The 55,674-nt window shown below is 72.8% G+C and carries 55 protein-coding genes and 5 tRNA genes (2 of these 60 running past the window's edge); 17 read left to right on the forward strand and 43 right to left on the reverse strand.

The genetic code is table 11. From position 1 onward, the window contains the following. From smc to ACWD4U_RS11915, 4 genes are all read right to left on the reverse strand, one after another. A protein-coding gene (gene smc, locus ACWD4U_RS11900; protein WP_363450790.1) for a chromosome segregation protein SMC crosses the window boundary here: on the reverse strand, positions 1-818 show its 5' portion. Its footprint begins 2,782 nt before the window's first position; only the first 818 of its 3,600 coding nucleotides appear in the window; the start codon lies at positions 816-818; its stop codon lies off the left edge, out of view. Positions 819-1,051: 233 nt separating this feature from the next. Then, positions 1,052-1,255 (reverse strand): hypothetical protein, encoded by a 204-nt coding sequence (locus ACWD4U_RS11905; RefSeq protein ID WP_363450792.1) that lies wholly within the window; start codon positions 1,253-1,255, stop codon positions 1,052-1,054. A gap of 384 nt (positions 1,256-1,639) precedes the next feature. Next, complete coding sequence (locus tag ACWD4U_RS11910; protein ID WP_363450794.1) at positions 1,640-1,933, reverse strand: acylphosphatase; 294 nt, start codon at positions 1,931-1,933, stop codon at positions 1,640-1,642. A 100-nt stretch (positions 1,934-2,033) separates the two neighbouring features. Further along, a complete protein-coding gene (locus ACWD4U_RS11915; protein WP_363450796.1) occupies positions 2,034-2,834 on the reverse strand; it encodes a hypothetical protein in 801 nt (266 codons plus the stop codon). A gap of 169 nt (positions 2,835-3,003) precedes the next feature. Between ACWD4U_RS11915 and ACWD4U_RS11920 the strand changes: the two genes are divergently transcribed. After that, positions 3,004-4,242, forward strand: coding sequence for an MFS transporter (locus tag ACWD4U_RS11920; RefSeq protein WP_363450798.1), 1,239 nt, complete (start codon positions 3,004-3,006; stop codon positions 4,240-4,242). A 54-nt stretch (positions 4,243-4,296) separates the two neighbouring features. Here the strand turns inward: ACWD4U_RS11920 and ACWD4U_RS11925 are convergent, their stop codons facing one another. Further along, complete coding sequence (locus ACWD4U_RS11925; protein WP_363450800.1) at positions 4,297-5,679, reverse strand: hypothetical protein; 1,383 nt, start codon at positions 5,677-5,679, stop codon at positions 4,297-4,299. A gap of 200 nt (positions 5,680-5,879) precedes the next feature. Here ACWD4U_RS11925 and ACWD4U_RS11930 point away from each other — a divergent pair, with 200 nt between their 5' ends. Then, on the forward strand, positions 5,880-6,800 hold the full coding sequence (locus ACWD4U_RS11930) for a DMT family protein (RefSeq protein ID WP_363450802.1): 921 nt from the start codon (positions 5,880-5,882) through the stop codon (positions 6,798-6,800). A gap of 4 nt (positions 6,801-6,804) precedes the next feature. Here the strand turns inward: ACWD4U_RS11930 and mutM are convergent, their stop codons facing one another. From mutM to ACWD4U_RS11980, 10 genes are all read right to left on the reverse strand, one after another. After that, positions 6,805-7,659, reverse strand: a complete 855-nt coding sequence (gene mutM, locus ACWD4U_RS11935) for a bifunctional DNA-formamidopyrimidine glycosylase/DNA-(apurinic or apyrimidinic site) lyase (RefSeq protein ID WP_363450804.1) — start codon at positions 7,657-7,659, stop codon at positions 6,805-6,807. Between the two features lie 3 nt (positions 7,660-7,662). After that, the gene (gene rnc, locus ACWD4U_RS11940) at positions 7,663-8,442 is read right to left on the reverse strand and encodes a ribonuclease III (protein ID WP_363451033.1); all 780 of its coding nucleotides are present in this window, start codon (positions 8,440-8,442) and stop codon (positions 7,663-7,665) included. 19 nt (positions 8,443-8,461) lie between these two features. Further along, the gene (gene rpmF / locus ACWD4U_RS11945) at positions 8,462-8,635 is read right to left on the reverse strand and encodes a 50S ribosomal protein L32 (protein ID WP_035866499.1); all 174 of its coding nucleotides are present in this window, start codon (positions 8,633-8,635) and stop codon (positions 8,462-8,464) included. 49 nt (positions 8,636-8,684) lie between these two features. After that, entirely contained in the window at positions 8,685-9,278 is a 594-nt protein-coding gene (locus ACWD4U_RS11950; RefSeq protein WP_363450806.1) for a YceD family protein, read from the reverse strand. Positions 9,279-9,433: 155 nt separating this feature from the next. Then, complete coding sequence (locus tag ACWD4U_RS11955) at positions 9,434-10,555, reverse strand: ATP synthase F0 subunit B (protein WP_363450808.1); 1,122 nt, start codon at positions 10,553-10,555, stop codon at positions 9,434-9,436. A 125-nt stretch (positions 10,556-10,680) separates the two neighbouring features. Then, positions 10,681-11,166 carry a pantetheine-phosphate adenylyltransferase gene (gene coaD, locus ACWD4U_RS11960; protein ID WP_363450810.1) on the reverse strand — a complete coding sequence of 162 codons (486 nt, stop codon included), beginning with the start codon at positions 11,164-11,166 and terminating at the stop codon, positions 10,681-10,683. A gap of 28 nt (positions 11,167-11,194) precedes the next feature. After that, a complete protein-coding gene (gene rsmD / locus ACWD4U_RS11965) occupies positions 11,195-11,779 on the reverse strand; it encodes a 16S rRNA (guanine(966)-N(2))-methyltransferase RsmD (RefSeq protein WP_363450812.1) in 585 nt (194 codons plus the stop codon). Between the two features lie 80 nt (positions 11,780-11,859). Beyond that, positions 11,860-12,363 carry a hypothetical protein gene (locus tag ACWD4U_RS11970; protein ID WP_363450815.1) on the reverse strand — a complete coding sequence of 168 codons (504 nt, stop codon included), beginning with the start codon at positions 12,361-12,363 and terminating at the stop codon, positions 11,860-11,862. Between the two features lie 105 nt (positions 12,364-12,468). Then, positions 12,469-14,673: an ATP-dependent DNA helicase RecG gene (gene recG, locus ACWD4U_RS11975; protein ID WP_363450817.1), complete on the reverse strand. Its 2,205-nt coding sequence runs from the start codon at positions 14,671-14,673 to the stop codon at positions 12,469-12,471. Between the two features lie 60 nt (positions 14,674-14,733). Beyond that, on the reverse strand, positions 14,734-16,365 hold the full coding sequence (locus tag ACWD4U_RS11980; protein WP_363450819.1) for a DAK2 domain-containing protein: 1,632 nt from the start codon (positions 16,363-16,365) through the stop codon (positions 14,734-14,736). Positions 16,366-16,574: 209 nt separating this feature from the next. Here ACWD4U_RS11980 and rpmB point away from each other — a divergent pair, with 209 nt between their 5' ends. Then, positions 16,575-16,760 (forward strand): 50S ribosomal protein L28, encoded by a 186-nt coding sequence (rpmB, locus tag ACWD4U_RS11985; protein WP_014138233.1) that lies wholly within the window; start codon positions 16,575-16,577, stop codon positions 16,758-16,760. A gap of 118 nt (positions 16,761-16,878) precedes the next feature. Here the strand turns inward: rpmB and thiD are convergent, their stop codons facing one another. The 3 genes from thiD to ACWD4U_RS12000 all read right to left on the reverse strand — a co-directional run bounded on the left by thiD (position 16,879) and on the right by ACWD4U_RS12000 (position 19,831). Continuing rightward, positions 16,879-17,679, reverse strand: a complete 801-nt coding sequence (thiD, locus tag ACWD4U_RS11990; protein ID WP_363450821.1) for a bifunctional hydroxymethylpyrimidine kinase/phosphomethylpyrimidine kinase — start codon at positions 17,677-17,679, stop codon at positions 16,879-16,881. Between the two features lie 30 nt (positions 17,680-17,709). After that, on the reverse strand, positions 17,710-18,735 hold the full coding sequence (locus ACWD4U_RS11995) for an ATP-dependent 6-phosphofructokinase (RefSeq protein ID WP_363450823.1): 1,026 nt from the start codon (positions 18,733-18,735) through the stop codon (positions 17,710-17,712). A 127-nt stretch (positions 18,736-18,862) separates the two neighbouring features. After that, positions 18,863-19,831, reverse strand: coding sequence for a thiamine-phosphate kinase (locus ACWD4U_RS12000; protein ID WP_363450825.1), 969 nt, complete (start codon positions 19,829-19,831; stop codon positions 18,863-18,865). 161 nt (positions 19,832-19,992) lie between these two features. Between ACWD4U_RS12000 and ACWD4U_RS12005 the strand changes: the two genes are divergently transcribed. Both ACWD4U_RS12005 and ACWD4U_RS12010 read left to right on the forward strand, forming a co-directional pair. Then, positions 19,993-20,226: an Lrp/AsnC family transcriptional regulator gene (locus ACWD4U_RS12005; protein WP_363450827.1), complete on the forward strand. Its 234-nt coding sequence runs from the start codon at positions 19,993-19,995 to the stop codon at positions 20,224-20,226. Positions 20,227-20,245: 19 nt separating this feature from the next. Beyond that, a complete protein-coding gene (locus tag ACWD4U_RS12010; protein ID WP_363450829.1) occupies positions 20,246-20,749 on the forward strand; it encodes a DUF3515 domain-containing protein in 504 nt (167 codons plus the stop codon). Positions 20,750-20,774: 25 nt separating this feature from the next. Here the strand turns inward: ACWD4U_RS12010 and ACWD4U_RS12015 are convergent, their stop codons facing one another. The 3 genes from ACWD4U_RS12015 to ACWD4U_RS12025 are packed head-to-tail and all read right to left on the reverse strand — an operon-like array spanning position 20,775 to position 23,749. Next, positions 20,775-21,917: a D-alanine--D-alanine ligase family protein gene (locus ACWD4U_RS12015; protein ID WP_363450831.1), complete on the reverse strand. Its 1,143-nt coding sequence runs from the start codon at positions 21,915-21,917 to the stop codon at positions 20,775-20,777. A 30-nt stretch (positions 21,918-21,947) separates the two neighbouring features. Next, positions 21,948-22,949, reverse strand: coding sequence for an NAD(P)H-dependent glycerol-3-phosphate dehydrogenase (locus ACWD4U_RS12020; RefSeq protein ID WP_363450833.1), 1,002 nt, complete (start codon positions 22,947-22,949; stop codon positions 21,948-21,950). Next, a complete protein-coding gene (locus ACWD4U_RS12025) occupies positions 22,946-23,749 on the reverse strand; it encodes a lysophospholipid acyltransferase family protein (RefSeq protein ID WP_363450835.1) in 804 nt (267 codons plus the stop codon). The genes ACWD4U_RS12020 and ACWD4U_RS12025 overlap by 4 nt, the downstream gene beginning before the upstream one ends. 321 nt (positions 23,750-24,070) lie before the next feature. On the opposite strand from ACWD4U_RS12025, the gene cofC reads away from it, so the two are divergent. Next, positions 24,071-24,730 carry a 2-phospho-L-lactate guanylyltransferase gene (cofC, locus tag ACWD4U_RS12030; RefSeq protein ID WP_449787176.1) on the forward strand — a complete coding sequence of 220 codons (660 nt, stop codon included), beginning with the start codon at positions 24,071-24,073 and terminating at the stop codon, positions 24,728-24,730. A 17-nt stretch (positions 24,731-24,747) separates the two neighbouring features. Further along, on the forward strand, positions 24,748-24,969 hold the full coding sequence (locus ACWD4U_RS12035; protein WP_363450837.1) for a hypothetical protein: 222 nt from the start codon (positions 24,748-24,750) through the stop codon (positions 24,967-24,969). A 30-nt stretch (positions 24,970-24,999) separates the two neighbouring features. Here ACWD4U_RS12035 and ACWD4U_RS12040 read toward each other — a convergent pair whose 3' ends face one another. Further along, a complete protein-coding gene (locus tag ACWD4U_RS12040) occupies positions 25,000-25,389 on the reverse strand; it encodes a hypothetical protein (RefSeq protein ID WP_363450839.1) in 390 nt (129 codons plus the stop codon). Next, the gene (locus ACWD4U_RS12045; RefSeq protein WP_363450841.1) at positions 25,386-25,631 is read right to left on the reverse strand and encodes a hypothetical protein; all 246 of its coding nucleotides are present in this window, start codon (positions 25,629-25,631) and stop codon (positions 25,386-25,388) included. The genes ACWD4U_RS12040 and ACWD4U_RS12045 overlap by 4 nt, the downstream gene beginning before the upstream one ends. 139 nt (positions 25,632-25,770) lie before the next feature. Here ACWD4U_RS12045 and ACWD4U_RS12050 point away from each other — a divergent pair, with 139 nt between their 5' ends. Beyond that, entirely contained in the window at positions 25,771-26,508 is a 738-nt protein-coding gene (locus ACWD4U_RS12050; protein ID WP_363450843.1) for a GntR family transcriptional regulator, read from the forward strand. 226 nt (positions 26,509-26,734) lie between these two features. Here ACWD4U_RS12050 and ACWD4U_RS12055 read toward each other — a convergent pair whose 3' ends face one another. The 4 genes from ACWD4U_RS12055 to leuC form a co-directional block, all read right to left on the reverse strand. Beyond that, a complete protein-coding gene (locus ACWD4U_RS12055) occupies positions 26,735-27,379 on the reverse strand; it encodes an HU family DNA-binding protein (protein ID WP_363450845.1) in 645 nt (214 codons plus the stop codon). A gap of 133 nt (positions 27,380-27,512) precedes the next feature. Beyond that, on the reverse strand, positions 27,513-27,803 hold the full coding sequence (locus tag ACWD4U_RS12060; RefSeq protein ID WP_449787172.1) for an SCO5555 family protein: 291 nt from the start codon (positions 27,801-27,803) through the stop codon (positions 27,513-27,515). 135 nt (positions 27,804-27,938) lie between these two features. Continuing rightward, positions 27,939-28,535 (reverse strand): 3-isopropylmalate dehydratase small subunit, encoded by a 597-nt coding sequence (gene leuD, locus ACWD4U_RS12065; RefSeq protein ID WP_363450847.1) that lies wholly within the window; start codon positions 28,533-28,535, stop codon positions 27,939-27,941. A 3-nt stretch (positions 28,536-28,538) separates the two neighbouring features. Further along, a complete protein-coding gene (gene leuC / locus ACWD4U_RS12070; protein ID WP_363450849.1) occupies positions 28,539-29,960 on the reverse strand; it encodes a 3-isopropylmalate dehydratase large subunit in 1,422 nt (473 codons plus the stop codon). A gap of 233 nt (positions 29,961-30,193) precedes the next feature. Between leuC and ACWD4U_RS12075 the strand changes: the two genes are divergently transcribed. Then, a complete protein-coding gene (locus ACWD4U_RS12075) occupies positions 30,194-30,907 on the forward strand; it encodes an IclR family transcriptional regulator (protein ID WP_033215067.1) in 714 nt (237 codons plus the stop codon). A 130-nt stretch (positions 30,908-31,037) separates the two neighbouring features. Here the strand turns inward: ACWD4U_RS12075 and ACWD4U_RS12080 are convergent. The 8 genes from ACWD4U_RS12080 to ACWD4U_RS12115 form a co-directional block, all read right to left on the reverse strand. Next, positions 31,038-31,112 (reverse strand) — tRNA-Gln (locus ACWD4U_RS12080). 4 nt (positions 31,113-31,116) lie between these two features. Continuing rightward, positions 31,117-31,189 (reverse strand) — tRNA-Glu (locus ACWD4U_RS12085). A gap of 15 nt (positions 31,190-31,204) precedes the next feature. Beyond that, positions 31,205-31,277, reverse strand: a tRNA-Glu gene (locus tag ACWD4U_RS12090). Positions 31,278-31,313: 36 nt separating this feature from the next. Beyond that, positions 31,314-31,386 (reverse strand) — tRNA-Glu (locus tag ACWD4U_RS12095). 21 nt (positions 31,387-31,407) lie between these two features. After that, positions 31,408-31,479 (reverse strand) — tRNA-Gln (locus ACWD4U_RS12100). 178 nt (positions 31,480-31,657) lie between these two features. Then, positions 31,658-33,157: a glutamate--tRNA ligase gene (gene gltX / locus ACWD4U_RS12105; RefSeq protein ID WP_363450851.1), complete on the reverse strand. Its 1,500-nt coding sequence runs from the start codon at positions 33,155-33,157 to the stop codon at positions 31,658-31,660. Further along, complete coding sequence (locus ACWD4U_RS12110) at positions 33,150-33,953, reverse strand: fumarylacetoacetate hydrolase family protein (RefSeq protein WP_363450853.1); 804 nt, start codon at positions 33,951-33,953, stop codon at positions 33,150-33,152. The genes gltX and ACWD4U_RS12110 overlap by 8 nt, the downstream gene beginning before the upstream one ends. Positions 33,954-34,092: 139 nt before the next feature. Then, positions 34,093-34,314, reverse strand: coding sequence for a hypothetical protein (locus ACWD4U_RS12115; protein ID WP_363450855.1), 222 nt, complete (start codon positions 34,312-34,314; stop codon positions 34,093-34,095). A gap of 551 nt (positions 34,315-34,865) precedes the next feature. Here ACWD4U_RS12115 and ACWD4U_RS12120 point away from each other — a divergent pair. The 8 genes from ACWD4U_RS12120 to ACWD4U_RS12155 all read left to right on the forward strand — a co-directional run bounded on the left by ACWD4U_RS12120 (position 34,866) and on the right by ACWD4U_RS12155 (position 45,679). Then, on the forward strand, positions 34,866-38,552 hold the full coding sequence (locus ACWD4U_RS12120; protein WP_363450857.1) for a sensor histidine kinase: 3,687 nt from the start codon (positions 34,866-34,868) through the stop codon (positions 38,550-38,552). Between the two features lie 13 nt (positions 38,553-38,565). Next, positions 38,566-38,979: a roadblock/LC7 domain-containing protein gene (locus ACWD4U_RS12125; protein ID WP_363451037.1), complete on the forward strand. Its 414-nt coding sequence runs from the start codon at positions 38,566-38,568 to the stop codon at positions 38,977-38,979. Between the two features lie 169 nt (positions 38,980-39,148). After that, entirely contained in the window at positions 39,149-39,592 is a 444-nt protein-coding gene (locus tag ACWD4U_RS12130; protein ID WP_363450859.1) for a DUF742 domain-containing protein, read from the forward strand. Next, complete coding sequence (locus ACWD4U_RS12135) at positions 39,573-40,157, forward strand: GTP-binding protein (RefSeq protein ID WP_363450861.1); 585 nt, start codon at positions 39,573-39,575, stop codon at positions 40,155-40,157. The genes ACWD4U_RS12130 and ACWD4U_RS12135 overlap by 20 nt, the downstream gene beginning before the upstream one ends. Before the next feature lie 309 nt (positions 40,158-40,466). Continuing rightward, entirely contained in the window at positions 40,467-43,889 is a 3,423-nt protein-coding gene (locus ACWD4U_RS12140) for a nitrate- and nitrite sensing domain-containing protein (protein WP_363450863.1), read from the forward strand. A gap of 10 nt (positions 43,890-43,899) precedes the next feature. Further along, a complete protein-coding gene (locus ACWD4U_RS12145; protein ID WP_363451039.1) occupies positions 43,900-44,313 on the forward strand; it encodes a roadblock/LC7 domain-containing protein in 414 nt (137 codons plus the stop codon). Positions 44,314-44,478: 165 nt separating this feature from the next. Beyond that, positions 44,479-45,114 carry a DUF742 domain-containing protein gene (locus ACWD4U_RS12150; protein ID WP_363450865.1) on the forward strand — a complete coding sequence of 212 codons (636 nt, stop codon included), beginning with the start codon at positions 44,479-44,481 and terminating at the stop codon, positions 45,112-45,114. Next, entirely contained in the window at positions 45,095-45,679 is a 585-nt protein-coding gene (locus ACWD4U_RS12155; protein WP_363450867.1) for a GTP-binding protein, read from the forward strand. The genes ACWD4U_RS12150 and ACWD4U_RS12155 overlap by 20 nt, the downstream gene beginning before the upstream one ends. Before the next feature lie 79 nt (positions 45,680-45,758). On the opposite strand, the gene cimA is transcribed toward ACWD4U_RS12155, so the two are convergent. The 8 genes from cimA to serA form a co-directional block, all read right to left on the reverse strand. Further along, positions 45,759-47,360, reverse strand: a complete 1,602-nt coding sequence (gene cimA, locus ACWD4U_RS12160) for a citramalate synthase (protein WP_363450869.1) — start codon at positions 47,358-47,360, stop codon at positions 45,759-45,761. Positions 47,361-47,692: 332 nt separating this feature from the next. Continuing rightward, positions 47,693-47,893, reverse strand: a complete 201-nt coding sequence (locus tag ACWD4U_RS12165; RefSeq protein ID WP_363450871.1) for a PDDEXK family nuclease — start codon at positions 47,891-47,893, stop codon at positions 47,693-47,695. A 92-nt stretch (positions 47,894-47,985) separates the two neighbouring features. Continuing rightward, positions 47,986-49,098, reverse strand: a complete 1,113-nt coding sequence (locus tag ACWD4U_RS12170; RefSeq protein ID WP_363450873.1) for a branched-chain amino acid aminotransferase — start codon at positions 49,096-49,098, stop codon at positions 47,986-47,988. Between the two features lie 167 nt (positions 49,099-49,265). Next, complete coding sequence (locus tag ACWD4U_RS12175) at positions 49,266-50,303, reverse strand: 3-isopropylmalate dehydrogenase (RefSeq protein WP_363450875.1); 1,038 nt, start codon at positions 50,301-50,303, stop codon at positions 49,266-49,268. A 63-nt stretch (positions 50,304-50,366) separates the two neighbouring features. Next, positions 50,367-50,948: a Uma2 family endonuclease gene (locus tag ACWD4U_RS12180; RefSeq protein ID WP_363450877.1), complete on the reverse strand. Its 582-nt coding sequence runs from the start codon at positions 50,946-50,948 to the stop codon at positions 50,367-50,369. Between the two features lie 28 nt (positions 50,949-50,976). Further along, the gene (locus ACWD4U_RS12185) at positions 50,977-54,117 is read right to left on the reverse strand and encodes a S8 family serine peptidase (RefSeq protein WP_363450879.1); all 3,141 of its coding nucleotides are present in this window, start codon (positions 54,115-54,117) and stop codon (positions 50,977-50,979) included. 95 nt (positions 54,118-54,212) lie between these two features. Further along, entirely contained in the window at positions 54,213-54,371 is a 159-nt protein-coding gene (locus ACWD4U_RS12190) for a hypothetical protein (protein ID WP_363450881.1), read from the reverse strand. Between the two features lie 282 nt (positions 54,372-54,653). Further along, a protein-coding gene (gene serA, locus ACWD4U_RS12195; RefSeq protein ID WP_363451041.1) for a phosphoglycerate dehydrogenase crosses the window boundary here: on the reverse strand, positions 54,654-55,674 show its 3' portion. 566 nt of this gene lie beyond the right edge of the window; the window shows 1,021 of its 1,587 coding nt (coding positions 567-1,587); its start codon lies off the right edge, out of view; its stop codon occupies positions 54,654-54,656.

Consider the following 55,674-nt stretch of genomic DNA (forward strand, 5'->3'; position numbering starts at 1 on the left):
TCCAGCACCGCCTCGCGCTGGATCGCCGCGGCGAGCTCCTGCTCGACGGTGGTGCGGCGCAGCTTCAGGGCGAGTTCGTCGGCGACCTCGGCCTCGACGGCCCGGCGCAGCGTCAGCAGGTCGTCGGCGAGCAGCCGCAGCCGGGCGTCGCGCAGTTCCGCCTGGATCCCGGCGGCCCGGCGGGCGATCTTCGCCTGCCGTCCCAACGGCCCGAGCTGGCGGCGCAGTTCGGCGACCAGGTCCTGCACCCGGTTGAGGTTGCCCTGCATCGCGTCGAGCTTCCGCAGCGCCTTCTCCTTGCGCTTGCGGTGCTTGAGGACGCCGGCCGCCTCCTCGATGAAGGCCCGCCGCCCCATCGGGTCGGCGTGCAGCACGGAGTCGAGCTGGCCCTGGCCGACGATCACGTGCATCTCGCGGCCGATGCCGGAGTCGGAGAGCAGCTCCTGGATGTCGAGCAGCCGGCAGACCGTGCCGTTGATCGCGTACTCGCTGCCGCCGTTGCGGAACATGGTCCGCGTGATGGTGACCTCGGAGTAGTCGATGGGCAGCGCGCCGTCGGTGTTGTCGATGGTGAGGCTGACCTCGGCGCGGCCGAGCGGGGCGCGCCCGCTGGTGCCCGCGAAGATCACGTCCTCCATCTTGCCGCCGCGCAGCGACTTGGCGCCCTGCTCGCCCATCACCCAGGACAGCGCGTCCACCACGTTGGACTTGCCGGAGCCGTTGGGCCCGACCACGCAGGTGATGCCGGGTTCGAAACGCAGGGTGGTGGCCGAGGCGAAGGACTTGAAGCCGCGCAGCGTCAGACTCTTCAGGTGCACCGCCCGACCCTCCTCGCCTCGCCGTCACCGCCGCCGTTGGCGACTGTATCCGGCCGGGCTGCCGACGGACCCTCAGGCGACGGTTTGACCACGCCGCGGGCCGGGCACCTTACGGCAAAAGAGACTTCCGGAAACGACGAAGGGACGTCCACCTCGGACGTCCCTTGCAGGCTGCCATCCCCTGACGGGGAAGCTCAGTGCACCACAGCGTCGATCGTGAGGACCACGAGCGATCAGGTGAGGGCCGGCTCGCGCTGGTCCAGGTCGATGCTGCTGAGCAGCGAGTGCTCGTCGACGACGGCGGACAGTTCGTCGTTCTCGGCCTGGAGCTTCATGAGCTCGTTCTCCAGGTCCTGGACGCGCTGCTGCAGCCGTCGCATCTCGGTGAGCATTCGCGGGTCGGGGCCGCCGACGTACCCGAGAAGCGCCTTTGCCATGATGTATGGTCCTCCACGCTGAGTGACCGAACCGTGTACGGTGTGGGTCTTGGGGGAAGGGATACGCACGCGTCTGAGCAGCCGGACGTGCTGGCTGGGCACTACGAGGCAGCCGAAGCTGAGCAGCGAACTCATACGGCGTGGCCCCGCCGGTTGAACGCAGACCTGTGCGCGGGTTTCCAGCGTCTCACCAAAGACGGTACGGGTCAACACGATCACCGCACGCTACCGCGCCCCTGTCACCTGCATAGCGGAGTGCGCACGCCATCGGCCGGGGTAGTGGATCACTACGCTTGCGGAGTCAACCACGAGTCTGCCCAGAAGGCAACCGCATGACACCGGCAGTTGCCGGCGGCTCTCCTCCGACCGGCAACCGCGGTGTGCTCATCTGATCGCGAAGCCCTCGTACCCCTCGCCCACGGCGGTCCAGATCTCGGTGACACCGGTGACCTGACCTGGCGTTCCGGGCCCGCGCAGCGCGGCGATCAGCCGCTCGCAGTCCGCGTGCGACCCCTCGGCGACCACCTGTACGCGGCCGTCGCCGAGGTTGCTCGTGTAGCCCGTCAGCCCGATCTCCAGAGCCCTGGCCCTGGTCCACCAGCGGAACCCCACCTGCTGGACTCGCCCGCGCACCCAGATGGTGGCGCGAACGGGATGGTGACTGTCACGACCTTGCATGTGCTGACCATAGTCCGGCACGAACAGGGCGCACGGAACGGGCTTCACGCCCCTTCCACCGACCCTCCCCACCGAGCACGCCGGGCACTCCGGGGGTCCACTACCGGTGCGGCTCGGCCAGCCGGTGCAGCGTCCAGCCGCGGCCGGCCGGATCCAGCGGGGCGGTGGCCGCGGTGAACAGTTCGGCGGCCCGCCGGTAGGAGAGGCGGGCCCGACCGGTGAGCGGGCAGCGGTCGCCGACCGGGGTGCCGGCCGGGGCGCGCCGGTCGGTGAGGAAGAGCGGGCCGGCACTCCGGCCGGCCACCAGCAGCGGCAGCAGCCGGGCCGCCCCGCCTCGCCAGCGCAGCGGGCGCTCCCCCGCGCCCACCCGTGCCCGACGGTTCGCCAGGTCGAGGCGGTCCACGTCCAGCGCCAGCAGCCGCTCGATCGGCGCGCCGGTCTCCCGCACCAGGTGCCACAGCACCTTCTCCCGGAGCGGCACCCGCAGCGCCAGCACCGCGCGCAGCTCGGCCTCGGTCGGTCGCCCCCCGGCCGGCTCGGCCGCCACCGGCCGCACCCCCTCGACCGGGTCGACCGTCAGCCAGCCCCGCCCCCGCCACCACCGGACCGCCCCGCGCAGCGCCGACAGCTCGCGGTTCGCGGTCCGCGCCCCGACCGCCGCGGCCCGCGACGCGAACGCCGCCGCCACCCGCTCCGCCGCGCCCGGCCCGTCCAGCAGCGCCAACGGCACCACGGGCGGATCCGCCCGCCGCCGCTCCGCCCCCACCGGCGGGACGCGCTCCACCAGCAGCCAGGCCCAGGTGTGCAGCGCGATCCGGTAGACCCGCCGCGACCCCTCCCCGAGCCGGGCCTCCGCCAGGTACCGCTCCGCTGCGACGGCAAACTCCACGGGCATCGTCATGACCGCAGTAAACCTATGAGTGGATGACGCGTCAACCACGGCGATGTACTGCGGTAAATCCTGAATTTACTGCGACTGTCTCCACCTTCGCCAAAATTGCCTGACACTGGCTCAACTTCTTCGGCCAAAGACCTTGCCGGGCGCGGATCGCCCGGGGCACGCTGCCGTCATGAAGCCGACTTCACGACCCGAGTTCCGCCTCTTCTTCGCCGGGTACGCCGTCTCGCTCTTCGGGTCCTCGATGGCCTCGGTCGCGGTGGCGTTCGCGGTGCTGGACGGCGGGGGCGGCGGATCGGCGCTCGGTGTGGTGATGACCGCGCGGATCCTGCCGATCGTGCTGCTGCTGGTGCTCGGCGGGGCGGCGGCCGACCGGTGGGGCAGCAGGCGGGTGATGCTCGGCTCGGACGGGTTGCGCTGTCTGACCCAGGCGGCCGTCGCCGGGCTGCTGTTCGCCGGGCAGGGACGGGTCTGGGCACTGGCGGCACTGATGGTGCTGTGGGGCCTGGCCGAGGCGGTGTTCCTGCCGGCCCTGGAGGCGCTGCTGCCGCGGCTCCTGCCGGCCGACGAACTCGCGGACGCCAACGCCCTGTTGGGCATCGCGCGAAACGGCGCCGCGGTCGCCGGACCGGCGCTGGCCGGGCTGCTCACCGCCGTGGCCGGGCCGGGCTGGGTGCTGCTGGCGGACGCCGCCTCGTACGCGGCGGGCTTCGCCGCGCTGGCGCTGCTGCGGCTGCCGGGCGGGGCGCCGCGTCCGGGCGGGGCCTCGCTGGTGGCCGAGCTGCGGGCGGGCTGGGGCGAGTTCGGCGGGCGGCGGTGGCTGTGGGTGTCGTCGCTGCAGGCGTGCCTGTTCAACCTGCTGGTCTGGGCGCCGTTCCTGGTCCTGGGTCCGGTGGTGGCGCGCGACCGGCTGGGCGGGCCCGGCGGCTGGGGGCTGGTGATGGGCGCGTACGGGGCGGGCGCGGTGCTGGGCGGGCTGGTGCTGCTGGGCCGGCAGCCGCGGCGTCCGCTGCGCACGGCGGTTGCGGCGACTGCGGGGTGGGCGCTGCCCTCGGGGGCGCTGGCGCTGGGGTGGCCGCTCCCGGGCGTGGCGCTCGCGGCGGCCGGGGCCGGGGTGACCTCGATCGTCTGCGGCACCCTGTTCGCCACCCTGACGCAGCGTCACGTCCCCGCCGAGGCGCTGGGCCGGGTCAGCGCGTACGGCACGCTCGGCGCCTTCGCCTTCGGGCCGGTCGGGCTGGCGCTGGCCGGGCCGGTCGCGGACGCCGCCGGGACGGCCGCGGTGCTCGGGTTCGGAGCGCTCTGGCAGCTGGCCTCCTGCGCGGTCACCGTCCTCGTGCTGGGCCGCCGGGAGCCCGCGGACCGGCCGGTGCCCGCCGGAGCGGACGCGACCGCACGGGTCCGGACCTGACGACGGCCCCCGGTCCGGGGACCGGGGGCCGTCGGGCGGATCAGGACGAGCGGATCAGAACGAGCCGAAGTCCCCGCCGCCGCCACCGTCGAAGCCGCCGCCGAAGTCGCCGCCGCCGCCGAAGTCGTTGCCGCCGTCGAAGCCGCCGCCGAAGTCCGAGGAGTTGAAGTCGGCGCCCGAGTACTCGCCGGCGTCCGCGCCGTCGTTGTAGTCGACGGTGCCGCCGTGGCCGTAGTCGCCGGCCGCGTAGGCGTAGCCCGGGGAGGAGAGCGCCGAGCCGAGCACGGTGCCGACCAGCAGGCCGGGGAGCATGCCGCCGCCGAAGTAGCCGCCCGCCCAGGGGCTGTAGGCCGGGCCGGCGTTCCAGTACGGCTGGTGGCCGTGCTCGGTCTCCACGGTGCGGATGTCCGGGGCCTGGCCGCTGGCGAGGCGGGCCGCGTCGTCGGCGCAGGCCGGGACGGAGCGGGGCGCGCCGCCGGGCGGGGCCCACTGGACGTCGGCGACCGAGGGGCCGTGCCGCGGGTCGAAGAAGCAGGGGACCCGGCGCTCCGGCAGCGGCCGGCCCTCGCGGCGGGCGGCCAGCGTGGCCAGCGCGAACCGGCCGTCCTCCAGCGCCTCGGTGACCGGGAGGACGTCCTCAGGCTTCTTCGCCTCGTCCATGGTCCGCTTGGCCCGGTCGTAGGCGTCCAGCGCGCGCGAGTAGTCGGTGCGCTGCACGTCGTCGGCGTCGGGGGCGCCCGGGTTGAACTCCAGCCGGTCGAGCTCCTCGCCGAAGGCGGTGATGTCCTCGTCCACCACGGTGCGCAGCTGGGCGAGCTCGGCCCGGGCCTTCTCCTGCTTGCGCTTCTTGGCCCGCCGGAACAGCAGGAAGACGCCGCCGCCGAGCAGGCCCAGGATCACGATCGGGACGATGAACACCGCGGCGGAGATGCTGTGGTTCGGGCCGTCGCCCTTGGTCTGCTTCGCGGCGCTGTCGACGAACTCGTTGACGGTGGCGTTGATGTCACCGGAGTTCGACCGCACCGCGGCGCCGGCGATCCGGTCGGAGGCGGCGGGGGGCAGCGCCTTCGCGTCGGAGAAGGCCTTGAACTCGTTGCCGCGCCAGATCGCGTAGACGCCGACGATGCCGACCTTGGTGCGCAGGTCGTTGGCCAGGGTCTTGGGCGGGTAGGCCGGGCTGTCCGGCAGCACCGCGACGAAGATCGGCTTGTCGGCCTTCTCCAGCTTCTTCGCCAGCGCGTCGGCCTGGTCCTTGGAGAACCGGGCGGTCATCGACGGGTCGACGTACACCTGGGACTTCTTGAGCGAGTCGGCCGCGTCGTTCAGCCCCGCCGCCGAGGCGGGTGCGGACAGGCCGAACAGCATCAGCAGGCCCAGCAGCACGGCCAGCGCGGCGGCCGGCACGGAGGCCCGGGGGCGGCGGAGCACAGTTCTCATACTTCAGACGGTACCGGTCCGCGACTCGAACCCACGCCCTACCCCAGGCCGATCCGTCCCCGGGACCACCCCCTACCGCAGGCCGAGGACGGCGCCCCGCGCCCCCGCCGACCGGCCGGAGTTCACCCTCCGCGCTCCGCGCACGCCCGCCGAACGGGCATAGTGGGGGACGATCTTCCCCTCCTCGACAGGAGCCCCTGGTGATTCTCGGCCTCGTCACCGCCGTCGCGGCGTCCGTCTGCTACGGCACCGGTTCGGTGCTGCAAGCGCTCGGCGCCCGCCGCTCGGCCCGCCAGGAGGCCTCCGCCGAGGCGGTCACCGAGCACGGCGGCCCGAGCCTGTCCTCCACCGCCAAGGCCGCCGTCACCTGGGAGTTCATCCTCGGCACGGTGCTGGACTTCATCGGCTTCGGCCTCGGCGCGCTCGCCGCGCGGCTGCTGCCGCTGTTTCTGTCGCAGACCATCATCAGCGCCAACCTGGTGATCACCGCGCTGCTCTCGGTCAAGCTGCTCGGCCTGCGGTTGCGTCAGCTGGAGTGGCTGTCCATCGGCATCCTGTGCGGCGCCCTGGTGCTGCTCGCCGTCGCCGCCGGGCCCGAGGGCGGCCACGACGCCGCCCGTTCCTTCCACTGGTGGCTGCTGATCGGCTCGGTGGTCCTGATCGCCGGCGGCTCCCTGATCGTCCGCCGGCTCGGTTCCAGCGGTGCCATCGTGGCCGGCCTGCTCTCCGGCCTCGGCTTCGGCGCCCTCGGCATCGGCGTGCGCATCCTCGACGGCGTCCAGCCGTTCTCGATCACCGCGCTGCTCGCCGACCCCGCCCTCTACGCCGTCCTGGTCGGCGGCCTCGGTGGCATGTACCTGCACACCGTCGCCCTCCAGGTCGGCTCGGTCAACGGCGCCACCGCCGCCCTCGTGGTCGGCGAGACCGTCGTCCCCGGCGCCGTCGGCGTGCTGTGGCTCGGCGACTCCTCGCGCCCCGGCCTCGGCTGGCTCGCCGCCTCCGGCTTCGTCCTCGCCGTGGTCAGCGCGGTCGGCGTCGCCTACTTCGGCGAGGGCGAGAGCGCGGGGGCGCTGCAGCAGGCCGACCGCGACCACCAGCAGCCCGCCGCCAACAAGCAGTGACCGCTCACCGCGGCCGGCGCTGGCACTTCGGGCAGTAGTAGCTGGAGCGGTTCATCCACGCGTCGCGGCGCATCGCCGTCCCGCAGCGGCGGCAGGGCCGGCCCTCGCGGCCGTACGCGTCGAGGTCGCGGGAGAAGTAGCCGCTCTCGCCGTTGACGTTGACGTACATCGAGTCGAAGCTCGTCCCGCCGACCGCCAGCGCGGCCGTCATCACGTCGCGGGCGTGCTGGAGCAGCGCCAGGGCGGTGGGGCGGGTCAGGGTGGCGGTGGGGCGGTCGTAGTGGAGGCGGCTGCGCCAGAGGGCCTCGTCGGCGTAGATGTTGCCGACGCCGGAGATCAGGGTCTGGTCGAGCAGGGCGCGCTTCACCGTGGTGCGCTTGGCCTTCAGGGCGGCGACGAAGGCGTCGTCGTCGAAGCGCGGGTCGAGCGGGTCGCGGGCGATGTGGGCGAGCGAGAGCGGGGTCGACTCGGGGTCGCCGGGCTCGGCCTCCTCGACGGCGAGGCCGCCGAAGGTCCGCTGGTCGACGAAGCGCAGCTCGGTGCCGCCGTCGGCGAAGCGCAGCCGCACCCGCAGGTGTACGGAGTCCTCCAGGGAGGGTTCCTGGACCAGCAGTTGGCCGCTCATGCCGAGGTGGCCGAGCAGCGCGAGGCCGTCGTCGAGCGGCACCCACAGGTACTTGCCGCGGCGCTGCGGTTCGCCGAGGGTCCGGCCGCGCAGCAGGGCGGTGAACTCCTCGGCGCCACCGGGCTGGCGGCGGACCGCGCGCGGGTGCAGCACCTCGATGTCGGAGACCCGGCGTCCCGCGGCCCAGCGGGCCAGGCCGCGGCGGACGACTTCGACTTCGGGGAGTTCGGGCACGGCTCAGGCGGCCGCGGAGGAGTCGCCGTCGTGCTTGGCCTTGATGGCCCGCCAGGCGGACTCGGCGGCCTTCTGTTCGGCTTCCTTCTTCGAGCGGCCGGTGCCGGTGCCGAAGTCCTCGCCGGCCACCCGGGCGGCGGCGGTGAAGGTCTTCTCGTGGTCGGGTCCGGACTCGGTGACCACGTACTCGGGCACGCCGATGCCGACGGCGGCGGTGAGTTCCTGGAGGCTGGTCTTCCAGTCCAGGCCCGCGCCGAGCTGGGCGGACTCCGCGATCAGCGGGTCGAACAGCCGGTGGACGAAGTCCGTGGCCGAGTCGAGCCCCTGGTCGAGGTAGATGGCACCGATCACGGCCTCGACGGTGTCGGCGAGGATCGACGACTTGTCACGGCCCCCGGTACCCTCCTCACCCTTGCCGAGCCGGATGAAGGTTCCGAGGTCCAGGCCGCGGCCGACCTCGGCGAGCGCGCGGGAGTTGACCACCGCGGCTCGGAGTTTGGCGAGCGTCCCCTCGGCGACCTCCGGGTGGAGGCGGTAGAGGGTGTCGGTCACCACGAGGCCCAGCACCGAGTCGCCGAGGAACTCCAGGCGTTCGTTGGTGGGCAACCCGCCGTTCTCGTACGCGTACGAGCGGTGGGTCAGGGCACGTACCAGAAGGGCGCGCTCAAGTGGGTACCCGAGGCGCCCTTCCAGGACGTCGTATTCGGTCGAGGCCGGCCCGCTGCCCTTACCCCCGTTGGTCGCAGGGGTCGGCTTGCGAGAGGAACTGCCACCGTCCGACATCGATCCGTGCACCCGCCGATCAGACCGAGAGGACCTGGCGACGGTTGTACGTGCCGCAGCTCGGGCACGCGATGTGCGCGAGCTTCGGCTCGTGGCAGCGGTCGCACGCGACGAGCGCGGGCACGACGGCCTTCCAGTTGGAACGGCGGTGACGCGTGTTGCTGCGCGACATCTTCCGCTTCGGAACAGCCACGGTAAATCTCCTGGTTCTACGGCGGGACCCTCACGGGTACCGCTGTGTCTTATTCCTCGTCACCCTCGTCGCCGGGGGCGGCGGAGAGTCCCTGCAGAGCCGCCCACCGGGGATCGGCGGCATCGTGGTGGTGCGACGGGTCGTCGCTCAGGCGGGCCCCGCACTCGGAGCACAGACCCAGGCAGTCGTCCTGGCACACCGGCTGCAGCGGCAGTGCGAGCACCACCGCGTCACGCAGCACCGGCTGGAGGTCGAACAGGTCGCCCTCCAGGCGGTAAGTCTCGTCCTCGGACTCCTCGTCGAAGTCGTCCCCCGCAACCGCGCGGTGACGCTCCTCGGACTCCGGGTAGTAGTACAGCTCCTGGAAGTCGACCTCCAGGTCGTCCTCCACCGGCTCCAGGCAGCGGGAGCACTCGCCCTCGACGTGGGCCTCGGCGGTGCCGGTCACCAGCACGCCCTCGACCACCGACTCCAGGCGGAGCTCCAGCTTGATCTCGCTCTTCTCCGGGACGCCGATCACATCCGCGATCCCCAGCTCCGCCGGGGCCTCCAGGGTGCGGGAGACCTTGCGCAGCGAGCCGGGGCGACGGCCGAGCTCATGCGTGTCGAACACGAGCGGGTCGCGGTGGTCGAGGCGGTTCAAGGTTTCCTGACTTCCTGGTGGCGACACGCATTCCTGCGTGGCGCGGATGTGGTTCCTGCGGTGCGCGGCCCGTGTGCGGGCGCGCGGCGAACCCGGCACGAACAGGCCGGAGTGGTCAGACTACCGGAGAGTCCGCGCCGAACCCAACTCGCCGCCTAGCGGCCACCCAGCTCTCGCAGCCTGGTCATGTCGATCATGCTGGTGTCGAAGAAGCTGGTCTCGTCCAGCCCGGGCTGCTGCGGGACCTGCGGCTGCTGCTGGTAGCCGTGCGGGTCGGCGGGCAGCGGGTTGCCCCACTGGTCGTAGGCCTGCGGCTGGTACTGCTGCTGCTGTTGGTAGTACGGGTCGACCTGCTGCTGCGGGTAGCCGTAGGGCTGGCCGTAGGGGTCGGTCTGCGGGGCCGCCGCCGGGTCGTAGCCGCCGTTGTACACCTCGGCGTACTGCGGGGCCTGCGGCTGGGCGTAGGGGTCCTCGCCGGGGTGCTGCCAGCCGGCCGCGACCGGGGTCTGCTCGGGCCAGGACTGCTGCTGCGGGACGTCCGCGTACCAGGCCTGCTCCTCGCCGCCGTCGGCGAAGCCGGCGGCCACCGCCTCGGCCCGGTCCTTGAGCTGCTGGGCCTCGTCGGCGGCGGCCAGGTAGGCGCCGAGCTCGTCGATCGGGGCCTTGCCGAGCAGCTTGTCGCGGCCCTTGCCGACCGCCTCCAGGGTGGCCGAGAGCACCGCCTCCAGGGTGGCGAGCTTCACATCGACGTACTCGTCCGCCTCCGGGCTGGGGCTGATCCGCGGCTGGAACTCCTCGCCGTCCTCGGCCTCCTGCTCCGGCTCGTAGAGGCCGGAGTCGCCGCGCAGCTTCTGCCGGCCGCGGCCGACCGCGCCGAGCGTCTTGGTGAGCACCACCTCGAAGTTGGCCAGCTTGGAGTCGACGTAGTCGTCGGCCTCGGCGCGCTTGGTCTGCACCTCGGTACGGGCCTCGCCGAGGATCCGGTCCGCCTGGGCCTGGGCCTGCCGGACCACCTCGGTGTCGGAGATCAGCGAGCCGCGCTCGTCGTGCGCGCCGCGGATGATCTCGTCGGCCTGGGCGTGGGCGTCCGCCACCATCTGCTGATGGTCCGCCACCACCGACTGGGCCTGGGCGAGTTCCGCGGGCATCGCGTCGCGCAGGTCGCGGAGCAGGCCGGTCAGCTCGGCACGGTTGACCACGCACGAGGACGACATCGGCATAGCCTTGGCCTTCTCGACCATGGCGATGATCTCGTCGAGTTTCTGCTGCACGTCCACGGGCGCCTTCTGTCTTTCCGTGTGCCGCCGAGGTGCGGCGGAGGCAGTGCCCGGGGCTGCGGATGCCGTCCCGGGGCGGGAGTACAGACTGTACGGCCCAGGCCCCCGCGACTCACAACGCCGTGTCAGTTCCGGCGTTCGGCGATCCGCTCGACCAGCCGGGCGTTCACCTTGGCGGGCAGCAGGTGGGAGACGTCGCCGCCGAGCGAGGCGACCTCCTTGACCAGGCTGGACGACAGGAAGCTGTAGGTGGGCGAGGTCGGCACGAAGAGCGTCTCCACGCCGGTCAGCCCGTGGTTCATCTGCGCCATCTGCAGCTCGTAGTCGAAGTCGCTGACCGCGCGCAGGCCCTTGATGATCGCCGGGATGCCGCGCTCCCGGCAGAAGTCCACCAGCAGGCCGCGGTGCGACTCGACCTGGATGTTGCCCAGGTGCGCGGTGGTCTCCTCGATTAGCGCGATCCGCTCCTCGATCGAGAACATCCCCTGCTTGCTCGGGTTGATCGCCACCGCCACGTGCACCACGTCGTACAGCTTCGAGGCGCGCTCGATGATGTCGAGGTGTCCGTTGGTGATCGGGTCGAAGGACCCCGGGCAGACGGCGCGGCGCATGCGGGTGCTCCCTTGTCGGGGTTCGTTGCTACGAGTCTTGATCAACCTCGGTGGCGGCGCGACCGTACCAGAGGGTGCCCTCGCCGTACTTACGCGAGCGCAGCCCCTCGAAGCCGTCCGGCCAGCCGAACTCGCCCCCGCGGGTGCTGCGTTCCACGGTGACGAGAACATGCTCCGCTAGCCAGCCCCCCGAGCGGAGTGTGACCAGCATCTCCCGCAGCGTCTCGTCGGCCACGGCGTAGGGCGGATCGAGGAACACCAGGTCGTACGGCGCGGCCGGCGGCGCCCCCGCGATCACCCGCTCCGCCTGGTCGGCACGCACCTCGGCGCCCGGCAGGCCGAGCACCCGGACGTTCTCCCGGACGGTCTTCACCGCGCTCGCGTCCGACTCCACCAGCAGCGCGTGCGCCGCCCCGCGGGAGAGCGCCTCCAGGCCGACCGCGCCGCTGCCCGCGAACAGGTCCAGCATCCGCGCCCCGCCGATCGGGCCGTACAGCGCCTCGACGGTGGAGAACATCGCCTCCCGGGCCTTGTCGGAGGTCGGGCGGGTGTTCCGGCCGGGCGGCACGGCGAGACGGCGGCCTCCGGCACGGCCGGCGATCACGCGAGGCATGGATGGTCCTTCGGGTTCGGGGAACTGCGCGATCGACCCTAACCGGTGCAGGGTGGCCGGTCGCGCAGTTCCCCGCGCGTCTACTCCGCCGCGCCCAGCAGCGCGGGCGAGGCGTAGCGCGACCAGCTCAGGCAGCCGTCGGGCGGGCAGTACTCGGGGCGGCGCGGGTCGTGGCCCAGCTCGCGCAGCTTGGTGCGGACGGAGTCGGGCGTACGGCCGTAACGGGCGGCGATCCGGGCGATGGTCTCGCCGTCGTGGAAGCGGCGGACCAGCTCCTCCTCGTGCTGGGGCACCCAGGGGGAGCCGTGGCCGGGGTAGAGCTCGCGCAGCACGTCGCGGTCGGGAATCGGCTCGGAGACGTCGGCGACGATCGCCAGGGCGCGCAGCGCGCGGTTCAGCGCGATCCGCAGCGAGGCGACGTCCTCCACCGGGAGGCGGAGCTTGCCGGAGGCGATCGGGTTGGCGGAGTTGCCCTCGCGCCAGCCGGTCAGGGTGAGGGTGACTTCGCGATCGTCTTCGCTGGCGACCTCGATCCGGAAGACCTTGTCGCCGAGCGGGAGCTCGTTGAGGTGACGGAATGCCATGCAATGACCCCCAATTCTCGTGTCGGGAGCGCGACTTGGCAGTGCGCCCCGAACACGAACATTCTCTCCCGGAGCACTGACATCCCGGCCTGGTCCGACGGGCCGTCAGCCCTTCTCCAGGTACTCCGCGCGGTCCTCGTCGAGCAGGCTCTCCAGCGCGGTGCGCAGCTCGGGATGGTCGGCGAGTGCGGGGTCGGCGGCGACCAGCCGGGTGGCCTCGGCGCGCGCGGTGGCGATGACCTCCTCGTCGTCGAGCACCGAGAGCACCTTGAGCGAGGACTTCACGCCGGACTGGGCCTGCCCGAGCACGTCGCCCTCGCGGCGCTGCTCCAGGTCGATCCGGGAGAGCTCGAAGCCGTCCAGGGTGCCGGCCACCGCGTCCAGCCGGGCCCGGGCGGCGGAGGCCGCGGGCATGTCGCTGACCAGCAGGCAGAGTCCGGGGGCGGAGCCGCGGCCGACCCGGCCGCGCAGCTGGTGCAGCTGGGAGACGCCGAACCGGTCGGCGTCCATGATCACCATCGCGGTGGAGTTGGGCACGTTGACGCCGACCTCGATGACGGTGGTGGCGACCAGCACGTCCACCTGCCCGGCGGCGAACCGGCGCATCACGTCGTCCTTGGCGTCGGGTGCCAGCCGGCCGTGCAGGATCTCCACCCGCAGCCCGGCCAGCGGGCCCTTGGCGAGCTTCTCGGCGGTCTCCACCACCGCGAGCGGGGGCCGCCGCTCCTCGCTGTCGGCGCCCGCGTCGACCTCCTCCGGGTCGTCCTTCCGCTTCTTCTTCCCCTTGGCCGGCTCCTCCTCGTCGCCGATCCGCGGGCAGACCACGTACGCCTGGTGGCCCTTGCCGACCTCCTCGCGGACCCGTTCCCAGGCGCGGGTGAGGAAGTTGGGCTTCTCCAGCGCGGGGACGACGTGGGTGGAGATCGGCGAGCGGCCGGAGGGCAGCTGGTCGAGGACGGAGGTCTCCAGGTCGCCGAAGACGGTCATCGCGACGGTGCGCGGGATCGGGGTGGCGGTCATCACCAGCAGGTGCGGTGGCTGGCCGCCCTTGGCGCGCAGCGCGTCGCGCTGTTCGACGCCGAAGCGGTGCTGCTCGTCGACGACGACCAGGCCGAGGTCCTGGAACTGCACCTTGTCCTCGATCAGCGCGTGGGTGCCGATCGTGATCCCGGCGTCGCCGCAGGCCATGTCGAGCATCGCCTGGCGGCGGGCGGGGGCGCCCATCGAGCCGGTGAGCAGCGCGACCTTGGTGGCGTGCTCCGCGCCGCCGAGCATCCCGCCCTCGGCGAGGTCGCCCATCATCTCGACGATCGAGCGGTGGTGCTGCTGGGCCAGCACCTCGGTGGGGGCGAGTAGCACCGCCTGGCCGCCGGCGTCGACCACGGCGAGCATGGCGCGCAGCGCGACCAGCGTCTTGCCGGAGCCGACCTCGCCCTGCAGCAGCCGGTGCATGGGGTGGTCGGTGGCCAGGTCGGCGAAGATCTCGCCGCACACCTTCTGCTGACCGTCCGTCAGGGTGAAGGGGAGCCGGGCGTCGAAGGCGTCGAGCAGTCCGCCGGGCACGGCGCGGCGCGGGACGGCGGGCAGCGCGGAGTCGGCGGCCCGGCGCTGGGCCAGGGCGACCTGCAGGACGAACGCCTCGTCCCAGCGCAGCCGGTTCTGGGCGCGCTCCTTCTCCACCTGGTTGTGCGGGCGGTGGATGAGTTCCAGCGCCTCGGGCAGCGGGATCAGCTCGTGGGCGGCGCGCAGCTCGGCGGGCAGCGGTTCGCCGACGTCCGCCAGGTGCTTGGTGAACGCGGTCTCCACGCACAGCGACAGCTTCCAGCTGGGCATCTGGGCGCTGGCCGGGTAGACCGGGATGAGCCGTCCGGCGAACTGCTTCGCCGCCGAGGAGCCCTCCTCGTCGTCGATCAACTGGTAGTCGGGCGAAGCGAGTTGGCGGGTGCGGTTGAACAGTCCGACCTTGCCGGCGAACAGCCCCTGCTGGCCGGGCCGCAGATCCTTCTGCCGCCAGCCCTGGTTGAAGAAGACCAGCGACAGCCGGGAGCGCCCGTCGGTGACCACCACCTCCAGCCGGTCGCCCTTGCGGCCGCGGAACGGGATCAGCGTGACCTTCTCCACCCGGGCCAGCACGGTGACGTGCTCGTCCACCTCCAGCTCGTCCAGGCTGGTGAGCTGGCCGCGCTCGACGTACCGGCGCGGGTAGTGGTGCAGCAGGTCGCCGACCGTGCGCAGCTTGAGGCTGTCGGCGAGCACCTTGGCGGTGCGATCGCCGACCAGCTTGGTCAGTGGTTCATCGAGAGCGCCCATCGGATCCCATTTGACACCAAAGCGCCGACGTTCCGGCCCACTCGGCCCCGCACTCGAGCCTCACTCGACCCCGATCAGCAGCGGGGCCGCCTCCTGGCCGCCCTGGTAGGCGACCGCGTCGACCTCCGGACGGATCCGCCGGGCGTGCCCGATCAGCCGCTCGGCGAGGTCCGCGGGGGCCTCCTCGCCCAGCACCAGGGTGAGCAGTTCGCCGCCGGCCGCGAGCATCCGGTCCAGCAGGGTGATCGCGGTCTCGGTGAGGTCCTCGCCGATCACCGCCACGTCGCCGTCGATCAGCCCGAGCACGTCGCCGGCCTGGCAGACGCCCGCCATGGTCCACGACTCCCCTTCGGCGACCGCGAGTTCGGCGTACCGGGTGGCACCGGCCGCGGAGGTCATGGCGACCACGTCCTCGTCGAACCGCCGCGCGGCGTCGTGCACCGCCAGCGCCGCCAGCCCCTGCACCGGGGAGCGGGTCGGCAGCACCGCGATCCGCACGCCCTCCTCGCGCAGCTGGTCGGCGGCGGCCCCGGCGGCGGGCCGCAGCTCGGGGTCGTTCAGCACCAGCACCACCTCGCGGGCCGCGCAGCGGTGCACCGCGGCGACCAGTTCGGCGCTGGCCGGCGGCCGGTCCGGGTCGGCCGCCAGCACCGCCGACCCGGCCTGCTCGCACAGCTGCGCCAGCCCGCTGCCGGACACCACGCTCAGCACCGCCCGCCCGTGCGAGACGGTCTCCTCCCGCTCCCCCGCCCGGGCCGCCGCCTCCGCGAAGTGCGTGATCCTGATCCGGTACGGCCGTCCGGCCTCGACGCCCGCCTCGACCGCCGCCCCGGCGTCGTCCACGTGCACGTGGACGTTCCACAGCCCGTCCCCGCCGCCGATCACCAGTGAGTCCCCGAGCCGCCCCAACCGCTCGCGCAGCCCGGGCAGTCGGGAGTCCTCCGCGTCCAGCAGGTAGATCACCTCGAACGCCGGGTGGCCCGGTCCGGGCGGCCGCTCCTGTCCCTCGCAGGCCGCCACCGCCGCCGCGTGCGCCGCCTGCTCCCCCTGCTCGGCGTACCGGCTCAGCGCCATCGGACCCATCGGTTCCTGCCCGGACACGGCGTCCACCAGCGCGCCCAGCACGGCCACCAGGCCGCGCCCGCCCGCGTCCACCACACCCGCCTCGGCCAGCACCGCCAGCTGCCCCGGCGTCAGCAGCAGCGCCTGCCGGGCCGCCCGGTACGCCGCCTGCGCCTGGCCGGTCAGGCCGTCCGCGACCCGCTGCGCCGCGTCGGCGGCCGCCGACGCCACCGTCAGCAGGGTGCCCTCGACCGGCTCCGCGACCGCCTGGTAGGCGGAGCGCGCGCCGTGCCGCAACGCCTCCCCCAGCGCCCCGTCCTCGGCCAGCACCTCGGCCACCCCGCGCAGCCACTGCGCCAGGATCACCCCCGAGTTCCCGCGCGCCCCGATCAGCGCCCCGCGGGCCACCGCGGTCGCCGCCACGCCCAGCTCCGGCTTCTCCTCCGCCGCGAACACCGCGTCCAGCGCCTCCGCGGCCGACTCCACGGTCAGGTACAGGTTCGTCCCGGTGTCGCCGTCCGGCACCGGATAGACGTTCAGCGCGTCGATCTCCTCGCGGGCCTGGCCGAGGGCCGCCAGTGCCAGCCGGCACCAGGTGCGGACGGCCGGGGCGTCGAGGGTGTCCAGCACCAGGTCTCCTCCGGATGAACGCCACGGAAACGCGACGGGGCGCGGTGGCGAGGGGCGATGCTGGCAGGTTATCGGTGCCCGCCCGAAACGATCACCCTCGTCATCGTGGTAGTTTCGTTGAGCGGGAGTCACCGTTGTATGCTCTCCCGGTTGCCTGGAACACCCCGGGCTGTTCAAAGTACCTGATCTGAAGTCTTGGAGTGACTCCTGTGGCTGCCAACTGCGACGTCTGCGGCAAGGGGCCGGGCTTCGGCAACAGTATCTCCCACTCGCACCGCCGCACCCCCCGTCGTTGGAACCCCAACATCCAGACGGTGCGCGCTGTGATCGGGCGGACGCCGAAGCGGCTCAACGTCTGCACCTCGTGCATCAAGGCCGGTAAGGTCTCGCGCTGACGCGCAGACCGGTAACCCGGTCACCCTTCAACAGCCGACTCTCCCCTTCGGGGGAAGGTCGGCTGTTTTATTTTGCCGCCTGGAGTAGCCCCTGACGGCTCCCCGGGCCCCTAAAAGCTCACCGGTTGCGCCAGAAGTGGTCCACCGGGCCGATGCCCGCGCCCAGGGCGAAGCCGTGTTCGATGGCGCCGGTGACGTAGGTCTTGGCGTGGGCGACGGCCAGTGGCACGGGGTGGCCCTTGGCGAGTTCGGCGGCGATGGCGCTGGCGAGGGTGCAACCGGTGCCGTGGGTGTGGCGGTTGTCGTGGCGGGGGGCGCGGTACCAGTGGGTCTCGCCGTCGGGGCCGAGCAGCAGGTCGGCGGCCTCGCCTTCGAGGTGGCCGCCCTTGATGAGCGCCCAGGTCGGCCCGAGGTCCCGCAGGGCCCGCGCGGCGGCGAGCATGTCGGCCTCGCCGGTGACGGTCAGGCCGGTGAGCTGCGTCACTTCGTGCAGGTTGGGGGTGGCCAGGGTGGCGACCGGGAGGAGGCGTTCGCGGACCGTGGCGACGGCCTCCGCGGCGAGCAGCGCGTCGCCGTGCTTGGAGACGCCGACCGGGTCGACGACGACCGGGGCGGGGGTGTCGGCGAGGAGCTCGGAGACGGTCTCGACGAGTTCGATGGAGGCGAGCATGCCGGTCTTGACCGCCTGCACCCCGATGTCGTCGACCACGCTGCGGTACTGCGCGCGGACGGCTTCGGCGGGAAGCTCCCAGTAGCCCTGGACGCCGAGCGAGTTCTGCGCGGTGACGGCGGTGATGACGCTCATGCCGTGGACGCCGAGGGCGAGCATGGCCTTGAGGTCGGCCTGGATGCCCGCGCCGCCGCCGCTGTCGGAGCCGGCGACGGTGAGCACCCGGGGCGGGGCGGTGTTCGTGGTCATGCGCCCCAACCTACCGACCGGGCCGGGGTCTCAGAGCACCGCCTCGGACTCGGCCCACCGGTCCTGCGGGACGGTCTTGAGCTGGACCACGGCGTCGGCGATCGGGACGAGGCGGATCTCGCCGCCGCGCAGGGCGGTGAAGTGTCCGAAGGCGCCCTTGTGGACGGCTTCGACGGCGTGCCAGCCGAAGCGGGTGGCGAGGACCCGGTCGAGGGCGGTGGGGGTGCCGCCGCGCTGGGTGTGGCCGAGGATGACGGGCCGGGCCTCCTTGCCGAGCAGGTTCTCCAGTTCCGCGGCGAGCCGGGTGCCGACGCCGCCGAAGGTCTGGTGGCCGAACTGGTCGACCTGGCCGTGCTCGAAGCGCATCGTGCCGGGGAGCGGCTTGGCGCCCTCGGCGACCGCGATGATGGCGAACTTCTTGCCGCGTCGGAAGCGCTCCTCGATCATCCGGGCGACCGCCTCGATGTCGAAGGGCTTCTCGGGGATCAGGATGCCGTGGGCACCGCCGGCCATCCCGGCGGTGAGCGTGATCCAGCCGGTGTGACGGCCCATCAGCTCGACCACCATGACCCGCTGGTGGGACTCGGCGGTGGTCTTGAGCCGGTCGATGGCCTCGGTGGCGACGTGCACGGCGGTGTCGAAGCCGAAGGTGACGTCGGTGGCGTCGATGTCGTTGTCGATGGTCTTGGGGACGCCGACCACCGGCAGTCCGGCGTCGCTGAACAGCTTGGCGGCGGTGAGCGTGCCCTCGCCGCCGATCGCGATCAGGGCGTCGATGCGGAGCTTCTCGGCGAGTTCCCCGGCGTGCTCGACGGCCCAGCGGATCCGGTCGCGCTGGACCCGGGCGGAGCCGAGGATGGTGCCGCCGAGGGTGAGCAGACCGGTGACGTCGTCGTGCGAGATCGGGCGGGCGCGGCCCTCGATCAAGCCGAGGAAGCCGTCCTCGATGCCGAGGATCTCGTCTCCGTGGACGTCGGTGCCGCGGTGCACCACGGAGCGGATCACCGCGTTGAGTCCGGGGCAGTCGCCGCCGCTGGTCAGGACGCCGATTCGCATGGGCCGTACTCTCCCGCTCCCGGGGGCGCGCGCCCCCGCGTTGGTGGACCGGACCGTCGACGCTGTCGGTCCGCCCGACCCGCCAAGCCTACGCGGTCGGCGGGGCCGTTCCGGGGAAGCCGAGCGGCTACTGCGCGGCGAAGTGGTCCCAGCCGGCGGCCCGGTTCCAGGGGGCGCCGTCGACCGTGACGGTGCCGCCGCGGCCGGGGCGCGCGGTGCGCGCCACCTCGCCGACCACCCGCCAGCGGGCCGGGAGTTGGACGCTCTTCGGGAAGGTCGCCAGGATCGCGTGGTCCTCGCCGCCGGAGAGCACCCACACCAGCGGGTCGACGCCGACCGCCTGGCCGATGTCGGCCATCTGCGCGGGGACGTCGAAGTCGGCGGCGCGCACGTCGATGTCGACGCCGCTGGCCCGGGCGATGTGGCCGAGGTCGGCGACCAGACCGTCGCTGACGTCGACCATCGCGGTGGCGCCGAGGTCGCTGGCGGCGGGGCCGGCGTGGTACGGCGGTTCGGGGCGGCGGTGCGCCTCGACGAAGGCCCGCGGCGAGCGGAAACCGCGCTGAAGGACCGTCAGCCCGGCCGCGGACCAGCCGAGCCAGCCGGTGACCGCGACCACGTCGCCGACCTGCGCGCCGGAGCGCACCACCGGGCGGCGGCCCTGCAGGTCGCCGAGGGCGGTGATGGCGAGGGTGATGGTGTCGCCGCGGACCACGTCGCCGCCGACCACGGTGGCGCCGGCCACCTGGCACTCGTCGCGCAGACCGTCCATCAGCTCGGTGGCCCAGGTGGTGGGCAGGTCGGGCGGGGTGACCAGGCCGAGCAGCAGCGCGGTGGGGACGGCGCCCATGGCGGCCACGTCGGCGAGGTTCTGCGCGGCGGACTTGCGGCCGACGTCGTACGCGGTGGACCAGTCGCGGCGGAAGTGCCGGCCCTCGATCAGCACGTCGGTGGTGGCCACCACCCGGCCGTCCGGGGCCTTGACCACGGCCGCGTCGTCGCCGGGTCCGAGCTCCACCGCCGGGGTCATCGACAGCCGGGCGGTCAGTTCCCGGATGAGCCCGAACTCCCCGAGCTCGCCCACGGTCCCCTGCATCAGCCCGTCCTCCCGAGTCCACGTGTCATGGGGTGCGCCCCCCGCGCGCAGCGTACGCCCTCCGGGCCCGCCGAGGGCTCCCCTCCCCGCACCGGGCGCGGTAGCGTGGTGATCAGACTGCCGGTCAGCAACTCCCCCACCCAGCCGCCTGGAGGTCCACCGTGGTGCAGGCCTACATCCTGATCCAGACCGAGGTGGGCAAGGCCACCGCGGTCGCCGAGTCCATCGCCAAGATCACCGGAGTGATCACCGCCGAGGACGTCACCGGCCCCTACGACGTGATCGTCCGGGCCGAGGCGGACTCCATCGACGAGCTGGGCCGCTTGGTGGTCGCCCAGGTGCAGCAGGTCGAGGGCATCACCCGCACCCTGACCTGCCCGGTGGTGCGCCTGTAGCGGCGCTTACCATCGTCGGGTGTCCCGCAACGTCCTGACCCGGCTGCCCGCGCCCGTCCGCTGGCTGGCCCCGCCCGCCGCCCTGCTGGGCTGCACGGCGTGGCTGGCGACGGCGTGGAGCGGCCCGGCGGACGTCACCCCGCCGGTCCCGCGCGCCGCGGCCGCGGAGTACTGCCGGGCGCTGCACGACGCGCTGCCCGACCAGGTGCTGGGCCACCGCCGGCAGGACCCCTCCCCCGCCTCGCCGTACACCGCGGCCTGGTCCTCCTCGCCGCGCACGGTGCTCAGGTGCGGCATCGAGCGGCCGGACTACCTGGACGACGACCCGCTGAAGCAGGCGCCGGAGGTGAACGGCGTGCAGTTCGGCATGGGCCGGGACGGCCGGGGCGGCTACTACTTCGTGGCGACGCTGCGCAAGGCGTACGTCGAGGTGCAGGTGCCCGACGGGGCCTACGCCAACTACCTCGACCCGCTGAGCTCGCTGACCGAGGCGATCAAGGCGACGGTGCCGGAGGGGCTGTAGGCCAAGCCCCTCCGGCGGGAGCCGGTCAGCGCAGGCCGGTGGAGCGGCGCAGCGCGGCGGCGAGCAAGCGGTCGATCAGCTCCGCGTAGGACAGGCCGCTGGCCTCCCACATCTTCGGGTACGCGGAGATCGGGGTGAAGCCGGGCATGGTGTTGATCTCGTTGACCATCCACCGGCCGTCGTCCAGCAGGAAGAAGTCGACCCGGGCCAGACCCTCGCAGCCGAGCGCCTCGAACGCGGCGATCGCCTGCCGGCGGATCTCGGCGGTCTCCTCGGCGGTGAGCTTCGCCGGGATCTCGACCTCGGAGGAGTCGATGTACTTGGCCTCGAAGTCGTAGAACTCGAAGTCGCCGCCGACCAGGATCTCGGCCGGGACGCTGGCCCGCGGGCCGTCCTCGAACTCCAGCACCGCGCACTCGATCTCGCGGCCCTCGACGCCCCGCTCGACGATGACCTTGGGGTCGTGCCGGCGGGCCTCCTCGATCGCGCCGTCCAGGTCGGCGAGGTCCTTGACCTTGGTGATGCCGATGGACGAGCCGGCCCGGCAGGGCTTGACGAACAGCGGCAGGCCGAGCGCCTCGACGCGGGAGCGGGCGGCGGCGCGGCCGGCCTCGGTCTCCCACTCGCGCGGCTTGATCACCGTGTAGCTGCCCGCGAAGATCCCGTTGGACTCCAGGATCCGCTTGGTGAACTCCTTGTCCATGCCGACCGCGGAGGCCAGCACGCCGGAGCCGACGTACGGGACGCCGGAGAGTTCGAGCAGGCCCTGGACGGTGCCGTCCTCGCCCCACGGGCCGTGCAGCAGCGGCAGCACCACGTCGACCTCGCCGAGCACCTTGGGCGCGGCGCCGGGCTCGTTCCAGACCACGTCGCGGCTGACCGGGGAGACCGGCAGCGCGACCTGACCCTCGGTGGAGTCGGCGACCTGGGCGACGTCCGGCAGCTTGCCGTCGGTGATGGACATCCGGGCCGGCTCGTCGGCGACCAGCGCCCAGCGGCCCTCGTGGGTGATGCCGATCGGCAGCACCTCGTACTTGCTCCGGTCGATCGCCTTGAGCACGCTGCCGGCCGTGGAGACCGAGATGGCGTGCTCGGAGCTGCGGCCGCCGAAGACGATCGCGACGCGCGGCTTCGCCGCGTGGTTCGGGGAGGTCAGTTCGATGCTCATATCGCAGTTGAGACTACCGTCCGATTTCGGTCACCGGCGTTCCGGCTTGGCCGAACGGGCCATCAGTCCCTTCAGTACCTCCTGGGTGGGGCGGCCGTTGTGCACGACGTCGACCACCGCCTCGACGATCGGCATGTCGACGCCGTTGCGCCGGGCCAGGTCCAGCACCGACTCGCAGGACTTCACGCCCTCCGCGGTCTGGCTGGTGGCGGCGATGGTCTCGGCCAGCGTCATGCCGCGGCCCAGGTTGGTGCCGAAGGTGTTGTTGCGCGACAGCGGCGAGGAGCAGGTCGCCACCAGGTCGCCCATGCCCGCCAGGCCCGCGAAGGTGTGCGCGTCCGCGCCGAGCGCGAGGCCCAGGCGGGTCGTCTCGGCCAGGCCGCGGGTGATCAGGGTGGCCTTGGTGTTGTCGCCCAGGCCCATGCCGTTGGCCATGCCGACCGCCAGGCCGATCACGTTCTTCACCGCGCCGCCGAGCTCGCAGCCCACCACGTCGGTGTTGGTGTAGGGCCGGAAGTACGGGGTGTGGCAGGCGGTCTGGAAGCGCTTGGCGACCGTCTCGTCGGTGCAGGCGACCACGGTGGCGGCGGGCTGGCGGTTGGCGATCTCGCCGGCCAGGTTCGGCCCGGACACCACCACGACGCGCTCCGCGGCGACGCCGGCGACCTCCTCGACCACCTCGCTCATCCGCTTCGCGGTGCCCAGCTCGATGCCCTTCATCAGGCTCACCAGCACGGTCTGCGGCTCGATCATCGGCGCCCAGTGCGCGAGGTTCTCGCGCAGCGTCTGGGACGGCACCGAGAGCACCGCGAAGTCCGCGCCGGCCAGCGCCGCGGCGGCGTCGGTGGTGGCCCGGATGGACCCGGGAAGCGTCAACTCCGGCAGGTAGTCCGGGTTGACGTGGTCCCGGTCGATCGCCTCGACCAGTTCCTTGCGACGGCCCCACAGGGTCACCTCGCAGCCGGCGTCGGCCAGGATCATCGCGAAGGCGGTGCCCCAGGAGCCGGTCCCCATCACGGCGCAGCGGGTCACCGGCCGCCCTCCTCGGCGGCGCGGTCCTTCTTCGCCTCGGCGGCGGCGGCCCGCTCCCGCGCGGCCCTGCGCATGTCGTAGCGCTCGGCCGGGGCCTGCTCGCCGCGGACCTCCGCCAGCACGGCGGTGATCGCGTCCAGGATGTCCTCGGTGGCGTCGCGCAGCACCTGCGCGGTCAGCTCCTGGCCCTGGTACTTGCTCAGGTCGACCGCCGGGCCGGCCGCCACGGTCACCGTGTGGCGCGGGAACAGGCGGTACTTGCGGCCGCCGCCGCGGCCGTACGGCGGGATGATCTCGTGCGCGCCCCAGTGCGCCACCGGGATCACCGGCGCGCCGGTCATCAGCGCGACCCGGGCGGCGCCGCTCTTGCCGGTCATCGGCCACAGGTCCGGGTCCCGGGTGAGCGTGCCCTCCGGGTAGAACTGCACGCACTGGCCGCGGTCGATCGCGTCGATCGCGGAGCGGAACGCCTCGGCGGCGTCGGTGGACTCGCGGAACACCGGGATCTGGCCGGTCTTGCGCAGCATGAACCCGATGAACGGGATCGAGAACAGCGAGGACTTGCCGAGTATCCGCGGCGGGCGGCCCGAGTTGTACTGCCAGTGCGCGTAGAACACCGGGTCGATCACCGAGTTGTGGTTCACCGCCGCGATGAAGCCGCCCTTCTCGGGCAGGTGCTCCCAGCCGCGCCAGTCCGCCTTCGCCAGGGCGATGGTCACCGGCTTCACGAGCACCGCCGCGAAGCGGTACCAGATCCCGTAGTCGGCGTTGCCGAACCTGGCGTTAGAGCGGCGGGCCACCCCAGCTCCTCCTCTTTCGTGCGGCGCCACTGCACGGTGCCGCGGTCTCTCCTCGCCGGGGCCGACCTGCGGCTCCGAGGCGCCGACCAGTCTCACCCGCGGGCCGAGTCCGTGTCGAGCGGCCACCGCCGCCGCCGTGCCGCCGCGGCCCCGCCGGCGGCACGGGCCGCTGGCCAGGCTTCCCCGGCCGACGCCACAATGGCGCCGATGACAGAGGACACCGTACGCCCCGCCGCCGCCACCCCACCCGCCCCGGGGCAGGCTCGGACCCTCGCCGGCCCCCGCCCGGCGGACCGGAGCGGCCCGGGCCGGACGGCGGCGCTGCCGGGCGTCCGCGACGCCCCGGACGACGCCCCGGCCGAAGTGCCGTACGCGGGATGGACGCTGGTGGTGCCGGTGAAGCCGCTCGCCGAGGCGAAGAGTCGGCTCGCGGCGCTCGGCGCACTCCGCCCGCGGCTGGCGCTGGCCTTCGCGCTGGACACCGTCGCCGCCGCGCTCGCCTGCCCGGCCGTCGCCCGGGTGCTGGTGGTCACCCGGGACGCGGCCGCCGCCGCGCCGCTGACCGCCCTCGGTGCGACGGCGATCGCCGACGAGCCCGGCGGCGGCCTCAACCCCGCCCTCGCGCACGGCGCGCGCGCCGCCCGGCGGTACGCCCCGCACTCCCCCGTCGCCACCCTCTCCGCGGACCTGCCGGCGCTGCGGTCCGCCGAACTCGCCCGGGTGCTGGCCGCCGTCCCCCCGCGCGGCCGGGCCTTCCTCGCCGACGCCCCCGGCACCGGCACCACGCTGCTCGCCGGCGCGCCCGGCGTGGCGCTGCGCCCCGCCTTCGGCCCGGACTCCCGCAACGGCCACGCGGCGGGCGGCGCACGCGAGCTCCTGCTCCCCGACGTGCCCTCGGTGCGACGCGACGTCGACACCCCCGCGGACCTCGCCGCCGCGGCCGCGCTCGGCCTCGGCCCGGCCACCGCGGCCCTGCTCTGACGCTCTATGCTGCTGCCATGCAGGCCACCGCGTTCACCTTCGACCCCGCCACCCGATCCGGCTCGGTCCTGCTCGACGACGGCACCCCCGTCCCGTTCGACGCCCCGGCCTTCGACGCCGGCGGCCTGCGCCTGCTGCGCCCCGGTCAGCGCCTGCGCATCCGCACCACCGGCGAAGGCTCCGACCGCCGCGTCGTCTTCCTCACCCTGCCGACCTTCCCGGACCCGCAGGCCTCCTGACCCGGCGTCGGCCCGGTGCCCGCGGTACGGCTACCCGCTGCTGCGCTGCTCGGGTCGGGGTGGCTCCGCCTCGCCGCGCCAGAGCGACCGGACCTCCGCGGTGGCGAGCAGCTTGAGCGGCCCGGGTTCGAGGCGCAGCGGTCCGGGCCCGGGGTGCCCGGGGGTGACGCGGATCAGGTGGGAGCGGCCCAGGAGGGCTGCGGTGAGCAGGAGTTGACCGTCGCGGGCGAGGAAGGCCGCGGTGCGTTCGGGGGCGCCGGGGCCGAAGAAGTAGCGGTAGGCCTCGTACTGGGTCCAGCCCAGCGGGAGGGTGCGCAGGACGGCCCACAGCGAGGTGAGCGCGTCGGCGAGGGCGCGGAAGGACGCCGCCTCGGTGACGCCCTCGACGCAGACGGTGTAGCCGGGAGGCGTGTTCTTCACGGTGGCTCCTGGGGTGGGTCGAACTCGGCCCAGACGGTGTGGGATCGGGCGGTGTAGCGGTGGCCGTAGCGATCGGCGGCGGCGAGGACCTCGAGGACCCGGAGGTGGTCCTCGTCGGCGGGTTCGCCGGGCAGGATCGCCTCGACCCGGTAGCCGCCGCCCGGCAGGCGGCGGATGCGGGCTTCGGCCCCGGTGGCTGCGGCGAGTTGCGCGGCGAGGTCAAACACCCTGGTGGTTCGCACGCCACGCCTCTCCCCGAGGTCAGTCGATCACGCAAAGTGAAGCTAAGGCATTAGATTCCACCTGATGCATTAGATTGTCAACCTGACTCACCCGTCCTGCCGCATCCGGCAGGCCGTGCCTTCCGCCGGGAGCTGCCAGATGCCCTCACAGGACCCGCCGTACCTGCGCGTCGCGGACGACCTGCGCCGCCGGGTCGCGGCCGGCGAGTGGCCGATCGGCGAGCGGCTGCCGTCGCGCGCACAGCTGGCGGAGAGCTACGGAGTGGGGCCGAACGTGCTCCAGCGGGCCCAGGAAGTGCTCATCGCGGAGGGCCTGTTGGAGGGCCGCACGGGCTCCGGCACGTACGTCCGCGAGCCGGTCGAGCGGCACCCGATGGTGCGCACCCGCCAGGTCGGCGGCTTCCCGGCCGAACTGGCCGACGCGCTGTGCGAGTCGCACTCGGCGGCCCGCACGCCGGCGCCGGATCGGATCGCCCGGCGGCTGGGCGTGGAGCCCGGCGCGCCGACCGTGCACACCCGCTACGAGTTCCTGCTGGACGGTCGGCCGGTCCAACTCGCCGACTCCTGGGAGCCGATGGCGATCACCGGGGGGACCTCCGTGCTGATGCCGGAGCTCGGTCCGCTGAAGGGCCGGGGCGTGGTGGCGCGCATGGCGGAGATCGGAGTGCGGGTGACGCGCGTGGTGGAGCGCCCGCGCCCCGCCCGGGCCACCGCGGAGCAGGCCACGCTGCTGGGGCTGTCGGCGGGCGATGCGGTGACGCTGGTCGAGCGGACCTGCCTCGACGACACCGGCCGGCCGGTGGAGACCGCCGAACTGGTGATTCCGGATTCCCGCTGGGAGATCCGCTACGAGCTGACGGTGGAACAGCCGGAGTAATTCCCACGGCGGTACGAGGCCGAATTCCCCGGTCGGAGCCGACCCGGCCGGAAGCGGCCGACCCGCCGCCGCGGCGCGGCCGGAACCGACGCCCGGTCAGCCGCCCGTACACAACCGGGCCGCGACGTCCCCCGCCGGGGGCTCCGGCGTGCGGAAACCCCGGCGCGGGGCCGTCGCGGCCCGGGTGCGCCCACGCCGGGTTGACCCGGCGCCAGGAAGGTTGTGACTACTTGGCGGTGGACTTGCGCGCGGTGGTCTTGCGCGTGGCGGTCTTCTTCGCCGGAGCGGTCTTCTTGGCGGTGGCGGTCTTCTTGGCCGCCGCGGCCGTGGTGGTCTTCTTCGCCGCGGTGGTCTTGGCGGTGGTGGTCTTGGCGGTGGTGGTCTTCTTGACCGGGGTCGCCTTCTTGGCGGTGGCGGTCTTCGCCGTGGTGGTCTTCTTCGCGGCGGCCTTCTTGGCCGCGGCCGGGGTCGCGGCGGCGGCGGCCCGCTTGGTCGCGGCGCGCTTGGCGGCCGGGGTGGCGGCGACACCGGTCTTGCCCGGGGTCAGCGAGCCCTTCGGCGCCTTCTTGACCGACGGACCGTCCTTCGGCAGCTTCTTGCTGCCGGAGACCAGGTCCTTGAAGCCCTGGCCCGGGCGGAACCGCGGCACCGCGGTCTTCTTGACCTTGACCCGCTCGCCGGTCTGCGGGTTACGGGCGAAGCGCGCCGAGCGCTCCACCTTCTCGAAGGTGCCGAAACCGGTGACCGAGACGCGGTCACCCGCCACGACGGCACGCACCATGGTGTCGAGCACTGCGTCGACGGCCTCTGCGGCAGCCTTGCGACCGCCCAGCTGCTCGGCCACCGCTTCGACAAGCTGAGCCTTGTTCACGTCTTCCCCTTCGGAAACGGGCGCCGGATGATTCCATCCGTTCTTTTCGCACGTTAGGTATGTATCTGCGGACTTTCAATTACCAAACGCGTGAATCACCCTAGTGTCGCAATGGATTTGCGCATGGAGGTGCTCACCGGGGCGGCATCCGCCCCTCGTCGAGGTCCTGCACAAAGCGACTCAACCGCCGTGCCGCCTCCGGAAGATCACGCTTGGCGGTCTCGGTGACGATCAGCAGTTGTCGGGTGAGAGCGGTCTTTGCGTCCGTCGACACGTTCAGCGCGTGAACGCGGGCGTGGGCTTGCTTCAACCGCTCGGCCACCAGTGCGTAGAGCACGGTGACTTCCGAGTCGGCAGCACCGTCCCGGTCCTCCGAAGACGCGGGTTCGCCACCCGGGTACGGAGGTTCGGGGTTGTGGTGCATGCAACGATTGTGCCATCTGTGCGGAGTTGCGCTACACCAGGGTCTATTCGCGGGTGACGAACTCCCCTGCGAACAACGAAGACCCGCCCCCGGGTGGGGGCGGGTCTTGTTGTCGCTCCGTCAGAAAGCGGACCGTCAGGCGGCCGGGAGGGTGCGCGGCTTGAACGCCGGGCGGGTGGCCTCGAACGCGTCGATGGCCCCCTCCTCCTGCAGCGTGATGCTGATGTCGTCCAGACCGTTCAGCAGACGCCAACGCACGTTGTCGTCCAGCTCGAACGAGGCGGTGACGCCCTCGGCGCGCACCTCGCGGGCCTCCAGGTCGACGGTGATCTCGGCGGTCGGGTCGGCCTCGGTCAGCTCCCACAGCCGCTCCACGGTCTCCTGCGGCAGGACCACCGTGAGCAGGCCGTTCTTCAGCGAGTTGCCGCGGAAGATGTCGGCGAAGCGGGACGAGACGACCGCCTGGAACCCGTAGTTCTGCAGCGCCCAGACGGCGTGCTCGCGGGACGAGCCGGTGCCGAACTCGGGGCCGGCCACCAGCACGGTGGCGCCCTGCCGCTCGGGGCGGTTCAGCACGAAGGACTCGTCCTTGCGCCACGCCTCGAACAGGCCGTCCTCGAAACCGGACCGGGTGACCTTCTTCAGCCAGTGCGCCGGGATGATCTGGTCGGTGTCCACGTTGGAGCGGCGCAGCGGGACGGCGCGGCCGGTGTGGGTGGTGAACTTCTCCATGGCTCAGGCCTCCACGGCAACGTTGTTCGACAGGTCCGCCGGCGCGGCCAGCCGGCCCAGCAGCGCGGTGGCGGCGGCGACCTGCGGGGACACCAGGTGGGTGCGGCCGCCCTTGCCCTGGCGGCCCTCGAAGTTGCGGTTCGAGGTGGACGCGCAGCGCTCGCCCGGGGCCAGCTGGTCGGGGTTCATGCCCAGGCACATCGAGCAGCCTGCGTGCCGCCATTCGGCGCCCGCGGCGGTGAACACCTTGTCCAGGCCCTCCTCGACGGCCTGCAGGGCGACCCGGACCGAGCCGGGCACCACCAGCATCCGCACGCCGTCGGCGATCTGACGGCCCTCCACGATGGCGGCGGCGGCCCGCAGGTCCTCGATCCGGCCGTTGGTGCAGGAGCCGACGAAGACCGCGTCGACCTTCACCTCGCGCAGCGGGGTGCCGGCCTCCAGGCCCATGTACTTCAGCGCGTTCTCGGCGGCGATCCGCTCCTGCGGGTCCGAGAAGTCCTCCGGGTTCGGCACGTTGGCGCCCAGCGGCGCGCCCTGGCCGGGGTTGGTGCCCCAGGTGACGAACGGGGTCAGCTCGGCGGCGTCGATGAACACCTCGGCGTCGAAGACCGCGTCCTCGTCGGTGGCCAGGGTCTCCCAGTACGCGACCGCGGCGTCCCAGTCCTCGCCCTGCGGGGCGTGCGGGCGGCCCTGCAGGTAGTCGAAGGTGGTCCGGTCCGGGGCGATCATGCCGGCCCGGGCGCCCGCCTCGATGGACATGTTGCAGATGGTCATCCGGGCCTCCATGGAGAGGCCGCGGATCGCCGAGCCGCGGTACTCCAGGACGTAGCCCTGGCCGCCGCCGGTGCCGATCCGGGTGATGATCGCCAGGATCAGGTCCTTGGCGGTGACGCCCTCGGGCAGCTCGCCCTCGACGGTGATCGCCATGGTCTTGAACGGGGCCAGCGGCAGCGTCTGGGTGGCCAGCACGTGCTCGACCTGGCTGGTGCCGATGCCGAACGCCAGCGCGCCGAACGCGCCGTGGGTCGAGGTGTGCGAGTCGCCGCAGACCACGGTCATGCCGGGCTGGGTCAGGCCCAGCTGCGGGCCGACCACGTGCACCACGCCCTGCTCGACGTCGCCCAGCGAGTGGATGCGCACGCCGAACTCCGCGGCGTTCCGGCGCAGCGTCTCCAGCTGGACCCGGGAGACCGGGTCGGCGATCGGCTTGTCGATGTCCAGGGTCGGGGTGTTGTGGTCCTCGGTGGCGATCGTCAGGTCGGTGCGGCGGACCTGGCGGCCGGCCAGCCGGAGGCCGTCGAACGCCTGCGGGCTGGTCACCTCGTGCAGCAGGTGCAGATCGATGTAGAGCAGGTCGGGCTCGCCCTCGGCGCGCCGGACGACGTGGTCGTCCCAGACCTTCTCTGCGAGTGTCCGTCCCATCGGATTCCCTCCAGCCGGCCGCTCTGCCGGCCTTCTCGTGGATGTCGAGGTCTTGTCCCGTGCCGCCCTGTGAGGCTCGCTTGGAGTCGCGACCTGCACGCCGGACCGTCCAGAATGTGGACACCGTGGTACGGGTCCGTGCTGGGTGTCTCCCGGGCTGCTGACTCCAAGAGTGGCGCTTTTCTCGCGAGATTGAACTTGCGTCTCGCCACTTGAGACTGCAGTATCGAGACATGGACAACACTAGCGGCGTCGGCGTTCTCGACAAGGCCGCTCTGGTGCTCAGCGCACTGGAGTCGGGCCCCGCCACGTTGGCGGGGCTGGTCGCCGCCACCGGTTTGGCACGGCCCACGGCCCACCGACTCGCCGTCGCACTCGAACACCACCGCCTGGTCACCCGGGACATGCAGGGCCGCTTCATCCTCGGCCCCCGGCTCGCCGAACTCTCCGCCGCCGCCGGCGAGGACCGCCTGCTGGCCGCCGCCGGCCCGGTGCTCACGCACCTGCGCGACGTCACCGGCGAGAGCGCCCAGCTCTACCGCCGGCAGGGCGAGATGCGGATCTGCGTGGCCGCCGCCGAGCGCCTGTCCGGCCTGCGCGACACCGTCCCGGTCGGCTCGACGCTGCCGATGAAGGCCGGCTCCGCCGCCCAGGTCCTGCTCGCCTGGGAGGAGCCCGAGCGCCTCCACCGCGGCCTGCAGGGCGCCCGGTTCACCGCCACCGCGCTCAGCGGCGTCCGCCGCCGCGGCTGGGCCCAGTCCATCGGCGAGCGCGAGCCCGGTGTGGCCTCCGTCTCCGCCCCCGTCCGCGGCCCCTCCAACCGCGTGGTCGCCGCGGTCTCGGTCTCCGGCCCGATCGAGCGCCTCACCCGCCACCCCGGCCGGATGCACGCCCAGGCCATCATCGAGGCCGCGAACCGCCTCACCGAGGCCCTCCGCCGCAGCTGACGCCGCCGCGCCCCACGACGTGTGCCCCCCGACCCGGAGGTCGGGGGGCACACGTTCACGGCCGAAGAAATGCCGAATTCGGGCATGCAAAAAAGCCCCGGTTTCCCGGAGCTTCATTGGCTGAGCATTTTGGCTGGGGTACCAGGACTCGAACCTAGACTAAATGAACCAGAATCACTCGTGCTGCCAATTACACCATACCCCAAAAGTACCCCCGACCGGATTCGAACCGGCGCTACCGCCTTGAGAGGGCGGCGTGCTAGGCCGCTACACAACGGGGGCCCTAGCTTGAATGAGTACCCCCGACCGGATTCGAACCGGCGCTACCGCCTTGAGAGGGCGGCGTGCTAGGCCGCTACACAACGGGGGCGAGTCTCATTCATCTGTGCAATTGTCAAGAATTGCGTACCCCCGACCGGATTCGAACCGGCGCTACCGCCTTGAGAGGGCGGCGTGCTAGGCCGCTACACAACGGGGGCTTGCTGCACTGAGGTGCTGCGCTGGGGTACCAGGACTCGAACCTAGACTAACTGAACCAGAATCAGTCGTGCTGCCAATTACACCATACCCCACCAGAGTTCAACCCCTCTGCGGGGTCTTCCTCGGTGTCTTGCGCCCCCCTGCCCGGGCGGCGCAGAAAGAACATTACCCGACGCCCCGCCCGGCTCCAAAATCGATAACCGCAGGCTGCGCGCCGGACACCTGCGGGCCAGGTCAGCGACCCCGGCCCGCAGGCGGTCCGACTCCGGTTCAGGAGGCCGGCAGCAGCTCCAGAGCGGCCGTCAGCCGGCGCAGCGTCTCCGCGCGGCCGAGCAGCTCCATCGACTCGAAGAGCGGCGGCGAGACCCGGCGGCCGGTGACCGCGACCCGCAGCGGGGTGAAGGCGAACTTGGGCTTGATGCCCAGGCCCTCCACCAGGGCCTCGCGCAGCGCGGCCTGGATCGGGTCGGGGGTGAAGTCGGCCAGCTCGGTGAGCGCCTTGACCGAGGCCTCCAGCACCGGGCGGGCGTCGGCGGTGAGCACCTTGGCGGCGTCCTCCTCGTCGACCGCGAAGGCCTCGGGGGCGACGAACAGGAAGCCGGCCATGGTGACGATCTCGGAGAGGACGACCATCCGCTCCTGGGTGAGCGGGGCGACCTGGGCGAGCAGCTCGAGCTGCTCGGCGGTCGGCTCGGCGGGGAGCAGGTCGGCGGCCTGGAGGTAGGGCACCAGGCGCTTGACGAACTCCTCGGGGGCGAGGCGGCGGACGTGCTCGGCGTTGATGTGCTCGGCCTTCTTCAGGTCGAAGCGGGCCGGGTTGCCGTTGACGTCGTCGATGTCGAAGGCGGCGACCATCTCGTCGATGTCGAAGATGTCGCGGTCCTCGGCGAGCGACCAGCCCAGCAGGGCCAGGTAGTTGAGCAGGCCCTCGGGGAGGAAGCCGCGCTCGCGGTAGAGGTTGAGCGAGGCCTGCGGGTCGCGCTTGGAGAGCTTCTTGTTGCCCTCGCCCATCACGTACGGCAGGTGGCCGAAGCGCGGGGTGGTGCCGTTGCCGACGCCGATCTCGGCGAGGGCGGCGTAGAGCGCGATCTGACGGGGCGTCGAGGAGAGCAGGTCCTCGCCGCGCAGGACGTGGGTGATCTCCATCAGGGCGTCGTCGACCGGGTTGACCAGGGTGTACAGCGGGGCGCCGTTGGCCCGGACGATGCCGTAGTCGGGGACGTCCTTCGGGTCGAAGGAGATCGGGCCGCGGACCAGGTCCTCGAAGGCGAGGGCGGTGTCGGGCATCCGGAAGCGGAGGATCGGCTGGCGGCCCTCCTGCTCGTAGACCGCGACCTGGTCCTCCGTCAGCTCGCGGCAGTGGCCGTCGTAGCCGGAGGGCTTGCCGGCCGCGCGGGCCGCCTCGCGGCGGGCGTCGAGCTCCTCGGTGGTGCAGTAGCAGGGGTAGGCGTGGCCGGCCGCGCGCAGGCGCTCGGCGACGTCCGCGTAGACGTCCATCCGCTGCGACTGGCGGTAGGGGGCGTGCGGGCCGCCGATCTCGGGGCCCTCGTCCCAGTCGAAGCCCAGCCAGCGCATCGAGTCCAGCAGCTGCTGGTAGGACTCCTCGGAGTCGCGGGCGGCGTCGGTGTCCTCGATCCGGAACACCAGGGTGCCGCCGTTGTGCCGGGCGTAGGCCCAGTTGAACAGGGCGGTGCGGACCAGGCCGACGTGCGGGTTGCCGGTCGGGGAGGGACAGAAGCGGACCCGGACGCCGGGGTTCTTCTCAGCCACGCTTGATCACCTTGTTGGAGAGGGTGCCGATGCCTTCGACGGAGACGGCGACCTCGTCGCCGATGTTCAGGGGGCCGACACCCGCGGGGGTGCCGGTGAGGATGACGTCGCCCGGGAGCAGGGTCATCGCCTCGGAGACGTGGACGATCAGCTCGGCGACCGAGCGGACCATCTGGGAGGTGCGGCCGGCCTGGCGGAGTTCGCCGTTGACCGTGCAGGTGATGGCCAGGTCGGCGGGGTCGAGTTCGGTCTCGATCCACGGGCCGAGCGGGCAGGAGGTGTCGAAGCCCTTGGCGCGGGCCCACTGGCCCTCGCGCTGCTGCACGTCGCGGGCGGTGACGTCGTTGGCACAGGTGTAGCCGAAGATCACTTCGGGGACCCGCTCCAGCGGCACCTCGCGGCACATCCGGCCGATCACCACGGCGAGTTCGGCCTCGTACTGCACGTCCGAGGAGAACGGCGGGTAGGCGACGGCCTCGGTGGGGCCGATGACGGCGGTGGAGGGCTTGAAGAAGGTCAGCGGCACGGCCGGGACCTCGTTGCCCAGCTCGGCGGCGTGCGCGGCGTAGTTGCGGCCGACCGCGACGACCTTGCTGGGGAGCATCGGCGCCAGCAGGCGGACCTGGTCCAGCGCGTAGCTCTCGCCGGTCGGCTGCGGGATCGCGCCGAACGGGTGCCCGGCGAGCGCGTGCACCGTCAGTGACTCGGGTTGCGCGGCGTCGCCCTCGATGATTCCGAAGGAGACCGAGCCCGCCGCGGGGCTCCCTTCGCGGACGGAGAACCTGGCGATACGCACAGCCTGGCAACCTCTCGGTTCGTCGACCGTCCGGACGCTCCCGGACGGTTGCCGAGCCCGCAGGACCGGGCCCGGCTCGTGGTCACCAGGTTATCGGCACACCGCTCCCCGACCCGGCGGCGGGCGGGTGGACGGGGTGTCAGTCCCGCGGCAGGCGGGGGGCCGGAGCGACCATCAGCTGGGTGCGGCGCGGGTTGGCGGTCACGGCGGGCAGCTGGGGGGCGTACTCGCGCGGCGCGGAGGGCGCGAAACCGGGCAGCTCGGCGAAGTCCGCGACCGAGGCCAGCGTGGTGCGGCGCGGGTTGGCCGTCGAGCCGGCGCGCAGCGTGGAGTCGTCGGCCTGCGTGGTGGTCTCGGACATCAGGGTCAACACCTTGGTTTCGGTCGGCTGGACTTTTGGGAGCGCCGCCGGGCGGGCAGGCTCCGGTCGACCCTGCCAGGTTAGGGAGCCCATTCCACAGTGGCCGTGACCAAAGCTACACATCGCGCTGTGAGTTTGCTCACAATTGCGCCCGCAAATGCCATGGACTCGGCGATTCCGGACCTTTGGTGAAATCCGTCATTACGGATATCTCAGACATTCTCCGCACAAGCTGATCTACCTCCGCATTGACATGGCTCCGCCGAGTGTCCGAAAAAGACCGTATTCCGGGGTGTTCGAGACACGCACGGTGAGTTGCCGCGCGCAGAGGGTGGCCCAGGACACCGTGTCGTAACGGCCCTTGTTGGACTTCCGCCGCTGTGCTGGAATGCCACGGAAAAACTCGACACCGCCCTATCTCCGCCCGGCGGGGAAGGGCGCCCGGTCCAGAGGTTGCGACGCCAGTGCAGGGACGTTTCAAGAGGGGCAGCGGCGCCGCGGGTGACCCGGAGTCGCGGGAGCCCAAGGCTGGCCCCCACCAGGCAGCACCGATGACGACGGGCCCCGGCGAGCGGCCCTTCGGCAGCAGCTCCGAGCCGCCCGCCGACAGACGAGACACGGAGGCCGCGGACGGTTCTGCCGCGCCCGCCGACGAGAGCGGCAGAAAGGGCGACAAGCCCAGCCGCCGCTCCCGGCTGCGCGGCACGCTCAACCGCCGCCGCGCCACCGGCCTGAGCCGCTTCGCCATGCGCAACTGGCGCATCCGCACCCGCCTGATCGCGCTGCTCTTCCTCCCCGTGATCGTGGCGCTGGCGCTCGGCGGCCTGCGCGTGCAGTCCTCGATGGAGAACTCCCGCCAGCTGTCGCAGATGAGCGACCTGGCCGAGCTCGCGCGCAACGCCACCTCGCTGGCCGACGCGCTGCAGTACGAGCGCGACGTCTCGGCCGGTCCGCTGACCGCCGGCGGCAGCCACGACGACCCGGACATCGCCGACGCGTACAAGCAGACGAACGCGCTGTCCCGGAAGTTCGCCACCAGCGCCGACAAGTTCGACGACCTGGACCAGGCCGGTTCCAAGACCCTGCTGCTGCAGGTCCGCAAGGACCTCAACCAGCTCACCGACGCGCGCAACAGCGCGTACAACAAGGCCGACAACATCCAGGCCACGATCACCAGCTACGACGTGATCATCAAGGACCTGATCGGCATCACCCAGGACATCGCGATCACCTCGAACTCCACCGAGCTGATCAAGATCACCCGGGCCCTGCACCAGTTCTCGCTGGCCAAGGAATCGACCTCGATGCAGCGCGCGCTGATCGCCGCCGCGCTCGCCCACCCGGTCGAGGCCAACCTGTCCAGCTCCGACGAGACCTTCGGCATCCGGCTGCAGAGCGCCGAGGACAACGCGCTCGCCAACTTCACCGCCATCTACGGCGAGGCCGAGGCCCGCGCGCTGCGCGCGCAGATGAGCTACAACCAGGTCATCGCCGACGCCGACCGGTTCACCAAGGCCGTCCTCAACCCGAACGGCATCAAGCAGGCCGAGGACATCTCCTACAAGAACTGGTACGACAAGGCCAGCGCCAAGATCAACGCCGAGCAGAAGATCCAGTCCACGCTGCTGGACGTGCTCGACGGCAAGGCGCAGAAGCTGCAGTCCGACGCCGACACCCAGTCGGTCATCAACGCCTCGCTGGTCGCCCTGGTGCTCGTCGTCGCCATCGCCGGCGCGGCCTTGGTGGCCCGCTCGATGGTGCGCTCGCTGACCCGCCTGCAGACCGCGGCCGAGGACGTCGCCGAGCGCCGCCTGCCCGAGCTGGTCAAGACCCTGTCGGAGAGCGACCCGCACGACGTCGACGTCACCGTCGAGCCCGTCGGCGTCGACTCCGCGGACGAGATCGGCCACGTGGCGCACGCCTTCGACATGGTGCACCGCGAGGCGGTCCGACTGGCCGCCGAGCAGGCGCTGCTGCGAGGCAACATCAACGCGATGTTCACCAACCTCTCGCGCCGCAGCCAGGGCCTGATCCAGCGTCAGCTGTCGCTGATCTCCGAGCTGGAGAGCCGCGAGGCCGACCCGGACCAGCTGGCCTCGCTGTTCAAGCTCGACCACCTCGCGACCCGCATGCGCCGCAACGGTGAGAACCTCCTCGTCCTCGCGGGCGAGGACCCGGGCCGCCGCTGGACCCGCCCGGTCCCGCTGGTCGACGTGCTCCGCGCCGCCGCCTCCGAGGTGGAGCAGTACGAGCGCATCGAACTGGCCTCGGTGCCCTCCGCCGAGGTCGCCGGCCGCGTCGTCAACGACCTCGTCCACCTGCTCGCCGAGCTGCTGGAGAACGCCACCTCGTTCTCCTCCCCGCAGACCCGCGTCCGGGTCACCGGCCACGCCCTGCCGGACGGCCGGGTGCTGATCGAGATCCACGACACCGGTATCGGCCTCTCCCCGGACGACCTCGCCGACATCAACGAGCGCCTGGCCAACCCGCCGGTGGTGGACGTCTCGGTCTCCCGCCGCATGGGTCTGTTCGTGGTCGGCCGCCTGTCCCTGCGACACGGCATCCGGATCCAGCTCCGCCCGTCCGACTCCGGCGGCACCACCGCGCTGGTCATGCTCCCGGTGGACGTCACCAACTCCGCCGACCGCCGCGGCGGCCGCCCGGGCGGCAACGCCCAGAGCGGCAAGGCGCCGCGCGGCATGGCGCCGACGCCGCGTCAGCAGGGTCGCCCCGCGGGCGACCTGCCCGGCGCCCGCACCGCGCTCGGCCAGGGCGGCCCCGGCGGCGCTCCGGCCGGCCGGCCGCAGCTCGGCCAGGGCCCGGACGGCGGCGGCCGGAACCTGTTCGCCCCGGCCGGCCAGGGCGGCCCGTCCGCTCCGGCCGCCCCGCAGGGCGACGGCGGCTTCGGCCCCGGCGGCGCGTTCGGCAAGGGCGCAGGCCAGGGTCTGCCGACCCGTTCGGTCGGCAAGTCGCTGCGCGAGAACCCCGCCCCCGGCCTGCCGGGCGCGGGCGCTCCGACCGGTGCCCCCGCCGGCGGCGGTGCCCCGACCGGCGGCGGCCTGCCGCCGCGGCGGGTCCCGGGCGCCTCCGGCGCCCCCGGCCTGCAGGGCGGCCCCGGCGGCGGACAGCCGCCGCGCCGCACCCCGCAGGGCCCGCCGCAGGGCGCCCCACAGGGCCAGCGCCGTCCGGCCGGCCCGGAGCGGCAGCGCCCGGCCGGTCCGGGTGCCGGTGAGCCGACCCAGCACGGCTGGGCCGAGCAGCCGCCCGCCCAGCGCCGTCCGCTGCCGCAGCAGCCGACCGAGTCGGCGGCGGAGTCCACCGGTTCGTTCGCCCGCCCGCGCTTCGAGGCGTCCGACATCGACCCGCGCGACCCGCTGGGCCTCGGCCTGGTGGAGCCGGTGCTGCCGGACCCGGCGGGCCAGGGCGCTCCGATGCCCGCCCCGCAGGCCGCTCCGCAGCAGCAGTTCGTCGAGCGTCCGCAGCCGATGGCGCTGCCGACCGCGACGGAGTCCGCCGCGGCGCCGCAGGCCGGCCCGGCCGGCCGGGAGCAGGTCCGTTACCAGCCGCAGCGTCCCGGCACCACCGCTCCCGGCCTCGGGCAGCCCCGGCAGGCCGCGCCGCAGGCGCAGCAGGCCCAGCAGCGCCCGGCCCCCCGGCAGCAGGCCGCTCCGCAGCAGCAGCAGTTCGGCGAGCGCCCGCAGCCGCAGCAGCAGTTCGGCGAGCGCCCGCAGCAGGGCCAGCAGGCTCCGCGGCCGCAGCAGGCTCCGCAGGGCCAGCCCGGCCAGCAGCCGCGCCAGCCGCAGCAGCGCCCGGCGCAGCCGTTCGGCAACCGGCCGGAGGAGGCCGACGCGCCGTGGCGGCCGTCCGCCAACGACGAGCGCTGGCGGCGGGCCGAGCAGATGCGCGAGCCCAGCACCAGCGGGCTGACCACCTCGGGGCTGCCGCGCCGCACGCCGCAGGCCAACCTGGTCTCCGGCAGCGCCGAGGCCTCCCCGCTGACGGGTCCGCAGGTCTCGCGCAGCCCGGAGGAGGTGCGCGGCCGGCTGACCAACCTGCGCCGCGGCATCCAGCAGGGCCGCCAGGCTGGCGGTACGCAGGGCGGCTCCGGCCGGCCCGCGCCGCAGCAGCCGGGCTTCGACGGTTTCGGCGGGACGGCCGGTGGCTACCGGGGAGCCCAGGGCGGCCGTTTCGACGCCGATGGCAACAACGGCTTCGGCCCCGAGCACCAGGAGCGTTGAGTTGAGTCAGATGATGAGCCAGGCCGCACAGAACCTGAACTGGCTGATCACCAATTTCGTGGACAACACCCCCGGGGTGTCCCACACAGTGGTGGTCTCGGCCGACGGTCTGCTGCTGTGCATGTCGGAGGGCTTCCCCCGGGACCGCGCCGACCAGCTCGCCGCGGTCGCCTCCGGGCTGACCTCGCTGACCTCCGGCGCCAGCCGCATCTTCGAGGGCGGCGAGGTCAACCAGACGGTGGTGGAGATGGAGCGCGGCTTCCTCTTCCTGATGGCCATCAGCGACGGCTCCGCCCTCGCCGTGCTGGCCGCGCCGGACTCCGACATCGGCCTCGTCGGCTACGAGATGGCCCTGCTCGTCGACCGCGCGGGGGCCGTCCTGACCCCCGCCCTGCGGGCCGAACTCCAGGGCAGCCTGCTGAACTGACGGTCCGTCCCCACCCACGTCTCCCGAACGTCCCTCACCGTGCCGGACCCTCCCGACCCGGGTCCGGCACCCCACCCCAAGTCGTCGCCGCACCGCGGCTGACACCCAGTCAGCCGGCAACGCTCCGGCAGAGCACCCGCTGCGGACGGCTGCAGCACAAGGAGGACGCATGACCCCGCCCCCGACACCCGCCGGCTACGGCAACGGGTACGGAAACGGCTACGGCGGACAGCAGGCCGGCGGGTACGGCGGCCAGCAGTCGGGCGGCTACGAGCAGCAGCCGCTGGTCCGTCCGTACGCGATGACCGGCGGACGCACCCGGCCGCGCTACCAGCTGGCCATCGAGGCGCTGATCTCGTCCACCGGCACCGCGAACTCCAACGGCCTGCTCCCCGAGCACGCCCGGATCGTCTCGCTGTGCCGCGAGGTCAAGTCCGTCGCCGAGATCTCCGCGCTGGCGGGAGTCCCGCTCGGGGTCGCCCGCATCCTCGTCGCAGACCTGGCCGAGGCCGGTCTGGTCGCCATCCACCAGCCCGCCGCCGCGGGCGAGTCGGGCGGTACGCCTGACGTCACGCTGCTCGAAAGGGTCCTCAGTGGACTTCGCAAGCTCTAACGCGGCCACCCCCAGCCGCGCGACCACCTCCGCCAAGATCGTCGTCGCGGGCGGCTTCGGCGTGGGCAAGACGACGCTCGTCGGCGCGGTCTCCGAAATCAACCCGCTGCGCACCGAAGCCGTCATGACCAGCGCCAGCGCCGGCATCGACGACCTCAGCCACGTCTCCGGCAAGACGACCACCACCGTCGCCATGGACTTCGGCCGCATCACCCTCGACGAAGACCTCATCCTCTACCTCTTCGGCACCCCCGGCCAGGACCGCTTCTGGTTCATGTGGGACGACCTCGTCCGCGGCGCCATCGGCGCCGTCGTCCTCGTCGACACCCGCCGCCTCGCCGACTGCTTCCCCGCCCTCGACTACTTCGAGAACAGCGGCCTCCCCTTCGTCGTCGCCCTCAACGGCTTCGACGGACACCAGGCCCACAGCCCGGAAGAGGTCCGCGAGGCGCTCCAGCTCAACCCCGACATCCCGATCGTCACCCTCGACGCCCGGCGCCGGGACAGTGCCAAGAGCGCCCTCATCACCCTCGTCGAGCACGCCCTCCTCGCCCGACTCCGGTGACGTCCGGGGGACGCTTCCGCAGATGGTTCGCGTCCCCCGGTAACAGTTCGGTAGGCATTTGACGGGTCTGACTGACACTGCGTAGTGGCCCAAATCCGGTGCGCGGCAATGACCTTGAAGTTTGCGGGGGATCGCCCCCGAATGTCCGATTTCCACCCCTGGCGCACGGGGTGGAGGAGCCGTTTGTCCGCTCCTCCGGCTCGTGTTGAAATTCCTGCTACCCCGTAGGACCCACGCGGGTCGCGGCCCGTCGGGGGGTAGCCGCCGCTTTGATCCATGGCCGCCAGTCGGTCGAGAGGTTGTTGTCGAGTGAGGCGTAAGCAGCCAGTCACCCCGCAGCGGCGCTCCGAGCCCCGCCAGCAGGAGCCGGGGACTCAGCCCACCGGCCAGTTCTCGGCGTTCAGCTCGGCCGAGGAACGCGGCGCAGGCCGCCCCGCCGCCGGCGAGGCCGAGCGCCCCGGTGCCGCGAAGGACGCCCCGGGAGCCGCCAGGCAGCGCCCCGCCACGGGATCCCGGTACGACTTCCTGTCGCCGCTGAACTGGCGGGTGCCGACCCGTCTGGTGGCGATCCTGGTCATCCCGGTCGTCATCGCCCTGGTCTTCGGCGGTCTGCGCGTCAACACCTCGCTGGACGACTACAACAAGGCCGACCGCGCGGTGAAGATCGCCAACGTGGCGAGCGCCGCGACCAACCTCGCCGACGCCCTGGAGTCCGAGCGCGACCAGACCCTGGTGCCGCTGCTCACCGGGCAGGGCGACAAGGGCGAGGTCGCCAAGCTGCGCGCCAACACCGACCAGGCGCTGGCCACCTACCGCAGCGAGTTCGCCAAGATCAAGGACGACCCGACGATGGCCCGCCGCAACGCGGCCTTCGAGCAGCTCGCCGTCTACCTGCCGCACCTGCGCGACAACGCCTACAAGCCGGAGCTGTTCGCCACCGCGACCGCCAGCGCGTACTCGCTGATGTTCGCGCCGCTGCTGGCGATGGACAACTCGGTCGGTTTCGGCTCCTCCAACGTCACCTCCAAGGGCCGCGCCATCTACGCGATGTCGCTGGCCAAGGCGTCCGCCTCGACCCAGCGCGCGCTGATGCTCAACCTGCTGGTCGGCCTCGGCGTCGGCGGCGTCGACCCGCACGAGGGCGAGGACCTGATCTCCGGCCTGGTGGTCGCCAACAAGCTGGAGTCGACCGCGATCGGCGAGTTCAACACCGCCTCCGCCGAGGACGAGGTCAAGACCTACGCGGACGCGCTGGTCGCCCAGGCCACCGCCGACCAGCGGCTGCCGCTGCGCATGCCGGACGGCCACAGCCTGCCCACCATGGGCGGTCTGCTCAGCGTCGGCCTGGCCTACTCCAGCCAGCTCTCCATCGCCGCCCGCGGCGGCGACGGCGCGGCCGCGATCATCGACGCGGCCGGCAAGGACGGCCTGACCCGCCCGCTGTGGGAGCAGGCCACCAAGAGCCACATGAACGCGCTGCGCAGCGCGGAGAGCACCCTGCTCGACCAGGTCGTCGCCGACGCGCAGAACATCAAGGACCGCGCGTTCACCGACTGGGTGCTCAACTCGCTGATCGTGATCGCCTCGCTGGTGCTGGCCGGTCTGCTCACCGGCTTCATCGCCCGCTCGATGATCCTCGGCATGCGGACCCTGAACACCGCCGCGCTGGACATCGCCAACCACCGCCTGCCCGAGCTGGTCGACAAGCTCTCCAAGACCGACCCGGAGCGGGTGGACACCTCGGTGACACCGATCCCGCTGTGGGGCCGGGACGAGATCGGCGAGGTCGCCCGCGCCTTCGACCAGGTCCACCAGCAGGCCGTCTCGCTCGCCGCCGAGCAGGCGTTGCTGCGGGGCAACGTCAACGCGATCTTCACCAACCTGTCGCGCCGCAGCCAGGGCCTGATCCAGCGTCAGCTGGCGCTGATCACCGACCTGGAGAACAACGAGGCCGACCCGGACCAGCTGGAGAACCTCTTCAAGCTGGACCACCTCGCCACCCGCATGCGCCGCAACGGTGAGAACCTCCTGGTCCTCGCCGGCGAGGAGCCGGGCCGCCGCTGGAACACCCCGGTGCCGCTGGTCGACGTGCTGCGCGCGGCCGCCTCCGAGGTGGAGCACTACGAGCGCATCGAGCTCGCCGGCATCCCGGAGGCCGACGTGGTCGGCCCCGCCGTGACCGACCTCGTCCACCTGCTCGCCGAGCTGCTGGAGAACGCCACCTCGTTCTCTTCGCCGCAGACCCGGGTGCTGGTCAACGCCACCCGCCTGCCGGACGGCCGGGTGCTGGTGGAGATCCACGACAAGGGCATCGGCCTGACCGCCGAGGACTTCGCCGAGATCAACGAGAAGCTGGCCGAGCCGCCCACCGTCGACGCCACCATCTCCCGCCGCATGGGCCTGTTCGTGGTCGGCCGGCTGTCCCAGCGGCACGACATCCGCGTCCAGCTCCGCCCGTCCGGCGAGTCGGCCGGCACCACCTCGCTCGTCATGCTCCCGCAGCTGCTCACCCAGCTCGGCCGGATGCCGGAGCCGGAGGAGGAGTTCACGGTCTCCCGGATCTTCGCGGAGCAGGAGCCGACCGGTGAGTGGCCCGCCTTCGACGCGCCGCAGCGCAGCGCCGCCGAGCTCGGCTTCGACGACCACCTGACCGGCCAGGCCGGCGGCGGCTTCTCGCCCGCCCTGGAGTCCATGCAGCGCTCCCAGCGCCTGGAGGAGCAGCGCCGCCTCGCCGCCCTGGAGGCGGGCCCGTCGGCCGCCGTCGAGGAGCCGGTGGAGGCGGAGATCCTGGAGTCCCCGTACGGCGAGGAGCGGTACGAGGCCGAGCAGTACCCGGCGGAGCCCTACGCCGCCGACTACGGCCAGGACTACCGCCGTCCGGAGTACGACGCCTACGGCCGCCCGTTCGAGCCGCAGCAGGGCTACCAGGACGACTCCTACGGCTACCAGCAGGACCCGTACGGCCGCGACCAGTACGCGCCCGCCGGTCAGCAGCACTACCAGGACGACCCGTTCGCGCCCGCTCCCTACGGCCAGGCGCCGTACGCGGAGCAGGGGTACCAGGAGGCGGAGTACGCCGACGGGTACCAGCAGCAGGACTACGGCTACGAGGAGCCCGCCGGGCACCCGTACCCGACCGAGGAGACCCCGGCGCTGCCGCCGGCCCGCTCGGCCTCCGGGGCGACCGCCGCGGGGCTCCCGCAGCGCCGTCCGGGCCAGCAGCTGGCGGGCTCCCCCCCGGTGTTCGGCCAGTCGACCGGCGAGAGCCCGAACTGGTTCACCGGCGCGAAGGACACCTCGGCGCCCGCCGAGTCGCGCGGCCACGACGTGTCGGCGCTCGGCGGCTACGGCCCGACCGGTCCGACCGCGGCGGGCCGCCCGGAGTGGGAGTCGCCGAACGACGGGGACTGGCAGCGCGCCGAGAAGCTGCGCGAGCCGTCCTCGGCCGGCACCACCGCCTCCGGCCTGCCCCGCCGGGTGCCGAAGCAGAACCTGGTGCCGGGCAACGCCAAGCCCACCCAGCAGGACGGCCCGGCGGTCTCCCGCGACCCGAACGAGGTGCGCGGCCGGCTGACCAACCTGCGCCGCGGCGTCGAGCAGGGCCGCCAGGCCGGCGGCGACACCCAGGCCACCGGCAGCTTCCGGATCGACCCCGACCAGGGGGCGTACGGAGATGGACCGCACAACAGCAGCACCGATCTCTTCGGCGGCTCGAACCAGCAGGAGCGTTGAGTTGACCCAGATGAGCCAGGCCGCACAGAACCTGAACTGGCTGATCACCAATTTCGTGGACAACACCCCCGGGGTGTCCCACACCGTGGTGGTCTCCGCGGACGGTCTGCTGCTGTGCATGTCGGAGGGCTTCCCCCGGGACCGCGCCGACCAGCTCGCCGCCGTCGCGTCCGGACTGACCTCGTTGACCTCCGGCGCCAGCCGGATCTTCGAGGGCGGCGAAGTGACCCAGACCGTAGTGGAGATGGAGCGCGGCTTCCTCTTCCTGATGGCCATCAGCGACGGCTCCGCCCTCGCCGTGCTGGCCTCCCCCGACTCCGACATCGGCCTCGTCGGCTACGAGATGGCACTGCTCGTGGACCGCGCCGGAGCAGTGCTGACGCCCGCTCTGCGGGCCGAACTCCAGGGCAGTCTCCTGCACTGACGGTTCGTCGGATACCGTCCTGGTATTCGAAAGACCTCATTGCCCGTCCCGAGGTCGCTTCGGCGGCCTCGGGATCGGGCGTTGTACGGCCCCGCACCACCGGCCACGGCGCTCCCCGGCGACGCGGCCCGCACCGCACCGCCGCACCCCTTGAGGAGATGAACCGTGACACCGCCCGACCACAGTGGCCAGTTCGGCGTCCCGTACCCGGGCACCGGCCACGACGCATTCGGGGCTCCCGGCGTCGGCCACGGTCAGCAGTACGAGCCGCAGTACCCGAGTGGCCAGTCGTACGTGCCGCAGCAGCCCGACCCGCGCTTCTACCCGCAGCAGGGCGACTACGGCCGGTCGTACCCCGGCCAGGAGGCGTACCCCGATCAGACCGGGCTGCCGCACCGCTACGAGGACCCGAACGACCAGCCCGGGCACGTCGAGGAGTACGACGACTACGAGGACGCCGAGCCGCTGATCCGGCCGTTCGCGATGACCGGCGGGCGCACCCGGCCCCGGTACGAACTGGCGCTGGAGGCCCTGGTCTCCGCCTCGGTCGACCCGGCCCGGCTCGCCACGCTGCTGCCCGAGCACCAGCGGATCTGCGGCCTGTGCACCTCGGACGTGAAGTCCGTCGCCGAGATCTCCGCCCTGCTCGGACTGCCGCTCGGGGTCGCCCGCATCCTCGTGGCGGACCTGGCCGAGGCCGGCCTGGTCGCCATCCACCAGCCCGCAGCCGGCGGCGAATCCGGCAACCAGCCCGACGTCACGCTGCTCGAAAGGGTCCTCAGTGGACTTCGCAAGCTCTAACGCGGCCACCCCCAGCCGCGCGACCACCTCCGCCAAGATCGTCGTCGCGGGCGGCTTCGGCGTGGGCAAGACGACGCTCGTCGGCGCGGTCTCCGAAATCAACCCGCTGCGCACCGAAGCCGTCATGACCAGCGCCAGCGCCGGCATCGACGACCTCAGCCACGTCTCCGGCAAGACGACCACCACCGTCGCCATGGACTTCGGCCGCATCACCCTCGACGAAGACCTCATCCTCTACCTCTTCGGCACCCCCGGCCAGGACCGCTTCTGGTTCATGTGGGACGACCTCGTCCGCGGCGCCATCGGCGCCGTCGTCCTCGTCGACACCCGCCGCCTCGCCGACTGCTTCCCCGCCCTCGACTACTTCGAGAACAGCGGCCTCCCCTTCGTCGTCGCCCTCAACGGCTTCGACGGACACCAGGCCCACACCCCCGAGGAAGTCCGCGAAGCGCTCCAGCTCAACCCCGACATCCCGATCATCACCCTCGACGCCCGCCGTCGGGACAGCGCCAAGAGCGCCCTCATCACCCTCGTCGAGCACGCCCTCCTCGCCCGACTCCGGTGACGCGGCGTCAGAAGGGGGCGTGCGGACCGCTCCGCACGCCCCCTTCACGCTTCTGGCTTCCAGCGCTTCCCGACCGGCCCTAGGGCTGCTGGTCGGCCCGCAGCAGGCCGTAGGTGTACGCGTCCTCCAGCGCCACCCAGGACGCCGCGATGACGTTGTCCGCCACGCCGACCGTCGACCAGCTCGCGGTGCCGTCGCTGGACTCGATCAGCACCCGGGTCTTCGACCCGGTGCCGTGCTGGCCCTCCAGGATGCGCACCTTGTAGTCCACCAGCTCCATCTTGGCCAGCGGCGGGTAGATCGGCTCCAGCGCCGTCCGCAGCGCCCTGTCCAGCGCGTCCACCGGGCCGTTGCCCTCGCCGGTGGCGACCTTGCGCTCGCCCTTCGCCCGCAGCTTCACGGTGGCTTCGTTGACCGGCCGGCCGTCCGGGCCCTGCTCGCTGATGGTCCGCCAGGACTCCAGCGTGAAGAACCGCCGCCGCTCGCCGTTCACCTCGTCCAGCAGCAGCAGCTCGAACGAGGCGTCCGCCGCCTCGTACGTGTAGCCCTGCATCTCCTGCTCCTTGACCCGCGCCACCACCCGGCCGGCCAGGTCCCGGTCGCTGGACAGGTCGTAGCCCAGCTCCTTGCCCTTGAGCTCGATCGAGGCCCGGCCCGCCATGTCGGACACCAGCATCCGCATGGTGTTGCCGACCTGCTCCGGGTCGATGTGCTGGTACAGGTCCGGGTCCACCTTGATCGCCGAGGCGTGCAGGCCCGCCTTGTGCGCGAACGCCGAGAAGCCGACGTACGGCTGGTGGGTCGACGGGGTCAGGTTCACCACCTCGGCGATGGCGTGCGAGATCCGGGTCATCTCGGGCAGGCTGCCGGCCGGCAGCACCCGGCGGTCGTACTTCAGCTCCAGCGCGCCCACCACCGGGAACAGGTTGGCGTTGCCGACCCGCTCGCCGTAACCGTTCGCGGTGCACTGCACGTGCGTCGCCCCGGCGTCCACCGCGGCCAGCGTGTTGGCCACCGCGCAGCCGGTGTCGTCCTGCGCGTGGATGCCCAGCCGGGCCCCGGTCGCCGCCAGCACCTCGGCGACGATCTCCCGCACCCCGGCCGGCAGCATCCCGCCGTTGGTGTCGCACAGCACCACCACGTCGGCGCCGGCCTCGTGCGCGGCCCGCACCACCGCCAGCGCGTACTCCGGGTTCGCCTTGTACCCGTCGAAGAAGTGCTCGCAGTCGATGAACACCCGGCGGTCCTGGGCGCGCAGGAACGCCACGCTGTCCCGGACCATCTCCAGGTTCTCCTCCAGCGTGGTGCGCAGCGCCAGTTCCACGTGCCGGTCGTGCGACTTCGCCACCAGCGTCACCACCGGCGCGCCGGAGGCCACCAGCGCCGCCAGCTGCGGGTCCTCCGCCGCCTTCCCGCCGGCCCGCCGGGTCGCCCCGAACGCCACCAGCTGCGCGTGCTTCAGGTCGAGCTCGGCGGCGGCCCGGGCGAAGAACTCGGTGTCTCGGGGGTTGGCGCCCGGCCAGCCGCCCTCGATGAAGCCGACGCCGAACTCGTCCAGGTGTCGGGCGATGGCCAGCTTGTCGGCCACCGTGAGGTTGATCCCCTCGCGCTGTGCGCCGTCGCGGAGCGTGGTGTCGAAGACATGGAAGCCGTCCTGCGGGCGGCTGTTGGCCTCGGTCATGGCCCTGGGTTCTCCATTCGGTGGAGTTACTGCTGAGTGCCGGGTTCGGAATCCGGCTCCACTGTCCAGCATCCCGCGCGCTGCCCCGGTATCCCCGGCCCCCTCGTGAGAGCCCGGTCCGGTCCTGGGGCAAAACAAAAGACCCCTCGCGGGTGCGAGAGGTCTGCGCGCGGGTCTGGACGCTCGTGGTCGCTCCGCGGTCAGGGTGGTACTACGGAACGGTCACTGCGGACCGGCGCGCCTGCTGCTAATAATCAGCGAAAGCGAGGACACGCTCGGAGTCTTGCACATGTCCACGACCGCGGCGCGCGTGTCTCGCCATCCGAAACGTGTCAGGTCAGCCGCTCGGTCGCCAGGTCGAACCCGAACGGCTTGGGCAGCGGCAGCGGGTCCCCGACCGGCACGGCGTTGCTGGCCGCGTAGTCGCCGCCCGCCGGGTGGCTGTACAGCACCACGGCGTTCCGCTGCCGGTCCACCAGCAGGTACAGCGGGGAGTCCGTTCCGGCCATCGCGTCGTGCGTCGCGGCGGTCATGGTCCCTCCCTCCATTCCGTGAAGCTCGACGAGTGGGTGGTTCCGAGGCTATCGAGCCCGGGCGTCCGGCAGGGGACGCCCGGGCCGCGGGGTCAGACGATCTTGTGGAGCCAGCCGTGGGTGTCGGGCGCCTGGCCGCCCTGGATGGCGAGCAGCGCCTTGCGGAGCTCCATGGTGATCGGGCCCGGCTCGCCGGCGCCGACGGTCCAGTCGGCGGTGCGGGACTTGACCGCGCCGACCGGGGTGATGACGGCGGCGGTGCCGCAGGCGAAGACCTCGGTGAGGGTGCCGTCGGCGTTGGCCTGCTTCCACTCGTCGGTGGAGATCTTCCGCTGCTCGACGCGGTGGCCGAGGTCGGCGGCGAGGCCGAGCAGCGAGTCGCGGGTGATGCCGGGCAGCAGGGCGCCGGAGAGCTCGGGGGTGACGACGGTGGCGTCCTCGCCCTCGCCGAAGACGAAGTAGAGGTTCATGCCCCCCATCTCCTCGACCCACTTGTGTTCGGCGGCGTCCAGCCACACCACCTGGTCGCAGCCCTTGGCCGCGGCCTCGGCCTGGGCGACCAGCGAGGCGGCGTAGTTGCCGGCGCACTTCGCGGCGCCGGTACCGCCCGGCGCGGCCCGGACGTAGTCCTCGGAGAGCCAGACCGAGACCGGCTTCACGCCGCCGGGGAAGTACGCACCGGCCGGCGAGGCGATGATCATGAACAGGTAGGAGTTGGCGGGGCGAACGCCCAGACCGACCTCGGTGGCGAACATGAACGGCCGCAGGTAGAGGCTCTGCTCGGGCTGGCTGGGCACCCACGCCTGATCCTGCTGGACCAGCAGCTCGACCGCCTCGACGAAGGTCTCCACCGGCAGCTCGGGCATCGCGAGGCGGCGGGCGGACGACTGGAAGCGGGCCGCGTTGGCCTCCGGACGGAAGGTCGCGATGGACCCGTCGGCCTGGCGGTACGCCTTGAGGCCCTCGAAGATCGACTGGCCGTAGTGCAGCGTCATGTTGGCCGGGTCGATCTCGAGCGGCGCGTACGGGGTCAACTGCGCGTCGTGCCAACCCAGGCCCTCGGTCCACCGGATGGTCACCATGTGGTCGGTGAAGACGCGCCCGAAACCGGGGTTGGCCAGTCGGGCCTCGCGCTCCGCGTCGGACAGCGGGTGCGCGGAGGGCTTGAGGTCGAACGTGATGGGCGCCTGGGTGGGCGTGCTCATGGCTGTCTGTCCTTCACCGTGGGGTTGGGCTGGGCCTTTCCGCCAGGCGAACAACGCATGACGGCACGGCCCACTGTCGATACTCGCATCAAGAGGGCCGTGCCGAACAGCCGGGAGGCTGTGTGCGCTATGAACCGGCCCACCGGCCGGAATTGTGAACCGGCCGGTCAGCCGGATACTCGGGCGGCGAGCGCGTCGCCGACCTCCGAGGTGGACCGGGTGCCGGAGCGCTCGATCAGGTCCGCGGCGACCGCGGCCTCGACCGTGGCGGCCTCGGCGGTGAATCCGAGGTGCTCCAGCAGCATGGCGACCGACAGCACGGTGGCGGTCGGGTCGGCCTTGCCCTGGCCCGCGATGTCCGGCGCGGAGCCGTGCACCGGCTCGAACATCGACGGGAAGTCGCCGCTCGGGTTGATGTTGCCGGACGCGGCCAGGCCGATGCCGCCGGTGACGGCCGCGGCGAGGTCGGTGAGGATGTCGCCGAACAGGTTGTCGGTGACGATCACGTCGAAGCGCGCGGGGTTGGTGACGAAGAAGATCGTCGCCGCGTCCACGTGCAGGTAGTCGGTGGTGACCTCGGGGAACTCCTGGCCGACCCGCTCGAAGATCCGGGTCCACAGGTGGCCGGCGTGCACCAGCACGTTGTTCTTGTGCACCAGCGTCAGCTTCTTGCGCGGACGCGCCTGGGCCCGGCGGTAGGCGTCCCGGACGACCCGCTCGATGCCGAACGCGGTGTTCAGGCTGACCTCGGTGGCGACCTCCTGCGGGGTGCCGGTGCGCAGCGTGCCGCCGTTGCCGACGTACGGGCCCTCGGTGCCCTCGCGGACCACCACGAAGTCGATCTCCGGGTCGCCCGCCAGCGGCGACCGCACACCCGGGAAGAGCTTGCCGGGGCGGAGGTTGATGTGGTGGTCGAAGGCGAACCGCAGCTTCAGCAGCAGCCCGCGCTCCAGCACACCGGACGGCACGCTCGGGTCGCCGATGGCGCCGAGCAGGATCGCGTCCTGGCCCTTGAGCTCCTCCAGCACCGCGTCGGGAAGGGTCTCCCCGGTGCGGTGGTACAGCCGGGCACCGAGGTCGTACTCGGTGGTCTCCAACTTGACGTCGGCGGGCAGCGCGGCACTGAGCACCTTGAGGCCCTCGGCGACGACCTCCTGGCCGATGCCGTCACCCGGGATCACAGCGAGACGAATGGTGCGAGACATAAATCGGACACTACTCCCCGTCCCAGGCGATGAGCACGCACCGTCCATCATCCGGACGGTGTGTCAGCTCAGCTCCAGCTCGACCGGGAACGGCACGTCGAGTTTCAGGAGACCGTGGTGGATACCCGCGACGCCGTAGGCCTTCGTCGCCGGATCCAGTTCGTAGACGTAGACGACGGGTCGGCCGTTGTCGCTCTCCACCCGCCAGAAGTGGCGGATACCGGCGGCCGCGTACTTCCGGGGCTTGGTGTCCCGATCCCGTTCCTCGGACTCCTCCGAGACCACCTCGACCACCAGCAGCACGTCCTCCGGCGCGCAGGACGTCTGCCTCGGGCCGGTGACCGCGTGCTGGTTCACCACCATCAGGTCGGGCTCGGGGCGGTTTCGCGAGTTGAGCTTGACGGTCATCTCCCGCCACACCTCCCACCCGGCCGGCGTGGCGTCCTCAAGGGCTCGCTCGAGTGCGCGGATGGTCCGCATGTGGAATCGGGTCTGCGGACTCACGAAAACCAGGCTCCCGTTGATCAGCTCCGTGTGCGGCGGGAGGTCCGGCAGTCGGTCGAGGTCGTCGGCCCGGTAGCCGCCGACCGGCGGGCGGAGCCAGTCCGGGTACGGGTCCGGGTCGACGCTCATCAGTGCTCCCATGGTGGGGATTCTGGCCTGTGCTGCCAGGCTACCGGCCCGGTTCTCCGGTGGAGTCACCCTTCGGGGTGAGGAGTTGGACGCGGTGGCCGGTGGGGTTGAGGTGGTGCAGGACCAGGGCGTCGGGGAGGGGGGTGTGGAGGTGGTCGCCGGGGTGGGTGGGGTGGAGGACGGGGGTCGGGCGGGTGGGGTCGAAGGGGAAGGGGCCGAGGGTGGCGAGGGCGTCGGCGGGGTCGTCGGACTGGGCGGTCCAGAGGCTGTAGCGCGGCGCCGTGAGCGGCGGGAGCGCGGCGAGCCGGACGGGCAGCAGGACGGTGTCCGAGTCGAGCAGGGCGGTGTCGGTGTCGCCCCAGCGCCCGTTGAGCGGCTGGACGTCGAGTTCGGCGCCGGTGCGGGCGTCGAGGGTGCGGGCGACCAGGACGTCGCTGCCCTTGAGGCGGTCGGCGAGGACGGTGGCGTCGGGGGTGCCGTCGCCGTCGAGGTCGAGGGAGGCGCGGACGCCGAAGGCTCCGGCGGGGGTGGCGGCGGGGCTCCACAGCACGGCGCCGAGGTAGAGCATGCCGTGGTCGTCGACGGCGGCGCCGGCGTAGCGGAGGTTGGCGGCGCGGTCGCCCGGGTCGGTGACGCACAGGTCGCGGCCGGGGCAGTCCGGCCAGCGTTCGCCGGCGCCGCCGGGCTGCAGGACGGTGAGCAGGCCGGGGCGGGTGCCGCCGGAGACGGCGAACTCGGCGGCGGTGCCGAGGGCGGTGAGCGCGCTGGCGGGGCGCGGCGCGGCGAACAGCGGGACGCGCAGCGCGGGGACGGCGGGGTCGGCGGGGGTGAGGGTGAGCTGTCCGGAGAGTTCGCCGCGGTAGCTGCGGGCCCGGCCGGCCTGCAGCAGGTCGAGGGTGGGGTCGGGGGCGCGGCCGAGGTCGGCGCCGAGCCGGAGGGTGACGGTGACCGTGGCGGCGCCGTGGGCCGGCACCTCGATCCGGCCGGGCGAGAGCGCGAAGGAGGCGCCGGGGACGGTGGTGGCGCCCCGGTAGCCGACCGCGTAGCCGAGTTGACGGTCGCCCAGGTTGCGGACCGTCACCTCGCGGGTGGCGGTGAGCGGTCCGGTGGCCTCGACCGGGCCGAAGGAGACGCCGACGGCTCCGTCGGTCTCGGTGCCGTAGGCGAGCACGGGGGTGCGGACGGCCAGGTCGGCCCGGACCCGGCCGGCGCCGGTGCGTTCGGGGCCGTACGCGGGGCCGGTGCGGTCGGGGCCGGCGTACGTGTCGGTGGCGGTGTTCATCAGCGCGGCCTTGACCTCGGCGGAGCTCCACTCGGGGTGGGCGGCGCGGACCAGCGCGGCGACGCCGGCCAGGTGCGGGGTGGCCATCGAGGTGCCGTCCTCGCGCATGCCGCCGGTGCCGCTGCCGACCTTGGCGGACCAGATGGTCTCGCCGGGCGCGGCCAGGTCGGGCTTGACCACGCCGGGGACGCCGAGGCCGCGGGAGGTGAAGGCGGCGAGGGTGTCGGTGCGCTGCGGCTGGTCCTGGGCGACCGCGCCGTGCAGCGGGTTGCCGGGGGCGGCGAGCCGGACCCGGACCGGGCCGGTGCCGAGCGGGGCGAGCAGCCGCTGCGCGTCGGAGTGGGCGATCAGCGCGGCGGGGACGCGGTCGTCGCCGGCGATCTCGGCGAGGTAGTCGCCGTCGGCGGCGAAGACCGCGCCGATCGCTCCGGCGTCGGCGGCGTGGTCGGCGCGGGGCCCGGAGCCGCAGGCCCGGTCGGCGTCCTTGGTCCGCCAGCCGAGCACCGCGATCTTCCCGCGCAGGCGGTCGGCGTCGGCGGGTGAGAACGCCGTGCAGCCGTCGGACTGCTCGGCGGGGACGGCGAGTTCGCCCTCGGCGTCGGTGCTCGCCCAGCCGGTGTAGCGGCTGCTCCAGTGCGCCGGGACCGGTCCGGCCAGGCTGGCGGGGGCGGTGACGGTGATGCCGTCGGCGTCGCCGTGCGCGTCGACCGAGGCAGCGGCGGTGAGCACCCGGGCGGCGGTGCCGGGGCTGCCGCCGATGCCGAAGGCGTCGCCTTCGTTGCCGGCCGCGGCGACCACCACGGTGCCGAGTTCGGCGAGCCGGTCGGCGGCCAGCGCGTCGGCGTCGCCGGGGCGGCCGAACGCGCTGCCGAGGGAGAGGTTGACCACGTCGAGCCGGTCGGCGAGGTCGCCGTCGCCGTTCGGGTCGGCGGCCAGGTCGAGGGCGGCGGAGAGCTGGTCGGTGGAGCCGTCGCACCCGAACACCCGGATCGCGTACAGCTGGGCGCCGGGCGCGGCGCCGGGGCCGACCTTGAACGCGGCCGGGTCCAGGGCGGGCCGGTACGGCCCGCCGTAGGGGTGGCCGTCGGCGGTGACGCCGAGGCCGGCGGCGGTGCCGGCGACGTGCGTGCCGTGGCCGCCGCGGATGCAGTCGATCGGGTTGTCGTCCGGGTGCGGCGTGGGCTGGAAGGTGCGGGAGGACGGGTCGGGGTCGTAGTCGTCGCCGACCAGGTCCCGGCCGCCGACCACCTTGGCGTTCGGGAACAGCCCGGCGGGGGCGGGCTTGGCGCCGTCGACCGCGCGGAACGCCTCCTCGGTGCCGGGGCCGCCGAAGTCCGCGTGGGTGTAGTCGATGCCGGAGTCGACGATGCCGATCCGCACGCCCGCGCCGGTGTCGCCGTCCGGACCGGACCAGACCGCGGGCGCGCCGGTGAGCGGCACGGAGTGGCCGTTGGCGCGGTACTTGAGCGCCACGGGGTGGACCGCGCGCACCCCGGGCAGGGTGCCGAGCCGGGGCAGTTCGGCGGCCGGCAGCCGCAGGGCCAGGCCGCTGACCAGGGTGCGGGTGCGGTACAGCGGCTGGACGCCGGGCAGCGACTCCCCCACGGCGGCCGCCAGCCGGTCCAACGACCGGTCGGTGGCGGCGCGTTGGGCGCGGCCGGCGTCCGCGGCGATCCGGCGCACCTCGACGGAGCCGCGCCGCTCGCGCTTGGCCTGGTCCTGGGCGCGGCGCCAGGCCCCGGCGACGGGTTCGGCGTTCAGCTCGACCAGCACGGTCACCTGCGGCCCGCCCGGCACCGCCGGTCGGGCGGACGCCGGGGCGACCGGGACGAGCAGGGCGAGGGCGACGGCGAGGACGCCGAGCGGGGCGCGGAGGACGCCGGGAGGGGTGGTGCGCACGCCCCCAAGCTAGAGAGCGGTCACCGGTCCGGGCGAGCAAGTTCACCCGCAGGGTGACACTGCGTCACTCGCCCGGCGTAGTCGGCGAGTTGGCCTCAGTGGCCGGTCACGCCGCCGTTGTCGCGGCGGTCCAGGGCGCGCTGCAGGGCGGCGGCGGCCCGGGGGTCGGCCTCGGCGCGCCGGCGACGGCGCGGGACGGCGGTGGTGGCGGAGGGGGAAACGGCGGGGGTGTGACGGTCTGCGACGAAGGGCATACCGGCTCCTTGGTGCGGGGGCGCAGCGGCGCGCAACGAGGGTGGGGAGGGGGTACGCCTAGCAGGGGTCGCCTGCCGCACCGCGTACGGGCCGCACGGGCCATGCACCCTGGCTTGCAGGGGTGGCACACCGTATGACCCCTCCACGGTACGACGGGGAGGCCCGACTGTCCGCAGATTTACTTGGATTTCCTAGTATCTGAGACGGGGTTCACCCCGCGGCATGCGAACGGCCCCCTCGCCGCCGGGGCGAGGGGGCCGGTCAGGGCCGTCGAGGGGCCGTCAGCCGAGGTTCACCGCGCGGGCGAACTTGGCGCCGATGGCACCGGCGATCTCGGCCAGCACCTCCTGGGAGACCTCGCTGTCCACGGTGATCGAGGCCAGCGCGCCCTCGCCGTCGCGGGCGACCTGCATGCCCGCGATGTTGATGCCGGCGTCGCCGAGGATCCGGCCGAGGGTGCCGACCACGCCGGGCCGGTCCTCGTACAGGAAGAAGGCCATGTGGTCGGTGAGCGCGACGTCCACGTCGAAGGCGTCCACGCCGACGATCTTCTGGGTCTGCTTGGGGCCGGAGAGGGTGCCGGAGATCGACACCTCCTCGCCGTTGGCCAGGGTGCCGCGGACGGTGATCACGTTGCGGTGCTCGGGCGACTCGCTGGAGGTGGTCAGACGCACCTCGACGCCGCGCTCCTGCGCGAACAGCGGGGCGTTGACGTAGGACACCGTCTCCGCCACCACGTCCTCGAACACGCCCTTCAGCGCGGAGAGTTCGAGCACCTTGACGTCGTGCTGGGTGATCTCGCCGCGGACCTCGACGTCGAGCCGGACCGCCACCTCGCCGGCCAGCGCGGTGAAGATCCGGCCGAGCTTCTCGGCCAGCGGCAGGCCCGGACGGACGTCCTCGGCGATCACGCCGCCCTGGACGTTCACCGCGTCCGGCACCAGCTCGCCGGCCAGCGCGAGGCGCACCGACCGGGCGACCGCGATGCCGGCCTTCTCCTGCGCCTCGTCGGTGGAGGCGCCCAGGTGCGGGGTGGCGACCACGTTGTCGAAGCCGAACAGCGGGGAGTCGGTGCACGGCTCCTTGGCGTACACGTCCAGGCCTGCGCCGGCCACCCGGCCGTCCTTCAGCGCCCGGACCAGGGCCTCCTCGTCGACGATCCCGCCGCGGGCGGCGTTGACGATGCGCACGGTCGGCTTGACCTTGTGCAGCGCCTCCTCGCCGATCAGGCCGATGGTCTCCGGGGTCTTCGGGAGGTGGACGGTGATGAAGTCCGAGACCTCCAGCAGCTCGTCCAGGGAG

It is taken from the genome of Kitasatospora sp. NPDC002522 (genome assembly GCF_053595195.1).

Coding starts and splice junctions, on each gene's coding strand:
- ACWD4U_RS11905 (WP_363450792.1), bottom strand. CDS start 1,255: ATGGCAAAGGCGCTTCTCGGGTACGTCGGCGGCCCCGACCCGCGAATG.
- ACWD4U_RS11910 (WP_363450794.1), bottom strand. CDS start 1,933: ATGCAAGGTCGTGACAGTCACCATCCCGTTCGCGCCACCATCTGGGTG.
- ACWD4U_RS11915 (WP_363450796.1), bottom strand. CDS start 2,834: ATGACGATGCCCGTGGAGTTTGCCGTCGCAGCGGAGCGGTACCTGGCG.
- ACWD4U_RS11920 (WP_363450798.1), top strand. CDS start 3,004: ATGAAGCCGACTTCACGACCCGAGTTCCGCCTCTTCTTCGCCGGGTAC.
- ACWD4U_RS11925 (WP_363450800.1), bottom strand. CDS start 5,679: ATGAGAACTGTGCTCCGCCGCCCCCGGGCCTCCGTGCCGGCCGCCGCG.
- rnc (WP_363451033.1), bottom strand. CDS start 8,442: ATGTCGGACGGTGGCAGTTCCTCTCGCAAGCCGACCCCTGCGACCAAC.
- coaD (WP_363450810.1), bottom strand. CDS start 11,166: ATGCGCCGCGCCGTCTGCCCGGGGTCCTTCGACCCGATCACCAACGGA.
- rsmD (WP_363450812.1), bottom strand. CDS start 11,779: ATGCCTCGCGTGATCGCCGGCCGTGCCGGAGGCCGCCGTCTCGCCGTG.
- ACWD4U_RS11970 (WP_363450815.1), bottom strand. CDS start 12,363: ATGGCATTCCGTCACCTCAACGAGCTCCCGCTCGGCGACAAGGTCTTC.
- recG (WP_363450817.1), bottom strand. CDS start 14,673: ATGGGCGCTCTCGATGAACCACTGACCAAGCTGGTCGGCGATCGCACC.
- thiD (WP_363450821.1), bottom strand. CDS start 17,679: ATGACCACGAACACCGCCCCGCCCCGGGTGCTCACCGTCGCCGGCTCC.
- ACWD4U_RS11995 (WP_363450823.1), bottom strand. CDS start 18,735: ATGCGAATCGGCGTCCTGACCAGCGGCGGCGACTGCCCCGGACTCAAC.
- ACWD4U_RS12000 (WP_363450825.1), bottom strand. CDS start 19,831: ATGCAGGGGACCGTGGGCGAGCTCGGGGAGTTCGGGCTCATCCGGGAA.
- ACWD4U_RS12015 (WP_363450831.1), bottom strand. CDS start 21,917: ATGAGCATCGAACTGACCTCCCCGAACCACGCGGCGAAGCCGCGCGTC.
- ACWD4U_RS12035 (WP_363450837.1), top strand. CDS start 24,748: ATGCAGGCCACCGCGTTCACCTTCGACCCCGCCACCCGATCCGGCTCG.
- ACWD4U_RS12050 (WP_363450843.1), top strand. CDS start 25,771: ATGCCCTCACAGGACCCGCCGTACCTGCGCGTCGCGGACGACCTGCGC.
- ACWD4U_RS12060 (WP_449787172.1), bottom strand. CDS start 27,803: ATGCACCACAACCCCGAACCTCCGTACCCGGGTGGCGAACCCGCGTCT.
- leuD (WP_363450847.1), bottom strand. CDS start 28,535: ATGGAGAAGTTCACCACCCACACCGGCCGCGCCGTCCCGCTGCGCCGC.
- leuC (WP_363450849.1), bottom strand. CDS start 29,960: ATGGGACGGACACTCGCAGAGAAGGTCTGGGACGACCACGTCGTCCGG.
- ACWD4U_RS12075 (WP_033215067.1), top strand. CDS start 30,194: ATGGACAACACTAGCGGCGTCGGCGTTCTCGACAAGGCCGCTCTGGTG.
- ACWD4U_RS12115 (WP_363450855.1), bottom strand. CDS start 34,314: ATGTCCGAGACCACCACGCAGGCCGACGACTCCACGCTGCGCGCCGGC.
- ACWD4U_RS12120 (WP_363450857.1), top strand. CDS start 34,866: ATGACGACGGGCCCCGGCGAGCGGCCCTTCGGCAGCAGCTCCGAGCCG.
- ACWD4U_RS12125 (WP_363451037.1), top strand. CDS start 38,566: ATGAGCCAGGCCGCACAGAACCTGAACTGGCTGATCACCAATTTCGTG.
- ACWD4U_RS12130 (WP_363450859.1), top strand. CDS start 39,149: ATGACCCCGCCCCCGACACCCGCCGGCTACGGCAACGGGTACGGAAAC.
- ACWD4U_RS12145 (WP_363451039.1), top strand. CDS start 43,900: ATGAGCCAGGCCGCACAGAACCTGAACTGGCTGATCACCAATTTCGTG.
- cimA (WP_363450869.1), bottom strand. CDS start 47,360: ATGACCGAGGCCAACAGCCGCCCGCAGGACGGCTTCCATGTCTTCGAC.
- ACWD4U_RS12165 (WP_363450871.1), bottom strand. CDS start 47,893: ATGACCGCCGCGACGCACGACGCGATGGCCGGAACGGACTCCCCGCTG.
- ACWD4U_RS12170 (WP_363450873.1), bottom strand. CDS start 49,098: ATGAGCACGCCCACCCAGGCGCCCATCACGTTCGACCTCAAGCCCTCC.
- ACWD4U_RS12175 (WP_363450875.1), bottom strand. CDS start 50,303: ATGTCTCGCACCATTCGTCTCGCTGTGATCCCGGGTGACGGCATCGGC.
- ACWD4U_RS12180 (WP_363450877.1), bottom strand. CDS start 50,948: ATGGGAGCACTGATGAGCGTCGACCCGGACCCGTACCCGGACTGGCTC.
- ACWD4U_RS12190 (WP_363450881.1), bottom strand. CDS start 54,371: ATGCCCTTCGTCGCAGACCGTCACACCCCCGCCGTTTCCCCCTCCGCC.